This window comes from Bradyrhizobium sp. NBAIM01, assembly GCF_020194115.1.
GTDB classification, from domain to species: Bacteria; Pseudomonadota; Alphaproteobacteria; order Rhizobiales; family Xanthobacteraceae; genus Bradyrhizobium; species Bradyrhizobium yuanmingense.
This window is the reverse complement of record NZ_JADYVU010000002.1, coordinates 855,049-911,233: the sequence shown is the minus strand read 5'-3', so window position 1 is coordinate 911,233 and position 56,185 is coordinate 855,049. Positions and strand designations below refer to the sequence as shown.

Here is a 56,185-nt window from a genome sequence, read left to right as displayed (position 1 = left end):
TGCCTGACAATGTCGTTCCGACGCCGGCGACCTGCAGCGCCCAGATGTAATAGTCGACGCCGACGTCGGGACTGTAGCCGATGTTCGACAGCGGCGGGTAAGCCAGCCAGCCGGTGCGGGCGAATTCGCCGATGAACAGCGAGGCCATCACCAGCACCGCGCCGCCGACCGTCATCCAGAAGCTGAAATTGTTCAGGAACGGGAACGAGACGTCGCGCGCGCCGATCTGCAGCGGCACGACATAGTTCATCAGGCCGGTGACCAGCGGCATCGCCACGAAGAAGATCATGATCACGCCGTGGGCGGTGAAGATCTGGTCGTAGTGATGGGCGTTGAGATAGCCTTCGGAGCCGTTGAACGCGAGCATCTGCTGGCCGCGCATCATCAGCGCGTCGGCAAAGCCGCGCAGCAGCATCACGATGCCGAGGATCATGTACATGATGCCGATGCGCTTGTGGTCCACCGTGGTGAACCATTCGCGCCAGAGATAGCCCCAGAGGCGGAAATAGGTGAGGCCGCCGAGCAGCGCGGCGCCGCCGAGCGCGACCACTACGAAGGTGCCGACGACGATCGGCTCGTGCAGCGGCAGCGATTCGAGGCCGAGCCGGCCGAAGATGAGCTTGAGAAGATCAGGAGACATGCGCGTTCTCTTTAGGAATCTGACTTCAGGAATCGGACTTGGGACGCTGTCCGAGGAAGAAGGACGAGGACTTCAGCGGCGTGATCGACGGCCGCTTCAGGCCGGCACCCAGGAGCGGCGCGAAATCGGTCGGAGCCTTGATCGAGGCGGTGGTCTGCCCCTGCGGCGCATCCGGCGTGCAGGTGCCGGCGACAAAGGTCGGCTTGGGTCCGAGCACCGTGCCGCGGCGGGCATACTTGTCGTAGGCGAGCGGCAGGGTGTTGTTCAGGCCCTGATGGCCGTTGCCGCCCTTGGCGTCGATCGCCATCATCTCGCTCTGGCACATCTTGCCGGTCTCGACGCACATGTTGAGGATCAGGCGGTAGAGATCGGCATCGACGGCGCCCCAGCGCCGCACCGGCTCGTTCTGGCTGGGCTTCTCCAGCTGAAGATATTCGGCGCGGCCGAGCGAGCCGCCGGCCGACTTGGCGCTGGCGATCCAGGCGTCAAAACCCTTGTCGTCGAGCCCCTTAAAGTTGAAGTGCATGCCGGAGAAGCCGGCGCCGCTATAGTTCGCCGAAAAACCCTTGTAGGTGCCGGCGTGGTTGACGACGGCGTGGAGCTTGGTCTCCATGCCCGGCATCGCATAGATCTGGCCGGCGAGCGCGGGGATGTAGAACGAGTTCATCACCGAGGACGCAGTGATGCGGAAGGTGATCGGGCGATCGACCGGAGCTGCGAGCTCGTTGACAGTGGCGATGCCGTAGTCCGGGTAGATGAAGAGCCACTTCCAGTCGAGCGCGACGACGTCGACCTCGAGCGGGGCCTTGGACTTGTCCACGGCGCGCTCGGCATGAATGCGGCCGAGGGTGCGATAGGGATCGAGCAGATGCGTGCCCATCCAGGTCAGCGCGCCCAGGCAAATGATGATGAGAAGCGGCGCCGACCAGATCACCAGCTCGAGCTTGGTCGAGTGATCCCAGTCCGGCTCGTAGCGGGCCTCGGTGTTGGACTGGCGGTAGCGCCAGGCGAACAGCACCGTCAGCGCCATCACGGGCACGACGATCAGCAGCATCAGGACGGTGGAGATGATGACGAGGTCGCGCTGTTGCGCTGCGATATCGCCGGCTGGCGCCAGCACGACATAGTCGCAGCCGCTGAGCGCAGCAGCCAGAGGTAGTAGCGCCAGGATCTTGAGACGAGACACGGGCCGAGCCTTATGAGAATGAGTTTCCTTTGCGGGGCCAAGGGGTAGCTGCGGCGCAACAATCCGGACATTGGACAATTTGTCCAATGTTGCAGTGCGGGAGCTTGCGCCAGACAGGGTCAGATTGCCTGGCGCCCCGCCGGGCGGTCAGCTTTGGTTTTCAGGACGTTAAGGGCGCACGAATGGCGACGGCACAGACCCCCGCAATGGCAAACCTCCACACGGGCGAGCACGGCCACGACCAGGCCAGTCCCGGCGAGATCGCCATCGGCGTCATCATCGGCCGTACCTCGGAATTCTTCGACTTCTTCGTCTTCGCGATCGCCTCGGTGATCGTGTTTCCGCGCCTGGTGTTTCCGTTCGCGAGCGAGCTGACCGGGACCCTCTATTCCTTCATGGTCTTCGCGCTGGCCTTCATGGCCCGTCCGATCGGCACCGTCATTTTCATGACGATCGACCGGGAATACGGCAAGACGGCCAAGCTGATCTCGGCGCTATTCCTGCTCGGCACCGCCACCGTCGCGCTCGCGTTCCTGCCCGGATATCAGGAGATCGGCGTCGCCGCGATCTGGCTGCTGGCGCTGGCGCGCATCGCGCAGGGTCTGGCCTGGGGCGGCGCCTGGGACGGCATGGCTTCGCTGCTGGCGCTGAATGCGCCGGCCTCGCAGCGCGGCTGGTACGCGATGGTGCCGCAGCTCGGCGCCCCGCTCGGGCTGATCGTGGCGAGCGCGCTGTTCGCCTATTTCGCCGGCCTCCTCTCGGCCGATGACTTCTTCGACTGGGGCTGGCGCTATCCGTTCTTCGTCGCCTTCGCCATCAATGTCGTCGCGCTGTTCGCGCGTCTGCGTATGGTGACGACGGAAGAATACGCCACGCTGTTCGAGACGCGCGAACTCCAGCCGGCGCGGATCTCCGAGACGGTCGCGCGCGAAGGCCAGACCATCATGCTAGGGGCCTTCGCGCCGCTGGCGAGCTTCGCGCTGTTTCACATGGTCACGGTGTTCCCGCTGTCCTGGGTGTTCCTGTTCACCCACGAAAGCCCGGTGCGCTTTTTGATCATCGAGATCGTCGCCGCCGTGTTCGGCGTCGCCGCGATCGTGGCCTCCGGCATCATTGCCGACCGCGTCGGGCGCAAGTCGCTCTTGATGGGATCGGCGATCGCGATCGCGGTCTATAGCGGCTTCGCGCCGCAGCTGCTCGACGCCGGCGCGTTCGGCGAGACCATCTACATGGTGATCGGCTTCATCCTGCTCGGCCTGTCCTTCGGCCAATCCTCCGGTGCGATCGCCTCGAACTTCCGGCAGGCCTATCGCTATACGGCCTCGGCGCTGACGTCCGACATGGCCTGGCTGTTCGGTGCCGGCTTCGCTCCGCTGGTCGCGCTGCTGCTCGCCACCAATCTCGGCGTCATTGCCTCAGGCGCGTATCTGTTGTCCGGCGCGTTCTGGACCCTGCTAGCGCTCTGGCTCAGCGGCCAGCGCGAGGCGGGCGACATGGACGCCGGGCGCTGATCGTTCGGCGCATGCAGATGGGGCAAAGGCGCTGCTCGCGCCATGCCCATCTCAGCCCTCCCGCTGCCTCAGCAACGCTTCCACATCCAGCCGCTTGGTGAACATCGCGAGCTTCCCGTCAGGCCCGAACGGCCATTGCTCCCGCGGCTTGTCCCAATACAGCTCCACGCCGTTCTGGTCGGGATCACGCAGGTAAAGCGCCTCGCTGACGCCATGGTCGCTGGCGCCATCGAGCGCAATCCCGGCCGTGAGCACCCGATGCAGCGCATCCGCCAGCGCAGGGCGCGTCGGAAACAGGATCGCGGTGTGATAGAGCCCGGTCGCATCAGGCGGCGGCGGTGAGCCGCCCTTGCTCTCCCAAGTGTTGAGCCCGATGTGGTGGTGATAGCCGCCGGCCGCGATGAAGGCCGCCCCCGAGCCCATCCGCTGCATCAGCTCGAAGCCGAGCACGCCGCAATAGAAGCCGAGCGCACGATCGAGATCGGCGACCTTAAGGTGGACGTGGCCGATCCTGGTGCCGGCAGGAATGGTGGGGCTTTGCGACATGTGAATGCTCCCTCGAAAACATGCACGTAAGCCCCGCTTCGAGCCAGTGCTACGGCCAAACTCGAAACCCATCGTTTCTGAATGGGAAACTAAGCCAGCTCCGACACCTCGCCCTCGGGCAGGCCGAACTCGAACGTGTTCAGCGTCATCGACACCAGCGTGTAGTAGCCGCACAGCCCGATGACCTCGACGACGCCGCGCTCGCCGAGCAGCTTGACCGCTTCGTCGTAGAGACCTTTCTCGACGCCGTGGCCCTCGTGCAGCGACTTCGCGAGATCGTAGATCATCTTCCCCATGGGATCGTCGAAATCGGGGGTGCGGCGGTCGCGGATCGCATCGATGATCTCGCCCTTCATGCCGCCGGCGAGCGCGAGGCGCTTGTGCGCGTACCATTCGTAATGCGCGGTCCAGTGCCGCGCCGTCACCAGGATCGCGATCTCCGACAGCTTGGCCGGGAAGATCGTGTCGAAGCGCATGACCTCGCCGAGCCGCGTGGCGTGCCGGGCCATCTCGGGACTATTGAGCCAAGCCATCATCGGAGGCGGCGGCTTGCCGCGCTTGCCGGCGATCGACTCGTCATAGGTCTGCCGCTGGCTCTCGTTCATTTCGCCAGGCGAAAGAAGTTTTAGGCGCATTGTCGTTTCCTCTTTGTTTTCAAGGCTCGCTGTGGCCGCGACTATAAATGATAAGTGGTTGAATTCCGCGGGGGCTTGGCCCAGACTCGCTGTCAACAATTCGAATGTTGGGTGATGGAAACGACCAATGACCGATCTCAAAACCAGCGATTCTGAATTCGCCGATCTCGAAACATTCCGCAACGAGACCCGCGCCTGGCTGGAGGCCAATTGCCCGCCGGAGATGCGCAAGCCCGCAACGTCCGATGCCGACGTGTTCTGGGGCGGACGCAACGCGAAATTCTCGTCCGAGCCGCAGCGCATCTGGTTCGAGCGCATGCGCGACAAGGGCTGGACCGTGCCGGATTGGCCGCGGGAATATGGCGGTGGCGGCTTGAGCGCGGCCGAGCACAAGGTGCTGCGCGCCGAGATGGCGCGGATCGGCGCCCGGCCGCCGCTGTCGAGCTTCGGCATCTGGATGCTCGGGCCGGCGCTCTTGAAGTACGGCAACGAGGCCCAGAAGAAGGAGCATCTGCCGAAGATCGCCGCGGGCGAGATCCGTTGGTGCCAGGGCTATTCGGAGCCGAACGCCGGTTCCGACCTCGCTTCGCTCCAGACCCGCGCCGAGAGCGATGGCGACGACTTCATCATCAATGGCCAGAAGATATGGACTAGTTACGCCAATTACGCCGACTGGATCTTCTGCCTGGTCCGCACCGACCCGGCCGCGAAGAAGCATGACGGCATCAGCTTCATCCTGTTCGACATGACCTCCAAGGGCGTCTCGACCAAGCCGATCCTGCTGATCTCGGGCTACTCGCCGTTCTGCGAGACCTTCTTCGACAATGTCCGCGTGCCGAAGTCGCATGTCGTCGGCACCATCAACCGCGGCTGGGACGTCGCGAAATATCTGCTCCAGCACGAGCGCGCGATGATCTCGGGGATGGGCGAGCGCGGCGTCGGCCGGCCGCTCGGCCAGATCGCGGCCGATTCCGTCGGCACCGATGGGCAGGGCAGGCTCGACGACGCCATGCTGCGCGGGAAGATCGCGCGCTTCGACGTCGATGAAGCCGCGCTCGCTGCCTGCGCCGAGCGCGCGGTCGATCTCGCCAAGGCCGGGCAGGCGCATCCGGCGTTCTCCTCGGCGATGAAATATTACGGCACCGAGCTCAACAAGCGCCGCCACGAGATCCTGATGTCGGCGGGCGGCGTCGATGCGCTGGAATGGGAGAGCGAGCGCTCCAGGCAGGGCGCCCGCCCGCGCGCCTGGCTGCGCACCAAGGCCAACTCGATCGAAGGCGGCACGTCCGAGGTCATGCTCGGCATCGTCGCCAAGCGCATCCTGGATCTGCCGGGGGCGTGAGGTTTCCGTCATTCCGGGGCGCGACGAAGTCGCGAGCCCGGAATCCATTCATCCTCCCCCTCTGCCGCCCGATGGATTCCGGGCCTGCGCCTGCGGCGCATCCCGGAATGACGAGACAACAGAGATTTCGAATCGGAAACACGCACATGGCCCTCGTCCTCACCGAAGAACAATCCATGCTCCGCGACTCCGCGCGCGGGCTGATCAGCGACAAGGCGCCGGTGTCGCACCTGCGCCACTTGCGCGACAGCAAGGACCCCACCGGCTTCTCCAAGGATCTTTGGCATTCCTTCGCCGAGATGGGGTTTGCCGGCTTGCTCGTGCCGGAAGAGTTCGGTGGCAGCGGTCTCGGTTTCGCCGAAGCCGGAATTATCATGGAGGAGATTGGCCGCACCTTGATGCCATCGCCCTTCCTCGCGACGTCAGTGGTGGCGGCATCAGTGCTGACCCGCGGCGGCAATGCCGCGCAGAAATCGGAATATCTGTCGAAGATCGCGAACGGCTCGCTGCTCGCGACGCTCGCGATCGACGAGGGCGCCAAGCATCGCCCGCTGCAGACCAGCCTCAAGGCCGCGCGCGCCGGCAACGGCTTCAAGCTCTCCGGTGCCAAGGCGCTGGTGATCGACGGTCATGTCGCCGATCTCCTCATCGTCGCCGCGCGCACCGCGGGCTCTGCCGGCGAACGCGAGGGCCTGACGCTGTTCCTGGTCAACCCCAAGGCCAAGGGCGTTGCGATCGAGCGCACCATCATGGTCGATGCGCACAATGCGGCGCGGATCGAATTCGCCAATGTCGAGGTCAATGCGGACAGCGTGCTCGGCGAGGTCGACCAGGCGGCCGGCCTGCTCGATGGCGTGCTCGACATCGGCCGCGGCGCGGTCGCCGCCGAAATGGTCGGCCTTAGCGACGAGGTGTTTGGCCGCACCGTCGAGTATCTGAAGAGCCGCAAGCAATTCGGCAAGCTCATCGGCGAATTCCAGGCGCTGCAGCATCGCGCCGCCGAGCTCTACATCGACATCGAGATCACCCGTGCCGCCACCATGAAGGCGCTGCAGGCGCTCGATGCCGACCTTGCCAAGGCCGCACCCGCCGTCGCCGTCGCCAAGGCGCGCGCCGGCACCACCGCCACGCGGGCGGTGCAGGAAGGCGTGCAGATGCACGGCGGCATGGGCATGACCGACCAGTTCGACATCGGCTTCTTCATGAAGCGCGCCCGCGTCTGCGAGGAGTTGTTCGGCGATGCGAACTATCACACCGAGCAGTTGGCCAGGTCGCGTGGTTATTGAGATGCTCTCGTAGGGTGGGTTAGCACTGCAGAAGCGCGAAGCGCATCTGCAGTGCGTAACCCACCATCTTCGTCCGGCAAACGCGGAAGCATGGTGGGTTACGCCGAGCAATTGCGCTTAGCGCAATTGCAAGGCTAACCCACCCTACGACGTTCGCCGGAGGCACCCCTTACCGCATCGGCGGTGCGTACTGCACGCCGCCTGCGTTCCACAGCTGGTTCATGCCGCGCGGGATCTTCAGCTTCGACTTCTCGCCGATGTTGCGATCGTACATCTCGCCGTAATTGCCGACGTGGCGGATGATGCGCGCGGCCCAGTCCTTGGTGAGGCCGAGCTGCTCGCCGTAGCGGCCTTCGGTGCCGACGAGGCGCATCACCTCCGGCTTCTTCGACTTCAAGGCCTCGTCGATGTTCTCCGAGGTCACGCCGAGCTCCTCGGCGTTGATCATCGCGTAAAGCGTCCACTTCACGATCATCATCCAGTCGTCGTCGCGCTGGCGCACCACGGGGGCGAGCGGCTCCTTGGAGATCATGTCCGGCAGGATCATGTGGTCGCCGGGCTTCGTCAGGTTCAGCCTGAGAGCATAGAGCTGAGAAACGTCGGCGGAGAACGTGTCGCACTTGCCGGTGTCGTACGCCTTCACCACGTCGTTGAGGTTATCGAACTTCACCTCTTCATACTTCATGTTGTTGATGCGGAAGTAATCGGCGACGTTGAGTGTCGTCGTGGTTCCGTTCTGCACGCAGACCTTGCTGTCTGCCAGGTCGAGCGAGGTCTCCTTGTTGCGCGTGCGCGGCACCATGAAGCCGACGCCGTCGTAATAGGCCACGGCCGGGAAATACAAATCGTAGTCGAGCTCGCGCGCCATGCTCCAGGTCGTGTTGCGCGAGAGGATGTCCACCTTGCGGCTCTGCAGCTCCTTGAAACGCTCGTTGGCGTCGAGCGGAACGAACTTCGCCTTGCCGGGGTCGTTGAAGATCGCAGCGGCCACCGCGCGGCAGAAATCGACGTCGAAGCCGGTCCAGTTGCCCTTGTCGTCGGGGATCGAGAAGCCCGGCAGGCCCTTGTTGACGCCGCACAGCACCTCGCCGCGGCGAACCGTGCGCCTCAGGGTGCGGGTGTCGTAAAACTCGTAAATGATCGCGCCGATGGCGACCAGCACGGCGATGGCGACCCCGATCAGCAGGCCGCCACGAAAAGTGCGCATCATGTTGCTCTCTCGAAAAATCGGGAAAAGGAATCAGGCGAGGACGGAGTGCATGATCCGGATCCGGACGACCGCGTTGGCGCAAGGCACGCTGCGGCCGTCCGAAGCAATCATGCCGGGATCATGAACCTTAGAGCTCGGGCTTCTGCCGGATGACCACCTTGGTGCCGACAGGGACGCGATCGTAGAGGTCGGCGACGTCGGCGTTGACCAGGCGGAAGCAGCCGGACGACACCTTGGTGCCGATCGTGTCGGGTCGGTTGGTGCCGTGGATGCGGTAGACGGTGGTGCCGAGATACATGGCGCGGGCCCCCAGCGGGTTGCCCGGGCCGCCGGCCATGAAGCGCGGCAGATAGGGCTGGCGCTGGATCATCTCCGGCGGCGGTGTCCAGTCCGGCCACTCCTTCTTGTTGGTGATGGTCACCAGCCCCTGCCACTGGAATCCGTCGCGGCCGACGCCGATGCCGTAGCGGATGGCGCGCCCGCCGGGCTGCACCAAATAGAGGTGACGCTCGGCCGTCGAGACGATGATCGTGCCCGGCGGCTCGGTGGTGCGGAAGTAGACCACCTGCTTCTGCCATTCCGGCTCGAGCTGGTATCCGTCATCGGCGATCAGGCCCGGCTCGTCGCCGCGGTCCGGCTGCTGGGCGAAGGCGTGCGGTGTGGACAGGGCCAGTCCCATCGCAGCCACGAAAACCCCGGTCAGGCGACGAAAATCCGTCATTCAAGCTCTCCCCGCTGCCACACAGCGCAAATCATTCGGAACCATCAAACCTGAGGGGCAAGTTCATGGCAAGTTGATGGCGCGCCGTCCTGGCATGTCACGAGAATGCTTTGGTTTTTTGACGGGCTCGGCGCAATGCCACGAACAGGGGATGGCGCGAAAAGCAGTGATTGCGACATCCTCGCCGGGAAGGTGCCCGAAGCCGCGTTCACAGATGCCGTCATGCCCGGGCTTGTCCCGCCTGCGCGGCCGAAGCCGCTTCGGCGAGGCGAAGGCGGGACAAGCCCGGCCATGACGATGTGAAGCTTCCATGCCCAATCTTCCACACCCCAGTCAGATCTTGTTGCTCCCCGCCGGGATCCCGAGCCGCCGGACGATCTCCGTCGCCACGGCGCGGGCTTCGACGCGCGAGCCGATGCGGGGGCTGCGAAACCGCCGCCCCGAATGCAGCCGGATCACCACGATGCAATGCTCGTCCTCGGAGCGGCCGCGGCGCTCGACCGTGATCGACTTGACGTCGGGTCCGGTGATTTGGTCGGCGCGCAGGCTGCCGTCGCCCCACAGGCGCTCGACGCGAATATCGTTCGGTCGAATGACCCAGAACGCGCCGGTCGCAAGGTTGGCATAGCGATAGATGGTGAATGCCGCGATCGCACCCAGCGGCAGCAGCAGGATATCGACATGGCTCGGCGAGAGGCCGCGCCACAGCTTGTAGGCATAGGGGGCCGCGGACAAAGCCACCGCGATCAGTGCGACGATGCGGATCTCCCGTGCAGGAAACGCCTCGAGAGGCTCGCCGAGATGCATCTCGGGATTGCTGGCATCGAGCGGGTTGCTCGGCGCCTCGACATTGGGAACGTCGAAATGCGCTGCGATCCACGCCACGGTGTCGCGGACATGGGTGACATCGGAAATCGGCGGCGAGGTCAGCCGCTCGCCCGAGGCCAGGGTGAAGACGAGCTGGAAGCGGGCCTTCACCCGCTTGCTGCCGGGGACCTGCAGCGCCGTGATCTCGTCCTTCCCGACGAGGCGCGTCCTTAGTTTTCCGAACGGCCGTTGCCGGCCGATCAGGATCTCGTCCGGCGTGATGATCCACACCACCGCCGGCGCCATCATGATGCCGACGACGAATCCGGCTCCCACCAGCAGCGCCACCGTCGATATCGTGATTTCCAGGAGGTCCTGCGTGAACAGACCCGGCGTGAAGCAGAGCGCAACGGCACCCGCACAGCCGGCCACGACCAGCCGCTGCGCGATCGAGGAACCTTCACGAAGGCGGATGTCGGTGCTGGTGGTCGCGTCCATTGCGGGGGCTGATTGCGTCGGTTGCGAAACTCCACGGACGGCTCCGTGGAGTCAAGCAACAAGGGCGACAATTGAAGCCCGCCGCGCGATGACCGTGCGGCGTCAGCTGCTCGCGTTCAGCAGCTTGGCCACCGTGCGGTCGATCTCGTCATAGCTGCCTTCGCCCGCGTGCTGGAACACGATCTTGCCGCTCTGGTCGACGATGTATTGCGCCGGCCAATATTGATTGCGATAGGCGCTCCAGGTCTTGGACTCATTGTCCTGCGCCACCGGATAGGTGATGCCATGGCGCTTCAGCGCGGCCTGCACGTTGGCGGCGGAGCGCTCGAACGGGAATTCCGGCGTGTGCACGCCGACCACGACGAGGCCTCGATCCCGGTACTTGGCGTAGAGGCCGGTGACATGCGGCAGCGTGTTGACGCAGTTGACGCAGCCATAGGTCCAGAAATTGACCAGCACGACCTTGCCGCGGAGATCGGCGATATGAAGCGGCTTCGAGTTGAACCAGTTGGTGATGCCGGTGAAGTCGGGCGCGGCCAGCTGGTTCGCGGCGGCGGTGACGACAGGCGCGGCGCGTGCGGCCTCGTCGCAGATGCCGGGGATGACGGCGCCGGTCACTGTGATGCCGATCAGTGCAGCAGACAGTGCGAGCAGCTTGAGAGTCATGGAAAGCGTCCTCCGGTGAAGATGAGGTGGGATCACAGGCCGATCTGGCCGGTGGGGTAGAAGCCGGTGAGCCACGCCACGATCAGCGTGTCGTATTGAAAATAGGCGGCGACCGCGAAGCCGATCACGACGACGCCAAAGCCCTGCTGCAGCCGCGGTGAGATCCGGGCCAGGCTGCGTACGCGCGTGGTCGCGGCCTGTCCGCCATAGGCTATTCCCAGCATCGGGATCGCAGCGCCAATGGCATAGGCGACCAGCAGCGTGCCGGCCCAGGCAACGTTCTTCGACGTCGCCACCAGCGTCAGGATCGAGCCGAGCACGGGCCCTGCGCAGGGCGTCCAGACCAGTCCCAAGGTGGTGCCGAGGATCAGCCCACCGAGTGCGCCGTCGCGCTGCGTGGCGCCGATGTTGCCGAGATCGAGCCAGCCGTTGATCCGGAGCGACAGCCATTCGAACGGCGCCGGCCACAGCATCAACAGGCCGAAGCCGAGCAGCAGGACCGCTGCCGCCTCGCGCAGCACGTTCGGATCGAAATCGAAGGCCCGCGTGATCGCGCCGAGCGCCAGCGCGACCACCGAGAAGGAAAAGACGAAGCCGAGCGCGATCATCGCGGGTCGCAGATGCCCCGCGCGCCCGATCGAGGCACCGAGCAGGATCGGCAACATCGGCAGTGTGCAGGGCGCGGCGATGGTGAGGATGCCGGCGAGGAGAGCAAAGAGCAGGTCGAGCATGAGGCACTCGTGAGGGAGGTCACGAGGGCTGTTCGCGTGCGGTGGGACGGTCGTTACGCAGCGTCACGGCTTCGTGACGGGGGCTGTTGCTTTGCAGAGCACGGTGGCCGCGGGCTCCCGCCTCTCCCGCTTGCCGGAGAGGCCGGCGCACTCGCAGAGTGCGGCGGGTGAGGGTTCTTTCCTCTGGGGGGAGTGCCCCGTTGCGGAAACACCCTCTCCCCAGCCCTCCCCCGCAAGCGGGGGAGGGAGCGCACCGACCGCGGAGCCGGCAACCACTCAGGCCCAAATAAAAACGACCCGGACGGGGCATCGTCCGGGTCGCTGGAGGTCTTGGGAGGTTTAACGAAACCGTATGGGAGCTTTATAGAAGGGAAGTTTTTCCGCCTGATGTTGTCGTTTGTTTCAATTGTTTCGTCAGTGGTAACGCTTCCGTGTCCGGGGAGAGGGCCAAAACGGAGGTCCTATCCCCTTGAAAACATTGTTGTTAAGCGGCGAAACGGTCGACGCCGGCGCCCTTAAGCAAATCGGCGAGTTGCTTGCGCGCATAGAACATCCGCGTCTTCACCGTGCTCTGGGGGATGCCGATGATCTGGCCGACCTCCTCCACCGACTTCTCGTGGTAATAGACGAGGTTGATGATCTCCCGATGCGCCGGCGACAGCTTCTGCACGCAGGCGCGCAGGATGGCGCTGGTGTCGCTGCGGTCGAGCGAGGTCTCCGGCGTGTCGCAACCATCAGGGATCTGACGCACGTCCTCCTGATCGATGTCCTCAAAGCGGCGCTGGCGCATCGCGGTCAGCGCCTTGAAGCGGGCGATCGAGAGCAGCCAGGTGGACACCTGCGAGCGGCCCTGGAATTGGCCGGCGGTCCGCCACACGTCCAGAAACACCTGGCTGACCAGATCTTCCGCCGTGGTGGCGTCGCGCACGATGCGCAGGATGAATCGGTACACCCGTACATTGTGCCGGCAGTAAAGGATGTGCATGGCCGTCCGGTTGCCGTCGGCAATGCTTGCGAGGAGCATGTCGTCCGAGGTCGCCTGAGCGGCAATGATGCTCTGGCTGGCTTGGGCGTTGATGGCAATGACGTTCGGCATGGACTTGGCTCCCCGTAGCGCCGCAACCGAGCGGCGTTTCCTTGGGTCAAAGTGTTAATGAGCCAACGTTTCGGGACGTCTGCACGAAAAGCGGAAAATGGTTTCGTGCGCCGTCAAATTGTTTCGCCGGACAGGGTGCGACGAAACATTCGGGGCAAAAAACCTTGTGATTTCAACGTACGGAAAATACGGGGGTGGGGATTCGGGGCCGGACGGGCGCGCCGCGGAACGAATTTAGGAGGATTGCGTTTGGTCGCGCCGCACCTACCGCTGTCGTCCCGGGGGCGATAATCTCGTAGCCCGGATGAAGCGCAGCGAAATCCGGGGCAACTCCATCCGCGGCTACAGCACCCCCGGATTGCGCTGTGCTCCATCCGGGCTACGGCAGAGCGGGTTGTGCCGCTCGCCCTACGCCTTCTCGCCCTGCGGCGAGAACAGATAGCCGCCGCCGCGGATGGTGCGGATTACGGCAGGCTTGGCCGGGTCGGGCTCGATCTTGCGGCGGATGCGCATGATGCGCAGATCGACCGCGCGGTCGAAGGCTTCGGCGTCGCGGGCGTTGGCAAGCTCGAGCAGGCGCTCGCGCGACAGCACGCGCTTCGGATTGGCCGCGAACACCTTGAGCAGCCCGAACTCGGATGCGGTCAGCGGATGCTCGTTGCCCTCGTCATCGCGCAAGGCCTGCGCTTCGAGGTCGAGCCATTTGGTGCCGAAGCGCACCAGCTGCTCCTTGTCCGACTTCGCCGCTGGCGCCTCTGCCGCCTTGGCCGGCCCGCTCCGCCGCAGCACCGAGCGGATGCGCGCCATCAGCTCGCGCAGCTCGCAGGGCTTTGCCACGTAATCGTCCGCGCCGAGCTCGAGGCCGACGACGCGGTCGATCGGGCTCGCGGTCGCCGTCAGCATGATGACGGGCACGTTGATGCGGCTCTTGAGGTCGCGGATGATCGAGAGCCCGTCTTCCTCGGGCATGTTGAGGTCGAGCACGACGAGATCAGGCATGCTGCCCTGGATCGCGGCGCGCAAGGACTTGCCGCCGTCGCACAGCGTCACGGTGAAGCCGTGCATCTTGAGGTAATCGCCGACCATCTCCCGGGCCGGAGCCTCATCGTCGACGATCATGATGTGCTGGCTTTGGGTCATGGGCTTTGCATCATGGGCTTTGCATCACGGGCTTTGACATCACGGCGCTTCAGTCGCAGGGAGGGTGATGGTGAAGGTCGAGCCCTTGCCGGGGCCCTCGCTCTCGGCGGTCACCTCGCCGCCGTGCATGTCGATGATACGCTTGACGATGGAGAGCCCAAGTCCCGTCGAGCTCTCCCCGGCAGTCGGCTTGGCCGACAGCCGCTGGAACCGGCCGAACAGGCGGCCGAGATCCTCCGGCGACAGGCCGGCGCCCTCGTCGCTGACGCTGACGATGGTGTCGCTGCCCTCGTGGACCACGGTGACGTCGATCTTGCCGCCGATCGGTGAGTATTTGATGGCGTTGCTGATGAGATTGTCGATCGCCTCGCGGATGCGGTCGGTGTCGCACATGGTGACGATGTTGGGCGGCGCGGTGACGCTGATCGCCTGCTGCTTGTTGACCGCGAGCGGCTGGTTGGCCTCGGCGACTTCCTTGACCAGGGCGGCGACGTCGACCGGCTCGCGGCGGATGGTGATGTCGAAGGCATCGGCCATCGCGTCCGAGATCAAATGATCGACCATCGTGGTCAGGCGTTTGGTGGCGTCGCGGATGTGGTCGACCTGGGCGACGACCCCGCTTTCCGAGGCGCCGGTCGAGATCAGCTCCTTGAGCATCTCGGTGCGGCCGAGAATGACGCCGAGCGGGTTCTTCAGGTCGTGCGCGACGGTGCCGAGAATCTCGTTCTTGAAGCCGTTGGCGCGCTGCAACCGCAGCCATTGCGCCGAGAGGCGGCGGTTGGCCTGCATCAGGGCGCGGGTGCGCTGGGCGACGCGGTCCTCCAGCTGGGTATTGGCGTCCTGCAGTTGCTGGTAGAGGATCACGTTGTCGAAGGCGATCGAGAGCCTGGAGGAGAAGATCTCGACCAGCGAACGGTCGGTCTCCGACAGCTCGCGCTCGGCCTGGAGCAGCACCACGACCTCGCGGCCCGATCCGGTGCGCAAATAGATCACGCTGCGGTGGTCGGCGAACTCGTTCTTGCGGCGCTGGAACGCGGCCTCCACCATCTCGCGCAGCTCGGGGTCGAGCGCCTTCGACGAGGTGGTGCCGATGAAGCGGCTGTAGCAGCCGCTGCCGGCGAGCACCGAGAGCTCGGGATCGATGCCGCCATTGTCGCGCAGCACCAGGATGCCGGCGCAATCGACGTTGAGTAGCGAAGCGAGCTGGGTCAGGACGCCCTCGGCGAGCCGCTGCATCGACTTGAAGTCGTACAGCGTGGACGCCGCGTCGATGATGATCTCCAGCCCGCGCCGGGTCTGCACCATGCGCTCGAGCTGCTGGTAGGAGCGCAGCGCCGCGGTCAGCGAGGTGAACAGCTTGTCGGCGGTGAGCTCGGTCTTGGCCTTGTAGTCGTTGATGTCGTACTGCACGATGACGCGCCGCTCCGGCGCCTGGCCGGGCTGGCCGGTGCGCAGGATGATGCGCACGGTCTCGTTCCGGATCTCGTTGCGAATGAACTCGACCAGCTCGAGGCCGGCGACGTCGGTCTCCATGATGACGTCGAGCAGCACGGCGGCGACGTCGCGGTGCTCGGCCATCAGCTTGCGCCCTTCGGCCGCGGAATAGGCCGACAGGATCTCCAGGCTCTGGCCGTTCAGGCTGTAGTCCGACAGCGCGAAACGCGTGCCGTCATGCACGGCCGGATCATCATCGATGACGGCGATCTTCCATTTCCGGGCGTTGCTGTCCTCCGACGCAGTACCGGTGTCGTCGATCAGGTGGAGGACATCGTCCTGTTCGGCCATTGAGAAGTCCCGTCACTTTCTGTGCTTTGCGCGCCGCCCTTGGCGATGCGGGGCATGATAATGCGAAAAGTAGTGCCTTGTCCCAGCTTGGATTCCAGCATCATCCGGCCGCCGAGCTGCTGGGTGACGAGGTTATAGACGATATGAAGGCCAAGTCCCGTGCCGCCTTCATTGCGCCGGGTGGTAAAGAAAGGGTCAAAGGCCTGGCGCTGCACGTCCGGGGTCATGCCGGCCCCGTCGTCGGAGAAGCTGATCTCGATGTCCTCGGTGCCGCGCGGCCGCGCCGAAATCGCGATCCGGCCGGCGCGGCCGTCGGCGAAGGCGTGATTGGCGGCGTTGAGGAAGAGGTTGGTCAGGATCTGGCCGTAGGAGCCGGGATAGCCGTCGAGCAGCAGGCCCTCGGGCACGTCGACCTCCAGCGTGATCGGCGAGCGCTTCAGCACGGGCTTGAGGCTGGCGATGATCTGGTCGGTGGCTTCGCTCAAGGAGAATTGCCGCCGCTCGGCATGGGAGCGGTCGACCGCCACCTGCTTGAACGACTGGATCAACTCGCCGGCGCGGGTCAGGTTGGCGACGAGCTGCTGCGAGGCGTCGCGCGAGGATTGCACGAACTCCTCCAGCTGCGAGCGGCGCAGGCCGCCCTCGCCCTTGAGCTGGGCTTCGAAAATCTCGGTGCGCCGGGCAAAGCTCGAAGCCACCGTCAGGCTGATGCCGATCGGGTTGTTGACCTCGTGCGCGACGCCGGCAACCAGGCCGCCGAGCGCGGCCAGCCGCTCGGCGTCGATCAGGTTCTGCTGCGCGGTGTTGAGCTCGAGCAGGGCGCTCTCGGCCTTTTCCTTGGACGCGCGCAGCTCGTCCTCGGTCCGGCGCTTGGCGATCGCGTTCTCGCGGAACACCTCCACCGCGCGCGCCATGGCCCCGACCTCGTCGCGCGCTTTCGTGCCCTGCACCTCGCGGTCGAGATCGCCGAGCGTGATCGCGCGCATCGCGGACATGATCTGCTGCAGCGGCAGGCGGATCGACAGCGCGATCAGGACGCCCGCGGTGAGGATGATGCCGAGGAAGATCACCGCGATCGACAGCACCCGGCGTGAGATATCCGCCAGCGTGCGGTCGAACACCTCCTGCGCCTTCTGCTCGCGCTGGCGCATCTTGGTCGAGAGGTCGTCGATGGCGCCGATCGCCTCGGCTTGGCTGGCGTCGATGGTGTTGCGGAGCAGCTCGGTGCGGCTCGCAAGCTGCTCGGAGAGCTTTGCAAAACCCTCGCGAAGTGCGGCGGTGCGGGCCGCGAGCCGCCGCAAGGCCATCTTCTGCAGGTCGTTGTCGGCGAGATCGATCATGACCGGGATGGTCCTCTCGATCGTCTCGGTGTGGCGGCGCGCGTCGTCGGCGGCGCCCGACGACTGCGACAGGTAATAGGAATTGGCCGCGACCAGCATCGCGGTGAAGGCTTCGCGGGATTTGCCGAGCGAGGGCCAGATCAGCGCGTCGCGATGGCCGGTGGCACCCTCGATGATGGAGTAGAGCCCCGCCATGTCCCTGGCCGGGCCCTGCACCTGCTCCTCATAGGTCTTGGCGATGGTGGACTGCACGCTGCGCAGCTCGCCGAAGCCGTTGAGGAAGCGGTCGGTGGTGCGCTCCAGCTCCTCGACCGAGCCCGACAGCATCGGGTCCTTGGCGGCGCGATTGGTCAGCGTGCCCAGCACCGCCTCGCGCAGCAACAGGATCTCGGCGAACAGGTCCGGACTCGGCTGGTTGATGTAGCGGTGGATCAGGTTCTGCAGCCGCCCGGTCTCGCTTTCGAGCAGCGCCAAGATCCGGTCGGACTCGCGCACCTGGCGCACATCGTCCCAGGCCGAGCCGAGCACCTTGGCGCCGTTCCAGATCATCGCCACCAGCACCACGACCACGGCGGAGTTCAGCGCGGCGATCGACAGGATGCGCCAGCGGATCGGCACCGCCCGTAAGAGGCCGACGATGCGCGCGCGCAGCTGCCCGATCGGGCCGGGTGGCTTGTCCGCGTGATCGCTATGTCCAAGCGCAGCCAACAGGCCTCACTCCACCTTGCGAATCCGTTCGATCAGCGCGGCCGCCGCGGGGTCGCGCGCGGCCTTGGCGTAGATTGCGGCCATGGCGTCCTCGAACGGCTTGCGGTCGATGTCCCTGATGATGGTCACGCCGGCTTCCTGCGCCTTGCGCTGCGACTGTTCCTCGAGGTCGCGCCACTTCTCGCGCATGAACCGGCTGGAGCGCTGCGCGGCCTCCTTAAAGATCGTCTGCTCCTCCGCCGACAGGCTGTTCCAGGCCTTCAGAGAGATCACCAGCACCTCCGGGCTCATCGTGTGCTCGGTGAGGGTGTAATGGCCGGCATGCTTGTAATGGTTCGTGGTCACGAAGGATGGCCAGTTGTTTTCGGCGCCGTCGATCAGATGGTTGGCAAGCCCGGTGAGCACCTGCCCGTAGGGCAGCTCGACCGGTTCGGCGCCGAGCGCGCGCATCATCTGGCTCATCAACTCCGACTGCTGCACCCGGATCCGCAATCCCTTGAGGTCCGCGATGGTCTTCACCGGGCGGACCCCGTTATAGATCGACCGCGCACCCGAATCGTAGAAGGCGAGCCCGACGAAGCCGTAGGGCTCGAAGCTGCCGAGGATCTCGCTGCCGACAGGCCCGTCCAGCACCTTCTGCATGTGCTCGATGGACCGGAACAGGAACGGCATCGCCAGCACGTTCATCGCCGGGACGAAATTGCCGATCAGGGCGACATTGGTCCGGTTGAGGTCGATCGCACCGGCCCGGGTCTGCTCGATGGTCTCCTTTTCCTCCCCGAGCTGGCGGGAGTGGAACACCTTGATCTCGTGGCGGCCCTTGGTGCGCTCGGCGATCAGGGCGCCCATGTAGCGCAGCGCCTGGACGGTCGGGTAGTCCTCGGCTTGGGTGTCGGCGGCGCGAAATTCGCGCGCAACCGCACTCGTCGCACGCATGCTCGACGAGACTGCGGCAAGCAGAAGCGCGACGAAGACCACCCCGGTCCGCGAGAGTTCGGCACGGCTCAACACTGGCACACTCAACCCCTCAGTGGTGGAGTCTATGGCGGAAGGAAAAGGTTCAATGCAATCTAAAGCGTTTTCAAGCGAAGTAGATACCGGTTCGCGTAAAGAAAACCCGTCAAATTAATAATTTAGAACCCGTTCCGATTGGAACGGGGCTCCAGCAGATGTTAAGGGAAGTCCCATCCCGCCCCCGGCCAGCGGGCTGATTGTGCGGCGCGGCCGGCGTTCATTCCCGGTTGAAACGACCAATGCCGGGGCTTAAGCAGGACAGCCGCCTCGTCGTCGCCGCGGCCTGGGAAGAGCCATCCTGATGTCAGCCTTGCGCCTTTTGCAGCTCGTTGCCGCCTTTGCGGCCCTCGCATTGGCCGCCCCTGCGCGGGCTGCCACCGAGATCGCCTGGTGGCACGCCATGTCCGGCGAACTCGGCCGGCAGCTGGAAAAGCTCGCCGCCGACTTCAACGCCTCGCAATCCGATTACCGCATCGTGCCCGTCTACAAGGGCAATTACACCGAGACGGTGACGGCGGCGATCTTCGCCTTCCGTTCGCGCACCCAGCCCGCCATCGTCCAGGTCAACGAGGTCGCCACCGCCACCATGACCGCGGCCAAGGGCGCGATCTATCCGGTGTTCAGCCTGATGCGGGACCAGGGCGAGCCGTTCTCGCTCAGTGACTATCTGCCCGCGGTCTCCGGCTATTACACCGATGCGGCCGGCAATCTGTTGTCCTTTCCGTTCAATTCCTCGACGCCGATCCTCTATTACAACAAGACCATGTTCCGCGACGCCGGCCTCGATCCGGAGGCGCCGCCGAAGACCTGGCCGGAACTGGGAGCGGCCGCCAAGCGCCTGCGCGACCGCGGCGCTGCTTGCGGCTTCACCACGTCCTGGCCGTCCTGGATCCATGTCGAGAATTTCGCCGCCTTCCATAACCTCGCGGTCGCGAGCCGGGCGAACGGCTTCGCCGGGCTCGATGCGGAATTGACCATCAACAATCCGAGGCTGGTGCATCACGTCGCGGCGCTCAGCGAATGGCAGAAGACCAGGCTGTTCGATTATAGCGGCCGTGGCCAGTCGGCCGAGCCGCGCTTCCAGAAGGGCGAGTGCGGCATCTTCATCGGCTCCTCGGCGACGCGCGCCGACATCAAGGCCAATTCGAAGTTCGAGATCGGCTACGGCATGATGCCCTATTGGCCCGACGTGAAGGGCGCGCCGCAGAACTCGATCATCGGCGGCGCCACGCTGTGGGTGCTGCGCGACCGTCCGCGCGAGGAATACAAGGGCGTGGCGCGGTTCTTCGCCTATCTGTCCCAGCCCGGCGTGCAGGCGGCCTGGCACCAGAACACCGGCTATCTCCCCGTGACCCGCGCAGCCTTCGAGCTGACGCGCTCGCAAGGCTTCTATGAGCGCAATCCGGGCTCGGCGATCTCGTTCGAGCAGATCACGCTCAATCCGCCGACCGAGAACTCCAAGGGCATCCGGCTCGGCTCCTTCGTCCTGATCCGCGGCGTGATCGAGGACGAGCTCGAGCAGGCCTTCGCCGGCCACAAGAGCGCGCAATCAGCGCTCGATTCCGCCGTCGAGCGCGGCAACAAGCTCTTGCGCCAGTTCGAGCGCGCGAGTCCCGAGCGGTAGGGTGTGTTGCGATTAGGTCTCGCCGCCGCTGCGAACGAGGTGCGCTCCCTCCCCCGCTTGCGGGGGAGGGTTGGGAGAGGGTTCTCTCCACGTTGGGATTGTCTGAAGTCTGCGGAGAGTGTCCCCACGTGGAGAGAGCCCCCACCCGGCGCTTCGCGCCGACCTCCCCCGCAAGCGGGAGAGGTGCACCGTTTCCTTGGCTTGCACCGGGTCAACCAAAGTTGCCCCTGCATTCGATACGCGAGTGCAGATGACAATCACGCCGCAACAGCTGCCTCCCTTCACCGACGCCGCAAGCTTCCGCGCCTTCCGCTCCGCCTCCGCGCAATGGCTGCCAATCGCTCTCGACATCGCGCGCAGCCACGGCCTCGGTGCCGGCTCGCCGCATGTGTTTGCGACCGGCACCAATCTCGTGGTCGGCCTCGGCGAGACGCTGATCCTGAAGATCTTTCCGCCGCTGCTCGCAGCGCAGTTCGTCTCGGAGCGCGTCGCGCTGACGCAGCTCAAAGGCCGTCTGCACCTGCCGATCCCCGAGATCGTCGCGGAGGGGATGCGCGACGGCTGGCCCTATCTCGTCATCACGCGCCTCGCCGGCAGCCTGGGTTCGGAGGTCTGGCCATCACTGCCGGAGCCGCAGAAGGAGCGCCTGCTGCTCCAGATCGGGGAGACCATCGCCGCCGTGCAGCGCGTTCCGCTCGGGGAGCTCGCGTCCATCGAGCCGCGCTGGGATGCGTTCATGCGCGCCCAGATGCAGGGCTGCCGCGCGCGGCACACGCGTCTCGGCCTCGCACCAAAATTCCTCGAAGGCCTCGACGATCTCCTACGTGACGCCCCGAAGCTGATCCCGATGGACGCGCCGCCCGTGATCCTGATCGGCGAATACATTCCCGAGAACTTCCTGCTCGCCTGCGATGACGGCCAATGGTCGCTCGCAGGTCTGTTCGATTTCGGCGACGTGCTCAGAGGGTGGCGCGACTACGATCTGCTCGGCCCCAGCGCCTTCATGGCGGCGGGCCATCCGGGAAGGGTGAAGAGCCTGCTCGAAGGTTTTGGCTATACGACGCTGGATTTCACCCTCAAGCGCCGCCTGATGGCCCTGATGCTGCTGCACCGCGCCAGCGACCTCAACAGCCACATCTGCATCGAGGGCTGGCAGGAGCGGGCCGCCAATCTCGTCGAGCTCCAGGACCTGATCTGGCCGGGCTGAGCGCTCCGCTCCGTCATTCCGGGGCGCCGCGCAGCGGCGAGCCCGGAATCCATTGTGCCGCGCGTCCTGCCGCCCGACGGATTCCGAGTTCGATGCTGCGCATCGCCCCGGAATGACTCTGGGGGCCGGGGCGAGCGCCGGCGGCTGCCTTCATAATGATCCCTCAAGCCGACCAGCCTAATTTTTACGCAATTGTGTGTCTTTGTATGCAATTACGCGTTGCGGTGCAGAGTGGTGAGAACGGGAATAATCTGTAACATCAGTAGCTTAGATGGACTTTAGTCTTCCGTTAAGCCTTGGCACAAACCTTGCGAATCCAGTTCCAGCCAAAAACTTTGTGTTGGAGCGATTTCATGAAGCGCCGCGATTTCCTTAAATCCGTTTCCGGGTTGGCCGCTGGCGCGGCGCTTCCGGCCATGCCGTCCGTGATCTCCTCGGCCAAGGCCGATGCCCGCTCGGAGACGCTGCTGATCGTCTCGGAAGGCGGCCCCAACAATCTCGACATCCATGGCATCGGCACCAACGTGCCTGGCTATGAAGTCTCCTGGAATTGCTACGACCGCCTGATCAGCCACGAGATGAAGAGCGGTCCCGGCGGCGTGCCCTATTACGACCGCGACAAGTTCAAGGGCGAACTCGCCGACGACATGAAGATCGACGACATGTCGGTCACCTTCAAGCTGAAGAAGAACGCCAAATTCCACGACGGCGCGCCTGTTACCGCGAAAGACGTGAAATGGTCGCTCGACCGCGCCGTCAGCGTCGGCGGCTTCCCGACCTTCCAGATGAGCGCGGGGTCGCTCACCAAGGCCGAGCAGTTCGTCGTGGTCGACGATCACACTGTGCGCGTCGACTTCCTGAAGAAGGACAAGCTGACGATCCCCGATCTCGCCGTGATCGTGCCCTGCATCGTCAATTCCGAGCTGGTGAAGAAGAATGCCAGCGAGAAGGATCCCTGGGGCCTCGAGTTTACAAAACAGCAGACCGCCGGCTCCGGCGCCTACAAGGTGACGAAGTGGACCGCCGGCACCGAAGTGATCATGGAGCGCAATGAGGATTGGGTCGGCGGTCCGCTTCCCAAGATCAAGCGCGTGATTTGGCGCATGGTGCCGCAGGCCGGCAACCGCCGTGCGCTGCTCGAGCGCGGCGATGCCGACATCTCCTATGAGCTGCCGTTCAAGGATTTCCAGGAGATGAAGGCGAACGGCAAGCTCAACGTGGTGTCGCTGCCGTTCTCCAACGGCATCCAGTATATCGGCATGAACGTCACCAAGCCGCCGTTCGACAATCCGAAAGTGCGGCAGGCCATCGCCTATGCGTTGCCGTACCAGAAGATCATGGACGCCGTGCTGTTCGGTCTCGGCAATCCCATGTTCGGCGCAAAGGACAAGGCCACCGAAGTCGCCTGGCCGCAGCCGCACAAGTACAACACCGACATGGAGAAGGCGAAGGCGCTGCTGGCTGAAGCCGGTTACGCCAACGGCTTCGAGACCACGATCTCGTTCGATCTCAACTTCGCCGGCGTCAACGAGCCGCTCTGCATCCTCGTGCAGGAGAGCCTCGCCCAGCTCGGCATCAAGACCACCATCAACAAGGTGCCCGGCGCCAACTGGCGCACCGAGCTCAACAAGAAGGAGATGCCGCTCTTCACCAACGTCTTCTCGGGCTGGCTCGATTACCCCGAGTACTTCTTCTACTGGTGCTATCACGGCAACAATTCCGTCTTCAACACCATGAGCTACAAGTCGGCGGCGATGGACAAATTCATCGACGGTGCGCGCACCGCGGCCGCCACCGGCGACAAGGCCGCTTACGATGCCGACGTGAAGGGCTTCGTCGATCTCGCCTTCGCCGACGTCCCGCGGATCCCGCTGTATCAGCCGTTCGTCAACGTCGCGATGCAGAAGAACATCAGCGGCTACCAGTACTGGTTCCACCGGCGGCTGGATTATCGCGCGATGGCGAAGGGGTGAGGAAAGCGAATAGGGAGTGGCGAATAGCGAGTAGGGGGACGTGATGGTCGACAGGAGCGAATATCCATTCGCCACTCGCTATTCGCCATTCGCGCGAGCGGAGCGAGCACCATGCTGACCATGATCGGCAAGCGCCTGATGTTCGCGGTTCCCTCGCTGATCGGCGTCGTCATCGTCACCTTCCTGCTGACGCGCGCGCTGCCGGGCGATCCCGCCGCCTACTTCGCCGGCCCCGCCGCGACCAAGGAAGCCGTCGAGCAGATCCGCAAGAAACTCGGCCTCGACAAGCCGCTGATCGAGCAGTTCTTCCGCTATGCCAACGATCTCGCGCATGGCGATTTCGGCAACTCGCTGACGACGGGCCAGCCGGTCGCCACCGAGATCCGTAACCGCCTGCCGGCCTCGGCCGAGCTGACGCTGCTCGGCCTGTTCGTGTCCGTTGCGATCGCCATTCCGCTCGGCGTGCTCGCGGCAACGCGGCCGGGATCATGGATCGATCATCTCTGCCGGGTCACGACCACGGCCGGCGTGTCGCTGCCGGTGTTCTTCACCGGCCTCGTGCTGGTTTATGTCTTCTACTTTCGCCTGGGCTGGTCGCCGGCGCCGCTCGGCCGTCTCGACGTGTTCTACAGCGCGCCGCCGACGGTAACAGGCTTCTATCTGATCGACACTTTGATCGCGCGCGATCTCGAGGCGTTCCGCTCGGCGCTGAGCCAGCTCATCCTTCCCGCGACGACGCTCGCAATCTTCTCGCTGGCGCCGATCGCGCGCATGACCCGCGCCTCAATGCTCGCGGTGCTCGCGTCCGAATTCGTCCGCACCGCGCGCGCCAGCGGCCTGTCGCCGGCAACCGTGATCGTCACCTACGCGTTCCGCAACGCGATGCTGCCGGTCATCACCACGCTCAGCATGGTGTTCTCGTTCCTGCTGGGGGCCAACGTGCTGGTCGAGAAAGTGTTCGCATGGCCGGGCATCGGCTCCTACGCGGTGGAAGCGCTGATCTCCTCCGACTTCGCGCCGGTGCAGGGTTTCGTGCTGACCATGGCCGTGATGTACGTGCTGCTCAATCTAATCATCGACATTTTGTACGGCGTGATCGACCCGCGCGTGCGGTTGGAGGGCTAGACTATGAGCTCCGTAGCGCCTGCTGTTGAACCTGTCGGCCCCGCCCGCACGTCAGGCCTCGTCGCGATCCTTGAACAGACCCGCTATGTCCTCGGCGAGAACAAGGTCACGGGCTTTGCCTTTGCGTTGCTCCTGATCATCGTGTTCGCCGCGCTGTTCGGCCCTTACGTGGTGCCGTACGATCCGCTCGCCTCGGATACGGCCGCTGCGTTGAAACCGCCGTCGGCGGCGCACTGGTTCGGCACCGACCAGCTGGGCCGCGACATCTTCAGCCGTGTCATCGTCGCCACGCGCCTCGACTTCTTCATCGCGATCGCCTCGGTCGCGCTGGTGTTCCTGATGGGCGGCCTTGCCGGCATCGCGGCCGGCTATTTCGGCGGCTGGACCGACCGCATCGTCGGCCGCATCGCCGATACCATCATGGCCTTCCCGCTGTTCGTGCTCGCGATGGGCATCGTCGCCGCGCTCGGCAACACCGTGCAGAACATCATCCTGGCCACCGCGATCGTGAACTTCCCGCTCTATGCCCGCGTCGCGCGCGCGGAAGCCAATGTCCGCCGCAATGCCGGCTTCGTGCAGGCCGCGCGTCTGTCAGGCAACGGCGAGTTCCGCATCCTCCTGGTGCACATCCTGCCGAACATCATGCCGATCATGATCGTGCAGATGTCGCTGACCATGGGCTACGCCATCCTCAACGCCGCGGGCCTGTCCTTCATCGGCCTCGGCGTCCGTCCGCCGACCGCCGAATGGGGCATCATGGTCGCTGAAGGCGCGGGCTTCATGGTGTCGGGCGAATGGTGGATCGCGCTCTTCCCCGGCCTTGCGCTGATGATCGCGGTGTTCTGCTTCAATCTCCTCGGCGACGGCCTGCGCGACATCGTCGACCCCCAGCGGAGGACGTGATGGCAGGCGTACGTCAGAAATTCTCCAATGATTTCAGTCGCCGTTCTACTGTGCATAGGGTTGTTTTCGAGTGGTTGAGTGACGGGAGCCGTTAATGACCGCCCAGCCCCTGCTCGAGGTAAAGGACCTCACGGTCGAATTCACCACCCGCCGCGGCATCGTCAAGGCGGTGCAGCACGTCAACATCTCCGTCGCCAAGGGCGAGACGCTCGCCATTGTCGGCGAGTCCGGCTCCGGCAAGTCGGTGACCTCCTACGCGGTGATGCGCATCCTCGACCGCGCCGGCACGATCGCCGAGGGCTCGGTGATGTTTTCCGGCATCGACGTCAAGGCGGCGACCGAAGACCAGATGCGCGATTTGCGCGGCCGCGAAGTCTCGATGATTTTCCAGAACCCGCGCGCCGCGCTCAACCCGATCCGCAAAGTCGGCGACCAGATCGAGGACGTGCTGCGCACCCATGTGCAGCAGGCCCAGGTCGCCGATCACGGCGAGAAGGCGATCGAGGCGCTGGAGCAGGTCAAGATCGCCCGCCCGCGCGAGCGCTATCACGCCTATCCGTTCGAGCTGTCGGGCGGCATGTGCCAGCGCGTCGTCATCGCGCTCGCGCTGGCCTGCAATCCGCAGCTGCTCATCGCCGACGAGCCGACGACCGGATTGGATGTCACCACGCAGAAGGCGGTGATGGACCTGATCGTCGAGCTGACGAAACGCCGCGCGATGTCGACCATCCTGATCACGCACGATCTTGGCCTCGCTGCCGCCTATTGCGACCGCGTCGTCGTCATGGAGAAGGGCCGCGTCGTCGAGACCGCCACGGCTGCCGACATTTTTGCCAACCCTCAGCACCCCTACACCAAGAAGCTGATGCGCGCGACGCCGCGGCTCGGGGTGAGCTTGCGCGATCTGCTGCCGGAAGAGGAGACTCTTGCCTCTCCCCGCGTGCGGGGAGAGGCCGACGCACGAAGTGCGGCGGGTGAGGGGGACTCTCCACGAGTCGAGTTCGCAGAGGCAGCCCCTCACCCCAACCCTCTCCCCGTGAAGGACGGGGAGAGGGAGCAGAGCGGTGCAAGCGGTGAGAGGGAGAAGACGCTCCTCCTCCGCGTTGAAAAGCTCGTCAAGGAATATCCCCGCCAGGGCGCGACCGCCGTGCTCGGCAAGCTGTTCGGCCGCAAGCCGCCGGTCGAGCCGGACGTGTTCCGCGCCGTCGACGGCATCTCCTTTGCGATCGGTCATGGCGAAAGCGTCGGTCTGGTCGGCGAATCCGGCTGCGGCAAATCGACCACGTCGATGATGGTGATGCGCCTGCTCGACCAGACCTCCGGCCTGATCCAGTTCGACGGCGAGGACATCGGCGGCATTCAGCCTGCCGCCTTCGCCCGGCTGCCGCAGCGCAGCCGCATCCAGATGGTGTTCCAGGACCCGACCGACAGCCTCAACCCGCGCTTCACCGCCGCGCGCGCGATCGCCGACCCGATCATGCAGCTTGGCGATATCAAGGGCCGCGACGCGCTCCGCGCCCGCTGCGAGGAACTCGCCACCATGGTCGGCCTGCCGCACAATCTGCTCGACCGCTTCCCGCACCAATTGTCCGGCGGCCAGAAGGCCCGCGTCGGTATCGCCCGGGCGATCGCGCTGCATCCCAAGCTCGTCATCCTGGACGAGCCGACCGCGGCGCTGGACGTCTCCGTGCAGGCTGTCGTCCTCAACCTGCTGCAGGACCTCAAGGCGCGGCTAGGTATGAGCTATCTGTTCGTCTCGCATGATTTGAACGTGGTGCGCTTGTTGTGCGATCGTGTCATTGTGATGCGGACCGGACGGATCGTCGAGGAGGGCTCTTCCGAGCAGGTTCTCGGCGATCCCAAGGACGACTACACCAAGGAGCTGCTGACGGCGATCCCGCATCCGCCGTTGCCGACACACTAAGACTGCACTGATTGCTTGAGAGCGTGATGGCCGAACCCCTGGACGATTATATCGACGCCGTGTCGAAGGCGCTGGCGCTGCCGATCGAGGAGGCCTGGCGGCCTGCCGTTCGCGCCAACCTCGAGGTCTCGCTGCGGCTTGGCCGTCTGGTCGACGAATTCGCGCTGCCGGACGAAACCGAGCCGGCGCCGATCTTCACGGCCTGACGCCATGTCCGCCAAGCCAGAGATGACGGCCTCCGAGATCGCAAGTGCGGTTGCGGGGCGCAAGATGTCCGCGCTCGATGCCACCGAAGCCGCGCTCGCGCGCATCGCGCAGCATGACGGCATCCTCAATTCCTTCACCGACGTCACCGCCGAACGCGCCCGTGCGAAAGCGCGCGCGATCGATGCCGACATCGCTGCGGGCAGGACAATCGGTCCGCTCGCCGGCGTACCCTTCGCGGTCAAGAACCTGTTCGATGTCGCGGGCCTGCCGACGCGCGCCGGCTCGAAGATCAACCGGGACCTCGCGCCCGCCAGGCGCGATGCGACCTTGATCGAACGGATGGAGGCGGCCGGCGCCGTTCTCGTCGGTGCGCTCAACATGGGCGAATACGCCTACGATTTCACGGGCGAGAACATCCACGACGGTCCCTCGCGCAATCCGCACGACACCACGCGGATGAGCGGCGGCTCCTCCGGCGGCTCGGGCAGCGCCGTCGGCGGCGCGCTGGTGCCGATCGCGCTCGGCTCCGACACCAACGGCTCGATCCGCGTGCCGTCGTCCTTCTGCGGCATCTTCGGCCTGAAGCCGACCTATGGCCGGCTGTCACGTGCGCGCTCCTTCCCGTTCGTGGCGAGCCTCGATCATCTCGGCCCGTTCGCGCGCTCCGTCGCCGATCTCGCGCTCGCCTATGACGCGATGCAGGGTCCGGATGCCGACGACGGCGCCTGCACCACGCGCGGGTTGGAGCCCGTCACGCCGCGGCTCGATGAGTCCATCTCCGGCCTGCGCGTTGCGATCGCCGGCGGCCACTTCCAGAAGAACGTGTTTCCGGAAGCGGTCGAAGCCGTCAGCCGCGTCGCCCAGGCGCTGGGCGCGACGCAAGTGGTGGATGTTCCCGAAGCATCGCGCGCCCGTGCGGCGGCTTACGTCATCACCACCACCGAAGGCGCTTCGCTCCATCTCGATCGCCTGCGCAAGCGCCCTGGCGATTTCGACCCGGCGGTGCGCGACCGGCTGATCGCGGGCGCCATGGTGCCGGCCCCGCTGGTCGACCGCGCCCAGAAATTCCGCCGCTGGTATCGCGCGCAGCTTGCCGAGATCTTTCGGTCGGTCGACGTGCTGCTGGCGCCGGCGACGCCCTGCACCGCGCCGAAGCTCGGCCAGGTCAATTTCAATCTCGACGGCGTCGAGCTGCCGGTGCGCGCCAATATCGGAATCCACACCCAGCCGATCTCCTTCATCGGCCTGCCGGTGGTCGCGGTCCCCGTGCCGCTCGAGCCGCTGCCGATCGGCGTGCAGATCATTTGTGCGCCCTGGCGCGAGGACATCGCGCTGCGCGTCGCGCACGCATTGGAGAAGGTGGGCGTCGTCGCTGCGCCCGCGCCGAGAGGGTTCTAAGATGCAGATCGATCTCCCCGAGGTGATCGCGGAAGTCAAAGCCGCGTTCGAGCGCTATGAGCAAGCCCTCGTCAGCAACGACGTCGCTGTGCTCGGCGAGCTCTTCCGCAACGATCCGCGCACCTTGCGCTACGGCATCGGCGAGAACCTCTATGGCTACGAGGCAATCTCCGGTTTCCGCGCCGGCCGTTCGCCGGTCGGGCTGAACCGCCGCACCGCCAAAACCGTGATCACCAGCTATGGCCGCGACACGGCCGTGGCGTCCACCTTGTTCTATCGCGATACGGCTCCCGGCAAGGTCGGCCGGCAGATGCAGACGTGGATACGTTTCCCGGAGGGCTGGCGCGTCGTTGCCGCTCATGTCAGCATCATCGAGGGGCCGAAAGAGACCGTATGACGCTTGATGATCTTCCGCAGGGCGCATTGCCGGCCGAGCCGGTGGTGCCGCGCGTCGACCGTGCATCGCCGTCGCTGCTGAAGGTCACGCGCGCCGAGGAGCTGCGGCTGCAGCTTGCCGACGAGATCGTGCGGGGAACGCTGGCGCCGGGCTCGCCGCTGGACGAGACCGACATCGCGCGGCGCTTCAACGTCTCGCGCACGCCGGTACGCGAGGCACTGCGCCAATTGGTGGCGAGCGGCCTCGTCGAGGCGCGGCCGCATCGCGGCGCCGTGGTGGCGCGGCCATCCGTCGAGCGGCTGAAAGGCATGTTCGAGGCGATGGCGGAGCTCGAGGCCTTGTGCGCGGGTCTTGCCGCCGAACGCATGTCGGCGGCCGAGCGTCACGGCCTGGAGGCCGTCCACGAGGAGCTGCGGGTGCTGAGCTACACCGGCAATCCCGAGCGTTTCCACGAGGTCAACGAGCGCTTCCACAATGCGATCTATGCCGGCTCGCAGAACGGTTACATCGCCGAGATCACGCTCGCGACCCGCGTCCGCGTGCAGCCGTTCCGCCGCGCCCAGTTCCGCAACCTCGGCCGCCTCGCCAAGTCGCAGGCCGAGCACGACCGCGTCGTCGTCGCCATCATGCGCGGCGACAAGCAGGGTGCCGCCGCCGCCATGCGCGCGCACATCGAGCTGGTGCGCGGGGAGTATGAGATCTACGCGGTGTCGGTGTGAGTTGCGTGTTCACCACGAGGTGAAGGAGAGGCGTCGGTTCTCAGGAACCCGGCTTTGCACCGATCGTTTCCTCCCATCGATCCGATAAGGAGAAAACACCATGGCCTCCTCCGAGAAAGATCCGCGCCATCACACCCAGAAGATGAAGCAGCGTCTACAGGAGACGGTGACGCATCTGCGCGAAGACATCCGCAAGGTCGACGAGCCCCAGCTCACCGCGATGTTCGAAACGTCCGCAGAGGTGCTGTCCGGCCTCGTCAAGGCGTTCGACGATTACGAGAAGAAGAACGAAGCCGCCTGGCGCAAGTCGGCGTGAGGCCGCGGTCGCTGTCTACGCCGTCGTAGCTTCAGCCATAAACTTGCGCCAGCCGCCATAGGCGGTGATGTCGCGAGCTTCGCCCAGCACTTCCGGCTCGACCAAAAATCCCTTCACGCTGCGGCCGTCGGCGAGCCTGATCGTGCCGATCGCCATCGGCGCGGGGATCGCGTTGACGAACTTGCCGAAGGCGGAGGACGACAGCGACCAGATCTCCAGCTCGATCGCAGCGCCTTGGCCGGCCTCGACGCGCAGCATGCCCGGCTTCGGCGGCGTGGTCTGGAGTGCATAGAGCTTGTAATCGGCGGCCGTCCTGGTGGCCTCGATCATGTGTGCGTTCAGCGCCGTCAGCTCGCCGTTCAGCGCCATGCCGGACAGATGTGCGCCGACCACCGCAATCGGGATTGCATCGCCGTTGCTTGCGGGCAGTGGCGCGAGCGGGGCCTGTGCCACACCCTTCGCGCCGACCGTCAGTTTGGTATCGGCATGGAACACGCGGCCGATGCTGGCCAGCAGCGCGTCGCGCCCTGCAGGCGCCAGCAGCGTGATGCCGAACGGAATTCCGTCGCTGCGCATCGCAGCCGGCACAGCGAGACCGCAGAGGTCGAGCAGGTTGACGAAATTGGTGTAGGTGCCGAGCCGGCTGTTGAGCTCGATCGGATTGGCCAGCACCTGCGCGGTCGTATAGGCCGTCGGCGCCGTCGGCAGCACCAGCGCGTCGATGTTGGCGAACGTGCGCTCGGCGATCTTGCGCAGGCCCTGCAGGCGATAGAGCGCCGAGAAGGTTTCCGCCGCGGTCAGCCGCGCGCCGGCCGCGGTGATCTCCCGCGTGACGGGGTGGATCGTGTCAGGCGCGGACGCCAGCAGGTTCTTGATCACGAGGTAACGCTCGGCGACCCAGGGGCCCTCATAGAGCAGCCGCGCCGTCTCGTAGAACGGCTCGAGGTCGAACTCGACCAGCTTTGCCCCGAGCGCGGTCCATCGCTTCAGCGCATCGTTGTAGGCGGCTTCCGCTTTCTTGTCGCCGAAGAAGATCAGCTGGCCGTTGCGCGGCACACCCAAGCGCAGGTTTGCCGGCATCGGCGTGATCGCGCCGAACGGCCGGTCGCGCGAGAATGGATCGGCCTGGTCGGGGCCGGCCATCACCGACAGCGCGAGCGCGGCATCGTCCACCGTCAGTGCGAACACCGAGATGCAGTCGAGCGTGCGGCAGGCCGGCACCAGGCCTGCGGTCGAGATCATGCCGAGGCTCGGCTTCAGCCCGACGATGTTATTGAGCATCGCCGGTACGCGGCCCGAGCCGGCGGTATCCGTGCCGAGCGACAACGGCACGAGCCCGGCGCCGACCGCGGTGGCCGAGCCCGAGCTCGAGCCGCCGGGAATCAGATCCTCGCGGATCGAATTCCGGGGAATGCCGTAAGGCGAGCGGACGCCGACGAGGCCGGTCGCGAACTGGTCGAGATTAGTCTTGCCGATGATGATCGCCCCCGCTGCGCGCAGGCGCTCGACGGCGGTCGAGTCGTGCGTGGGCCTGTAGGAGAAAGCCGGGCAGGCGGCGGTGGTCGGGAAGCCCAGCGCGTCGATATTGTCCTTCACTGCGACCGGCACGCCGTAAAGCGGCAGGCTGGCAGCATCCGCGCGGGCCGCGAGCTTCTCCGCTTCCGCGATCGCGTCCTTCTCGTCGCGCAGGCTGATGAACACGGCGGGATCGTCGTAGTCGCGGATGCGCTGATAGGTCCGCGCGACGGTCTCTGCCGGCGAAGACCGGCCCGCGCGGTGCGCGGCCACAATCGCGGCGATCGTTTCAGGCTGCTCGGCCCCCATGGCGGCAAAACTCCGGCAATTCGACTTCGCCCGGAGCGAAGCAAGCGATGTGCCATTGTGTACAGAATCCGGGCAGGATGATCGTGCCGGATCTTATCGTGCGATCAGTGGCTTGGGGGACATTTCGGCCGGCGCCCGGCCGGTCGCCTCAGGGACCTATCTGCCCAAATCATAGGCAGTCGGGCTCAGGTGAAGCCGGAGAGGATCCGGAGCAGCTGTGCCCGGTTCTCCTTGCCGATCTTCGCCTCGACGTGCCGCTCGTGCTCGGCCGCGAGCCGCTTGAATTTCGTCAGCGCCGTCTCGCCCTGCGCAGTGAGGTGCAGCGCATGCGAGCGCCGGTCCTGCTTCGACTTGATCCGCTTCACCAGCTTGCGCTGTTCGAGGCCGTCGAGCAGGTGCACCAGCCGGGCGCGCTCGATGCCGAGGCGTTTTGCCACCGCCATCTGCGACAGGCCCGGATTGGCGCCGATCACGGTCAGCACCGAATATTGCGTCGGCCTGATGTCGACCTCGCCGAGCGTCTTGATGAAGTCCTGAAAGATCCAGATCTGGAAGCGCCGCACTGCATAGCCGGCGTGGCCGACCAGCGCGTCGAGGCCGACGCCGTCGGCGCCATCGCCTGGTGCCGCGCCGTTGCCGGCGCGCTTGCGTGGGGCGTGGCGGCCGTGGGCCCGGGATGCTGTGGCTGTCACGTCGTGTCTCCTGTCGCGCAACCCTAGCGCCCTTGGGCTAAGAGCGAAAGATTGTTGTTGACGACAACAATTGCCACGCCAACATTATGACCAAAGCGGCCCGGAACGAGGCTGCGCCGATCCTGTAAACCGGGATGGAGGAGGAAACACATGACAGCCGCCTCACATGGTGACGTTGCAGGCCTGTTCGCAGTCCCAAGGACCGTCGCGGAGCATCGGCCCGACGGCAGCATCGTTCTGCGCTCGCCCGAGCCTCTCGGCGAGACTGCGCGCTGCACCGGCGATTGGCTGGAGCAATGGGCGCAGCAAAGGCCGGATGCGATCTTCCTCGCCGAGCGCGGCAATGTCGAAATGCCCTGGACCACCGTCACCTATGCGCAGGCGCTTCGCAAGGTGCGCGCCGCCGCGTCCTGGGTCCTGGCACAAGGGCTCAGCGCGGACCGCCCCGTCGCGATCCTCTCGGACAACAGCATCGATCATGCGCTGCTCGCGCTCGCCGCCCAGCATGTCGGCGTCCCCTCGGCGGCGATCTCGCCGGCCTATTCGCTGATGTCCAAGGATTTCGACAAGCTCAAGAGCATGATCGCGCTGCTCGATCCTGGCGCGATCTACGTCTCTGCGCTTCAGCCGTTCGCACCGGCGCTGGCTGCCATCGAGCCGCTGCACAACGCGCAGATCATCAGCGGCAATGCCGATGACACTGAGGTGCTCGCGTTCCGCGCCGTTGCGGCCACCCCCGAGACGGCCGACGTCGCAAGAGCCTTTGCGGCACTCACGCCTGATACGATCGCGAAATTCCTGTTCACCTCGGGCTCGACGGGCACGCCGAAAGCCGTCATCAACACCCAGCGCATGCTGACGTCGAGCCAGCAGGCCAAGGCGCAGACCTGGACCTTCCTCGAACGGAGCCGCGATCTCGTCATTCTCGATTGGCTGCCCTGGAGCCACACCTTCGGCGCCAACCACAATTTCAACCTCGTGCTGCGCAACGGCGGCGCGCTCTACATCGACGGCGGCAAGCCCGCGCCCGGCCTGTTCGCGACCTCGCTCGCCAACCTCAGAAGCGTGATGCCGACGGTCTATTTCAACGTGCCGCGCGGCTTCGACATGCTGATCGCCGCGCTGCGCAGCGACGAGGAATTGCGCCGCCGCTTCTTCGACGAGGTGAAATTCGCGTTCTATGCCGGCGCGGCATTGCCGCAGAATCTGTGGGATGCTCTCGAAGAGCTCTCGCTCGAGACGGTCGGCCGCAAGCTGCCGATGGTCTCGGCCTGGGGCTCGACGGAAACCTCACCGCTCGCCACCGACTGTCATTTTCTCGCCGAGCGCTCCGGCAACATCGGCGTGCCCATTCCCGGCACCGAGCTGAAGCTCGTCACCTCCGGCGACAAGCTGGAGGTGCGGGTGCGCGGCCCCAACGTCACGCCCGGCTATTGGAAGGCACCCGAGCTGACCAGGCAAGCGTTCGACGAGGAGGGCTTTTACTTGATCGGAGATGCGGTGAAGCTTGCCGATAGCGCGCGCCCCGAGCGCGGCCTGTTCTTCGACGGCCGCGTTGCCGAAGACTTCAAGCTCAATTCCGGCACATGGGTCAGCGTCGGCGGCTTGCGCGTTGCCGGCATCGCCGCGCTGGCGCCGCTGGCTCAGGACATCGTCGTCGCCGGCCACGGCGGTGACGAGGTGCGTTTCCTCGTGTTTCCGAACATCGTGGCCTGCCGCGCCCATGCCGGTCTGCCCGAAACGGCGGCGGCCAGCGACGTGCTGGCACACGACAAGGTCCGCAGCGCCATCGCGCAGGGTCTGGCGAAGCTGAAACAGCAGAGCGCCAACTCGTCCGGACACGCCACCCGCGCGCTGCTGCTCGCCGAGCCACCGTCGGTCGACGGCGGCGAGATCACCGACAAGGGCTACATCAACCAGCGCGCCGTGCTGACGCGCCGCGCCGATGCGGTAGCGCGGCTGAACGATGATGCGTCGGGTGAGTGGATCGGATTGTAAAGGCCGAGTTAGCGACGCCACACTCCGCTGTCATTCCGGGGCGCGCCTCTTGGCGCGAGCCCGGAATCCATTTCACCGTAGGGGTGGTGCACGATGGATTCCGGGTTCGCGCTACGCGCGCCCCGGAATGACGAGTGGGATACGCCAACAACCCTGTCGCAATATCCTGCCGATTCTTTTGTTGCCTAAGCAACTAATCTGTGCGAACCGTTCCAGACAGAGATGACGGCGGGCGAACCGCCGCGTTCTTTTCTGGAGGAAGCAATGCGCGGCAGAAGGGGTGCCGTCGGCAAATGCCGGCGCATGATCGGGAGTGACGGGAGCTTGCGCGCCGCGCGCGACCCGTCAGGTGTCGACGCTGCCGGTGACTGCGCCGAGATTTTCGTGCAGCCGGCGCAAGAGATCGATCAGCACCTCGCGTTCGTCCTTGCTGAGGCAGGACAACAGCCGTCGCTCGCGTTCGAACGCAGCGACGATCACCTTGTCATGGGTGGCGCGGCCCCTTGCCGTCAACGAGATCGAGTGGGTGCGGCCGTCGTTCGGGTCGGTGCGGATCGACACCAGCCCGCGCTTTTCGAGGCCGGCAAGCGTCCGGCTCACCGGCCCCTTGTCGAAGCCGATGACGTGGCAGATGCGCGAGGCCGGGATGCCGGGTTCGATCGCCAACAGCGACATGATCCGCCATTCGGTGACGTTGACACCGAACTCGCGCTGATAGAACGCGGTCGCGCTGTTCGAGAGCTTGTTGGCGATGAAGGTGATGAACGCCGGGACGTAACGGTCGAGATCGAGCGTCGGCCCTGCATCATGGGGCGCGGGCTTGTGGCGGGCTTTGGTCGAGGACGGCGGCATATCGGGTTTCTGACTCGCGGCGGGCCCAAAGACCTAAGGGCATGCGTCGTCCTTTCACAAGATCAAAATGAGGGAGGTCTTCCATGACCGCATCCGGCTGCGCGGGATCGGGTGTCCCGCATCTCGACGTCGACCCCTTCGACATGAGCTTTTTTGCCGACCCCTATCCGGCGCATGAGCTGCTGCGGGAAGCCGGCCCCGTGGTCTATCTCGACAAGTGGAACGTCTATGGCGTGGCGCGCTATGCCGAGGTCCACGCTGTGCTGAACGATCCCGCAACCTTCTGCTCCAGCCGCGGCGTCGGCCTTTCCGACTTCGAGAAGGAGGCGCCGTGGCGACCGCCGAGCCTGATCCTCGAGGCCGATCCGCCGGCGCACACCCGCACCCGCGCCGTCCTGTCAAAAGTGTTGTCGCCGACCGTGATGAAGCAGGTCCGTGACCGCTTTGCCGAGGCGGCCGAGGCGCGTGTCGATGCCCTGCTGCAGATGCGCAGCTTCGATGCGATCGCGGATCTCGCCGAGGCCTACCCGCTCTCGATCTTTCCGGATGCGCTGGGCCTGAAACCGGAGGGGCGTGAGCATCTGATTCCTTATGCCAGCGTCGTGTTCAACGCCTTCGGTCCACCCAACCGGTTGCGCCAGGAGGCGATCGAACGCTCGGCGCCGCATCAGGCATACGTCGCCGAGCAGTGCCAGCGCGAGAATCTGGCGCCCGGCGGCTTCGGCGCCTGCATCCATGCACAGGTCGACGAGGGCGCCATCACGGCCGCCGAAGCGCCGCTGCTGGTGCGCTCGCTGCTGTCGGCCGGACTCGACACGACAGTCAACGGCATCGGCGCTGCGGTGTATTGCCTCGCGCGCTTTCATGATCAATGGCAGCGGCTGCGCGACGACCTCACGCTCGCACGCGGTGCTTTCGAGGAGGCCGTGCGTTTCGAGAGCCCCGTGCAGACCTTCTTCCGCACCACCACCCGTGAGGTCGAGATCTCCGGTGTGCGAATCGGCGAGGGCGAGAAGGTGCTGATGTTCCTTGCCGCCGCCAACCGCGATCCGCGGCGCTGGGATGCCCCTGACAGGTACGACATCACCCGCCGCACCTCCGGCCATGTCGGCTTCGGCTCCGGCATCCACATGTGCGTCGGCCAGCTCGTCGCCCGCTTGGAAGGCGAAGTGATGCTGACCGCGCTGGCCCGGCGCATCGCAAAGCTCGAGATCACGGGCGAGCCGAAGCGCCGTTTCAACAACACGCTGCGCGGGCTCGACAGCCTGCCTGTGACGATCACCCCGGCCTGACGAGGAGCTTGATGCCTGCCATTACCTTCATCCATCCCGACGGCAAGTCCGATCGCGTCGAGACCGCAGGCGGCGAGAGCGTCATGCAGGCCGCGACCCGTCACGGCCTCGACGGCATTCTGGCCGAATGCGGCGGCAACGCGATGTGCGCGACCTGCCATGTCTATGTCGACGAGAGCTGGCTCGCGCGCCTGCCTGCGATGGCCGACGACGAGGATGCGCTGCTCGACGGCACCGCCGCTGAGCGGCGACCGACGAGCCGGCTGTCCTGCCAGATCACGATCACGCCCGATCTCGATGGGCTCGTCCTGAAGTTGCCAGAGCGGCAGGTCTGATCTGCCAAGCCGTCGGATCTTCAAAAATCAAACAGGGAGGGAATGATGAAACATCTGAAGTGGACGCTCGCGCTGGCTGCGAGCTTGGTGACCGGCGCGGCCAACGCCGAAATATCGGACAACGTCGTGCGCATCGGCGTGCTCAACGACATCTCCGGCATCTTCCAGGACACCAATGGCATGGGCTCGGTCGAGGCCGCGCGGATGGCGGCGGAGGATTTCAACGGCGGCGGCAAGGGCATCAAGGTCGAGATCGTCTATGCCGATCACCAGAACAAAGCCGATGTCGGCAACGCCATCGCGCGCAAATGGCTCGACGTCGAAGGCGTCGACGCGATCGTCGACGTGCCGAACTCGGCCGTCGGTCTTTCCATCAACGCGCTTCTGCGCGACAGCCGCATGACCTTCCTGGCGTCCTCGACCGCAAGCTCGGACCTCACCGGCAAGGCCTGCTCGCCCAACACGATCCAATGGGTCAACGACGCCTGGGCGACCGGCAACACCACCGCAGCCGCCATGGTGTCGCGCGGCGGCAAGGATTGGTATTTCCTCACGGTCGATTACGCGCTCGGCAAGGGCATCGAGGCGGAGGCGCAGAAATACATCGAGGGGCACGGCGGCAAGGTGATCGGCTCGTCCAAGCATCCGCTAGGCACCTCCGATTTCGCGTCCTTCCTGCTGCAGGCGCAAAGCTCGAAGGCGCAGGTCATCGGGCTCGCCAATGCAGGCGGCGACACCATCAATGCGGTGAAACAGGCCGCCGAATTCGGCATCCAGCAGAGTGGGCAGAAGCTCGTCGCCTTCCTGCTCTTCATCAACGACGTTCACGGCATGGGCATCAAGGTCGCGCAGGGCCTCCAGCTCATGGAAGCCTTCTACTGGGACATGAACGATGATACCCGCGCGTTCGCCAAGCGTTTTGCTGCACGGCCCGGCATGAACGGCAAGATGCCGAGCGGCAATCAGGCCGGAGTCTATGCTTCCACGCTCGCTTATCTCAACGCCGTCGCCGCCACCGGCAGCGACAATGCCAAGCAGGTCGTGCCCGAGATGAAGAAGTTCAAGGGCAAGGACAAGCTGTTCGGCGACACCGCGATCCGTCAGGACGGTCGCGTCGTGCATCCGATGTACCTGTTCGAGGTGAAGAAGCCGGAGGAGTCGAAATATCCGTACGACTATTACAAGCTGGTCGCGACGATTCCGGCAGACCAGGCGTTCCGCCCGCTCGCGGAAGGCGGGTGCGAGCTGGTGAAGTAGCGGCCGCGAGCGCGGCGCAATTGCACCCTCTCCCCTTGTGGGAGAGGGTGGCTTCGCGAAGCGAAGCCGGGTGAGGGGTCTCTCTCCTCACGAACAATCGCGAGAGTTGAGAGAACCCCTCATCCGGCGCCGTAGCCGAAGCTCTGCTTCGGCGTTCTTAAGAACGGCGGCCGAAGGCCGCCTATGCCACCTTCTCCCACAAGGGGAGAAGGAAGTAAGACTACACCACCTTGCTCGACCCCTGCGTGATCAACCGCGCTGCGCGCTGGTCTCGCGCGTAGATCCACAGCCAGCTCAGCGCGACGCTGAGGCGGTGGCGCAGGCCGATCAGGAAGTAGATGTGGGCGATGCCCCAGATCCACCACGCGATGGTGCCGCGCAGCTTGATCTTGCCGAAATCGATGATTGCGAGCCGCTTGCCGATCTGCGCGAGGTTGCCGGAATGCTTATAGCGGAACGGACCCGCTGCAGCGCCGCGCAGGCGCGCTTTGATGGTCTCCGCGACGTGACGGCCCTGCTGCTTGGCGGCCGGCGCGATGCCGGGCACCGGCTTGCCGTCCCAGGCGTTGATGCTGACGGTATCCCCGATCGCGAAGATCTCGGGATGGCCTGATATGGTGAGGTCGGCCTCGACCAGCACGCGCCCGGCGCGATCGTGCGCTGCGCCGAGCCATTCGGCAGCAGGCGAGGCGCGCACGCCGGCGGCCCAGATCCGTGTCTTGGCCTCGAGCAGCTTGCCGCCGAACACGACGCCCTCGCGATTGATCTCGGTGACGGCCTGCCCGAGCACGACCTCGACGCCGATCTTTTCCAGCGAGGCCTGCGCATAGGCTGATAGCTCGTCGGGAAAGCCGGCGAGCACGCGCTGGCCGGCCTCGATCAGCACGACGCGGGCCTTGTGCGTGTCGATGTTGCGGAAATCGGCGGGCAGGGTGTGATGCGCCATCTCGGCGATGGTGCCGGCGAGCTCGACGCCGGTCGGGCCGGCGCCGACGATCACGAAGGTCAGCCGTGCCGCGCGCCGCTTTGGATCGATCTCGCGCTCGGCGCGCTCGAACGCCACCAGGATGTGCCGGCGCAAGGTGGTCGCATCCTCCAGCGTCTTCAGGCCGGGCGCGAACTGCTCCCATTCATCGTGGCCGAAATAGGCGTGCCGCGCGCCCGTGGCCAGCACCAGCGTGTCGTAGGGCACCTCGCTGCCGTCGTCGATCAGCACGCAGCGTCGTTCGGCATCGACGCCGCTCACGGTGGCGAACAGCGTCGTCACCTCGCGCCGGTCGCGCATGAGATGACGGATCGGCCAGGCGATCTCGCTGGTTGCGAGCGAGGCGGTCGCGACCTGGTAAAGCAGGGGCTGGAACAGATGATGATTGCGGCGGTCGATCAGCGTGATCTCGACGGGAGCGCCCGCAAGCCGGTAAGTCGCCTCCAGCCCGCCGAAGCCGGCGCCGACGATGACGACGCGATGGGGATTTGCGGCCATGATTTAACCCTCGAATCTCGCTGCTGCTCGCCTTCATTTAAGTGCGGATTGGGCGCCGCGGTCCAATAGAGGTCATCAATCGTCGCATAGGCCCGCTGTATCGATCCGGCTCGAAAAAGCGCCGCGGCCTCCCGGACCGGCCCTGGGCCGGCCTCGGCCGAAGTGAGTAGAATTATAATTCTTGCCATCTCAGATCGGGGCGAAATATGGTGCAGGGCGGGCGCTGAGCCATTGGCGGCGCGACATATTTTGCGTTCAATAGAGACAGGCCTGGAGCGGCGATCATCCTGCTTACAGGACCGATAATTAAGGAGGGAGTGTTATGAGGACGGCATTCTGGCTGGCGGGCGCAGCGGCGCTGGTGCTGGCAAATCAGGCATTCGCCGGAGACACCATCAAGATCGGCTTCGTCTCGACCTTCAGCGGCCCGACCGCCGTGATCGGCAACGACATGCGCAATTCCTTCGAGCTCGCGCTCGATCATCTCGGCCGCAAGATGGGCGGCAAGCCGGTGGAGGTGATCTACGAGGACGACGGGCAGAAGCCCGACGTCGGCAAGCAGAAGACCGAGAAGCTGGTGCAGTCGGACAAGGTCGACTTCATCGTCGGCTATATCTGGTCGAACGTGCTGCTCGCCTCGCTCAAGACCGCGGTCGATTCGAAGACCTTCCTGATCTCGGCCAATGCCGGGCCGTCGCAGCTCGCGGGCGAGCTGTGCTCGCCTTACGTGTTCTCGACCTCCTGGCAGAACGACCAGACCCCGCAGGCGGTCGGCACCTATATGAACCAGAAGGGTGTCAAGTCGGTGTTCCTGATCGGCCCGAACTATGCCGCCGGCAAGGACATGCTGGCCGGCGTCAAGAGCACCTTCAAGGGTCAGGTCGTGGGTGAGGAATATACGGTGTGGCCGAGCCAGCTCGACTTCTCCGCCGAGCTCTCCAAGGCGCGTGCCTCCGGCGCCGAGTCGATCTTCGTGTTCTACCCGGGTGCTGCTGGCGTGCAATTCCTGAACCAATATGCACAGGCCGGGCTGAAGAGCACGATGCCGCTCTACACCGCCTTCACCATCGACGAGCTCTCGCTGCCGCTCCAGAAGGAGAATGCGCTCGGGGTGCCCGGTGCGCAGCAATGGGTCAACGACCTCCCCAACGAGCAGAACAAGCGCTTCGTCGCCGACTACCGTAAGAAGTACACCGGCCTGCGCCCGACCTTCTACGGCGCGCAGTCCTATGACGCCGCGAACCTGATCAACAGCGCCGTCGTCGCCGTGAAGGGCGACACCTCCAAGAAGGACGAGATGAAGGCCGAGATGGAGAAGGCCAACTTCAAGTCGGTGCGCGGCGCGTTCAAGTTCGGCAACAACCACATCCCGATCCAGAACTTCTATCTGCAGGACGTGGTCAAGGATTCCGAAGGCCAACTCGCCTTGAAGACCGTCGCCACCATCGTCGAGAACGATCAGGATCGCTTCCACGAGAAGTGCAAGATGAAGTGAGGCTTTGCCCCTCCCTCTCCTCGCAAGCGGGGAGAGGGTCTCCTAGCTATCTCCTCCGTCATTGCGAGCGCAGCGAAGCAATCCAGAATCTTTCCGCGGAGAGATTCTGGATTGCTTCGTCGCAAGAGCTCCTCGCAATGACGGTGTGGAGAGAGTGTCCTACACCCTCGGCATGCTTGCCGGGCGCACCTCGCGCGCTTGCGCTGCGAGCCTGATGCCGGCGTTGGCGGCGCCAAAACCCTGATAATTCCTGCGTTCGACGATCTCGAAGAAGAAGCGCTCGTCGAAGATGTGGGTGTAGACCTGGAAGAACTCGCCGTCGCCCTCGCGGTCGTAGAGGATGTGGTTGGCGCGCAGCTGCGCCATCAGTTCGGGCGAAAGATCGTATTTGGCTTCGATGTCGTCGTAGTAATTGTCGGGGATGTCCAGGAAGCCCGCGCCGCGCTGGCGCATCGCGGCGACGGTCGCAAAAATATCCTGACACGCGAAGGCGACATGCTGCACGCCCGAGCCGAAGAACTCCGAGATGAAGCGTGCCGGCAGGGTGCGGTTGGCGGAGGAGCCGTTGAGCACGAAGCGCAGGCTCTGGTCGGCGTTGATGACGGCCTGGCTCTGCACGAGGCCTCTGGGGTCGGCGATCTCCATCTGCGGCAGGCGTTTCAGATCGAGAATGCCGGTGTAGAACAACAGCCAGGTCAGCATCTCGTCATAGGGCATCGACTGCGCGATGTGGTCTACCGCGACCAGCGCATCGGCGCTTGAATCGCTTGCAACAGGCTCGAAATCGGTGTCCCAGTTCTTGCCGGCTTGGTCGAGAAAATAGAGCAGGCTGCCGCCGACGCCATGGATCGCGGGAATCTCGAGTTCACCCGGTCCGACCGGCTGGTAGAAGGTGCGCGCCTTCAGCGTCTCGGCACGCTGCATGGCGCGGTCGGCGTCGTCGACGTCGAGCGCGATGGCGCAGACGCCGGGCCCGTGGGTGACATAGTGCGAATGCGCAAAGCCGTCGGTCTCGCAATTGATGACGAGCTCGACCTTGCCCTGCGACCAGCGCTCCACCGCCTTGCTGCGGTGCTGGCCGCTCTTGCGGAAGCCGAGCTGTGAGAACAGGCGGCCAAGCTCGCCGGCCTTGCTCTCGTTCACGGCAAATTCGATGAAGCCGGTGCCGCGGCTCTTCGCCTTCGGGGCCAGCGCCTTGCCGGCGAAATTCGGCCAGTCCGGTGCGAGCTGGTCCTCCAGCAGGATCAGCGAGCGCAGGCCGTCGACCGCGGTCTGTGCGGCCGAGCCGGCGCGGAACTGGTCGTTGAAGATTTCCAGCGACAGCGGTCCGGCATAGCCGGTCGCTGCGATCGCCGCCATGAACGCGCCGACCGGCATGTCGCCCTGGCCGGGGAAGGAGCGGAAGTGCCGGCTCAATGACAGGATGTCGAGCTCGAGCCTTGGCGCGTCGGAGAGCTGCACCAGAAAGATCTTGTCGCCGGGGATCGAGGCCATGGCGCGGGTCGGAAAGCCAGGTGCCAGCGCATGAAAGCTGTCGAGGATGACGCCAATCGCGGGATGATCGGCGCGGCGCACGATCTCCCAGGCGTCGCGATAATCGTTGACGTGGCGGCCCCAGGCCAGCGCCTCATAGCCGACGCGCAAACGACGTTTCGCGGCGCGCTCGCCAAGCTCGCGAAAATCGTCAGCCGCGCGGTCGATGCCGCCGAGCGCGGCGGGCGAGACGTTGGAGCAGATCAGCAAGAGATCGGTGCCGAGCTCCTGCATCAGGTCGAACTTGCGCTCGGCGCGGGCGAAGTTGCGCGCGCGCTGCGGCTCCGGCATGCCCTCGAAATCGCGGAACGGCTGGAACGCACAGATCTCGAGATTGAGCTCCGCGCACATCTTTGCGATATCGCGCGGGCCGGCGCCGAACGACAGCAGGTCGTTCTCGAAGATTTCGACCGCATCGAAGCCCGCGGCGGCGATGGCGCGGAGCTTTTCGTCGAGGCTGCCTGAGAGGGAGACGGTGGCGATCGAGCGCTTGTTCATGCGGCCTGCTCCATGATCTGCCCCGGCGAGATCGTTTGCCCGGTACGCGCGGCCGCGCTGACGGCTTCGACGACGGCGAGCGTTCCCATCGCGTCATCGACCGAGATCAGCGGCTGTTCACGGCCGGCAATCATTGCGCAGAAATGCCGGAGCTGCTCGACCAGCGGATCGAACGCGGGCGGCGCGATGGTCGCGCGCGCCAGCGGCGCGTACCAGCCGGGCTGCTCTGTGTATGACCACAGCTCCATGTTCGGCACGGAGAGCGAACCCGCAGTCCCTGCGAAGATGTAGCAGGGCTGATCCTGCCTGGGATAGGCTGGGTTCTCGCCCGAGGAGAGCTCCCAGCTCCACGGCGCCGGCGTCGCATCCGACACGGTCACCGTGCCGAGCGCGCCGTTGGCAAAGCGCAGCAGCAGCGCGGCGGTGTCTTCGACCGGAAAGTCGCGCACCTTGTTCGAGGTCAGCGCCTGCACCTCGACGATCTCGCCGCAGATGAAGCGGAGATTGTCGATGTCGTGGATGAGATTGATCAGCAGTGGCCCGCCGCCTGCCTCGCGCCGCCAGGCGACCTCGAAATAGTCGTCGGGCTTCTTGAGGAGCCATAGCCCGACCACGGCCGTGAGCTGGCCGAGCTTTCCGTTCGTCACGGCCTCGCGGGCCGACTTGATGACGGGATTGTGCCGCCGGTGGTGGCCGACCAGCATCGGCACGCCGGTGCGTCTCACCGCCGCGCACAGGCGTTGCGCGGTGGCAACCGTCTCGGTCACCGGCTTCTCGATCAATGCCGGCACGCCGGCTTCGGCGCAGTCGAGCGCCATCGGCAAGTGCAGCGTGTTGGGCGAGGCAATGATGAGGCCGTCGGGCCTCTCTTCTGCCAGCAGGGCGCGATGGTCCGCATAGCAGGGCACGCCATGCGCCAGCGCATAGTCCTTGGCGGCGGGCGAGGGGTCCGCAATGCCGGCGAGCACGCAATCCTGGGAGGACTCGATCAACTCGATATGGCGACGGCCGATCAGGCCGGCGCCTGCCACGGCGATCCGCATCTTCGCCTTCATGCCGCACTCTCCTCCATGGCGCCGCCGAGGAAGAGCTGCCCGATGCGCGGATCGTTCAGAATGCGCCTGGCGTCATCGACCATGCGGGTCTGGCCAAGCTCCAGCACGATGCCGATGTCGGAGATCTCCAGCGCCGAGCGCGCGTTCTGCTCGATCATCAGGATGGTGACGCCGCGATCGCGCAAGCTCTTGAGGATGTCGAAGGTCTGCTGCACCATCAGCGGCGACAGACCGATCGAGGGCTCGTCGACCAGCACCAGCTTCGGCTCGAGCAGCAGCGAGCGGGCGATCTCGAGCTGCTTCTGCTCGCCGCCTGACAGCGTCGAGGCCTGCTGCGCGGACTTGCGCCGCAATGCCGGAAACAGGTCGAGCGCCGCCTCGATCCGCTTGGGCAGGTCGAGGCCCTTGTCGGCGGCGACGCCGCCGAGCTCGATATTGTGGCGCACCGACAGCTCGGGAAAGATGTTGCGGCCCTGCGGCACGTAGCAGATGCCGGCGTTGAGCAGCGCGCGCTGGCTCAAATTGGTGACGTCGCGGCCGGCGAAGCTGATCTTGCCTTCGCGCAGCTTGAGCAGGCCGAAGATGGCCTTGAATACCGTCGATTTGCCGGCGCCGTTCGGGCCGATGATCGTCGTGATCGTGGCTGACGGCACGGCAAACGTCGTGCCGTTCAAGATCGTCATCTTGCCGTAGCCGCCGACGAGATTGTGGACCGAGAGAATGGGATCGCTCATTACGCGCTCCTAATGTCCGAGATAGGCTTCGATCACGGCGGGGTTCTTGCGAACCTCGTCGGGCCGGCCCATCGCCAGCACCTTGCCTTCCGCCATCACCATCACGCGCGAGCACAGCGACATCACGAACTCCATGTTGTGCTCGATCACGACGAAGGTGGCGTTCTTCTCGCGGTTGATCGCGACCAGGCGCTCCTTGAGGTCCGCCAGCATCGACGGGTTGACGCCGCCGGCTGGCTCGTCGAGCAGCACCAGGCGCGAGCCGCCCATGAAGGCCATGGCGGCATCGAGCAGTTTTTGCTGACCATAAGAGAGAGCCCCAGCCGGCTCGTCGGCGAGATGGTCGAGCTTGAAGAAGCCGATCATCTGGTTCGCGGCCTCCGTCAGCCCGGCATCGGAGCGGCCGACCAGGCGCGAGGCCATGTTGCCCTGGTGCTCCTGTCCGGCGAGGATCAGGTTCTCGCGCACCGAGAGCTTTGGGAACACCTGCAACAGCTGGAAGGTGCGGCTGACCCCGAGCTTGTTGAGCTCGGAGGGACGCAGGCCCGTGACGACCTGTCCGTCGAGCTTGACTTCGCCGCCGGTCGGCGTGAGCTGGCCGAGGATGCAGTTGAACAGCGTGGACTTGCCGCAGCCGTTCGGCCCGATCAGGCCGAGGATCTCGCCCTCGCGCACGTCGAACGAGACCCCGTTGACGGCGTGGATGCCGCCAAAGCTCTTCTTGATGTCGGTGACTTCGAGGACCGCGCTCATTGCGCCGTCTCCAGGCGCGACTTTGCGACGGCGCGCAGCGCGGACGCCGCCTTGGTGCGGCGCTCGGCGAGATATCGGTCGAGGATTCCGAGAATGCCGGTCGGCGACCAGATCAGCAGCAGCATCACGGCGACGGCGTAGAGCATCAGGTAGTAGCCTTCCGTGAAGCGCAACCATTCCGGCAGCAGCACCGCGATCATCGCTCCCAGGAACGGACCGAGATAGAAGCCGGCGCCGCCGACGATCACCATCAGCAGGAGGTCGAGCGAGAGCGACAGGTTGAACGGCACGGGATCGATATATTGCGTCAGCGGCGCATAGAGCGCTCCGGCGACGCCGCCGAGTGCCGAGCCGATCGCGAAGGCCATCAGCGTGTAGCGGCGGGTATCGACGCCGAGGGATTGCGCGCGCAACGGATTCTCGCGCAGCGCCATGAAGGCACGGCCCCAGGGCGATCGGATCAGCCACCACACCGCAAGCGAGACGATCGCGAGCGAGCCGAGGCAGACATAGTAGAACGGCAGCGGTTTGTTGGTCGCGATGCCGAAGATGTGCGGACGCGGAATGTTGGAGATGCCGTAGATGCCGCCGGTCAGCCAGCTCTCGTTGCGGAACACCAGGAAGGCGAGGGTGGAAAAGGCGAGGGTGACGAAGGCGAGGTAATGGTGCTGCACGCGCAGTGCGGGATAGCCGAGCACCCAGCCGATCGCAAAGCTCAAGACGATCGCCACCAGGATCGCCGCCGGCAGCGGCCAGCCATGTGTGGTCATGATCGCGGCCGCATAGGCGCCGATGCCGACGAAGGCGCCTTGCGCCAGCGAGACCTGGCCGGCATAGCCGAGCGTGAGATTGAGCCCCATGGCGGCGATGCTCATCACCGCCCATTGGCTCAGGATGAACAGGCCGTAGCGGTTGAAGTTCATGGGGACGATGATCAGCGCGGCGATGATGGCAAGGCCGAGCGCGATCTTCAGGGGTTTGGCGATGCCGCTCATACGGTGCGCTCCTCGGCACGGCCGAGCAAGCCCTGCGGCCGGAACAGGATGACGGCGATCAGGAACATCATCGGCACGGCGGCGCGATACTGCGTCGAGACATAGGCCGCCGCGAGATTGTCGAGTACGCCGATCAGCAGGCCGCCGGCGATGGCGCCGCGCACCTGGTTGAAGCCGCCGACGATCGCGGCGATGAAGGCGGCCTGGCCCAGCACCTCGCCGGACGAGAATTTTGCGAGGTAGATCGGTGTGATCAGCAGCGAGGCCAGCGCCACCAGGAAGGCGTTGATCAGGAAGGTCAGCAGGATCATGCGCTCGACCGGGACGCCGATGATGCGGGCCACCGTCGGGTTCTGCGCCGCCGCCTGCATCTGGTGGCCGAGCGAGGTACGGCTCAGCAGCGTGGTCAGGCCGAGAACGGCGAGGATGGCAACAGTGAGCACGCCGATGCTCTGCAGCGACACAGCATGGCCGAGGATGGAGATGTCGCCGGTCGGCACGATCGAGGGGAAGGGCGAAGCCTCCGCGCTGTAGAACTGCTTGACCGATTCCTTGATGGCGATCGCGAGCGCCATGGTCGCGATCGCCAGCGGTAGCACACCGTGACGCATCATCGGGTCCACCAGCAGCATCTTGAAGGCGAGCCCGAGCAGGATCAGCGAGAGCAGGATGCCGAGGATGATCGCGAGCCAGAACGGCGCGCCCACATGCATCGCGGCCAGCATCAGGAACGCCGGCAGCATCACGAACTCGCCTTGCGCGAAATTGATAGTCTGCGAGGTCTGCCACAGCAGCGTGAAGCCGACCGCGACCAGCGCGTAGATGGCGCCGGTGGCGAGCCCCGCGACCAGTAGATCGAATAGGTTGGACATGTTCCCCTCTTTCCTCTCCCTCTCCCCGCTCTCTTTCTTCTCCCTCTCCCCGTACTTACGGGGAGAGGGTTGGGGTGAGGGGCTGTCTCCGCGTACTCGATTGTCACCGTCGTCGCGGAAGCAGCCCCTCACCCCGCCCTCTCCCCGCGAAGGGGCGGGGAGAGGGAGACGAAAGATCTCTCCCCGCGTAGAGCGGGGCGAGGGAGAAGGGCCACGCTTCACTTCACCTTGGGCAGCACCTGCTTCACCACCTGCTTGCCTTCGACCACCTCGACCAGGAAGCTCTGGCGGTCGATGTCGCCGGTGTCGCTGAAGGTGACGTCCATCAAAATGCCCGGCTCGTCCGCGGCCTTGATGGTGAGGCCGTGCAGCGTGTCGGCGAACTTCTTCGGGTCGACCTTGCCCATCTTTTCCGTGGTCGCCTTCACCATGTAGACGGCGAGGTAGCCCTTCAGGCCGTTATGATCGGGGACGTAATTGTACTTCTTGGAGAACTTCTCGCGGAACGCCTTGACCAGATCGACCGGCGCGTCGGTGGTGAGGCCGACATGGCCGCGCGCGCCGTTGGCGGCATCGCCCGCGAGCTCGATCACCTTCTGGCCGATCAGCGTGGTCTCGCCCATCAGCGGCGCGGTGACGCCCTGGCGCTTCAGCTCCTTCAGGATGCGCGCGCTCTCTTCCTCGTTCAGGTAGACGAACACGGCGTCGGGATTGGCGGCCTTGATCTTGCCGACGTCGGCGGCGAAGTCGGCCTGGCCCGCTTCGGTGGAGAGATCGGCGACGACCTTGGAGCCGAGCCGGTCGAGCTCCTTGACCACGACGTCGCGGCCACCGCGGCCGAAATCGTTGTTGACCCAGACCACCGCAACGGTCTTCGCCTTCATCTCGTCGTGGATGTACTTTGCGACCTTCGGCATTGAGGATTGCTGGCCGAAGGAGGTGCGGAACAGGAACTTGTTTCCTGTCTGCGTCAGCTCGGCGGCTTCGCCGCCCATGATCTGCGCGATGCCGGCTTCGGCCGCGAGCGGCGCGGTCACCTTCACCGAGCCGGAATAACCGGGCCCGAGCAGCACATAGGGCTCGGCGTCGAGCGCCTTCTGCACCTGGGCGCGCGCCACCCCGGGGTTGGACTGCGAGTCGGCGTGGCTGACCTCGAGCTTGCGGCCGAGCACGCCGCCCTTGGCGTTGATCTCCTCGATCGCGAGGTCGATGCCGTTCTTCCAGTTCGTGCCGACGGTGGCGCCGCCGCCCGAGAGCTCCGCGACGTTGGCGAGCTTGATTGCCTGGGCAAAGGCGCCCGTTGCGGTCATGACGGTGAGCAATGCGCCCACCACTAGCGTTGATTTCATCGTCCTCTCCTCCCGTTTCAAATCTTGCAAGCGGCCTTGTATCCGGCCGCTTCGCCTCAAGCTGCCTGATAGGCGGCGCTGCGCGCTGCCATCACGGCGTCGAAAGCCTCTCCCATGATCTCGGTGGATGGGGCAAGGCCTGTGAACAATTCGAAGGCGTCGGCGGCCTGGTAGATCGCGAGGTCGCGGCCGGTCATGATCTTCGCGCCTTTCTCTCGCGCTGCGGCCAGCAGCGGCGTGATCAGCGGCGAATAGACGGCGTCGGCGACCCATAGGTCCGCCCTGAGCAGTCTCGCCGGCACCGGCGTGTCACGGTTCGGCAGCATGCCGACCGGCGTGCCGTTGACGAGACCGGTCGCACCCTCGAGCGCATCCTCGACGCTGGCGGCAACGCGGGCGCCGCGCGGGGCGAGCATGGCGGCCAGTTTCTCGGCGCGCGCCGGCTCGCTGTCGAAAATGCGGATGTCGGCCACGTTCAGGCTCGCCAGCGCAAACGCGATGGCCTTGCCGACGCCGCCGGCGCCGATCAGGGCGATGGCGTTGCCGGAGGGCGCCAGCAATGGCGTCACCGCCCGCGCAAAACCCGTGGTGTCGGTGTTGTGGCCGGTCAGCCGGCCATCCCTGACCACGACGGTGTTGACCGCGCCCATGCCGGCTGCGCCCGGCGCCAGCGCGTCGAGCAGCGGCACCACCGCTTCCTTGTAGGGGTAGGTGACATTGACGCCGGCAAAGCCGAGCCGCCGGACGCCCTCGAGCATCATGCGCAGCCCGGCCGCATCGGCCCCGGCGACCTCGATAAGCTGGTAATGGCCGCGCAGGCCGAGCGCTTCGGCGGCGCGCTCATGCATGGCGGGCGAGGCGGAATGCGCGATCGGGGCGCCGATCAGGCCGGTGAGGAGCTTCTTGCTGGCGGCGTATCCGCGTTTCGACATGGTTCGCTATCGTCTCAAGGGAGCGTCCGGCCCCGGCCATTAGCGGGGAAATCCGTGCAATTCCAGCTGCGACGATAGCCTTTCCCCCGCCTAACACAATTACCCTTTTATCTGGCAAACCTAACATCATGTTATTTCCTCCGCCCGCGGGCAGGGGCGGTCTTGCCACTGCCGCGGGAGGGCTCGACCGCGCGCATCTCGGCGCGCAGGGCCTCGATGAAATACTCGGCATGCAGCGACAGCGGCGTGCCGCGCTTGACTGCGATGTAGGTGTCGAACCGCGTCGGCTCGGCGATCTTCAGAAGCTCGATCCCGGGATAGCCGCCATGGGCGACGGTGAACTGGTCGATGATGGCGATGCCGAGTCCCGCCTTCACCAGCGCGCAGACGGTGGTGCCGAAGCGCGCGCGGATCGTGATGTTGTAGTCGAGCCGGTGGCGCGCGAAGATCCCGGCCATGATCCGGCCGTAGGGGTCGTTGGGATCGATACCGATCAGCGGATAGCGCGTGATCTCGGCGGCGGAGACCTGCTTGCGGCCGGAGAGCTCGTGGCCGGGCGGCACGATGCAATAGAGCTCGCCCGAAGCGAGCGGCATGAAGTCGAGCCCGGAATGCTCGAGCCGATAGCTCATCGCCACGCACTCGCCGCGGCCGAGCATCAGGTAGTCGATGGCCTCCTCGAGCTTGAGGATGTTGATGTCGATGCCGAGATCGGGATAGCGGCGGCGGACGCGCTCGATCGCACGCGGCACCATCACCTGCGAGATGCTCGGCACCGAGCCGATGCGCAGCTCCGACAGGCCGCCGCGGCCGATCTTGGAGATGATCTCGGAGAGGTCGTCGACCTTCTTGTAGACGCCGTTGATCTGCTCGAAGATGTTCTCGGCTTCCGGCGTCGGGAAGTAGCGCCCGTTCTGGCGCTGGAAGAAGCGGATGCCGAGCGAGCGCTCTGTGTATTTGACGAGGCGGCTGATCCCCGGCGCCGAGACGTTGAGCAGCTTCGCCGCACCGCCGATGGTGCCCGTCACCATCACGGCACGGATCACTTCGACCTGGCGCAGCGTCATCATGGCCTTGAACTGTCCCTGGCATCGACAAGAGATCGCGGCGATCATCTCACGAGAGATGCGCTGTCATCCAGCGGCAAGTGTGCGCCGATGTGGCCGGAGGCTGGCGCTTTCCCTCTCCCCTTGTGGGAGAGGGTGGATCGCCGCAGAGCGGCGAGACGGGTGAGGGGTCTCTCTCCGCGACTTCAAATGGGAGTTGGATTCGCGGAGAGAGACCCCTCATCCGGCGCTTCGCGCCACCTTCTCCCACAAGGGGAGAAGGGAAGCCAAAATTCGCAGTCAGAGTGTTTCGACTAAAACCCGCGCGGTCAGATGGAGAGGCGTCCTCGTGACGCGATCTGTTGCTCCGGCGTCGTCTTTGCAACGGCGTTCTAGCTCGCCGGCCCTTCCGGCGACACGCTCTCGGCCAGCTCCGCGCGCTCGCTCTGCAGCACCTCGCGCGCAAACTCGATGATCTTCTGCTTGTTCGCCGTTTCGCGGACGGCAAAAAACACGCGGTTCAATTCCAGGCCGAGCACGCTGTTGAGGGCGATGTCCTCGTCTTCCATCGTTGGCTTCCCGCTTCGGATGTTCTCAGGTGTATCGTGGCGTCAATTCTGCCACAAGTAGTTAAATCCTCGGAGCGCATGAGCACCGGGAAACTACGGCCACAGCGAATTGAGGCGGTCTGTGAATACGTGCTATACGGAAGCGCGAGGGTCAGGAAACGTACGATGTCCGCCGTAGACTATGGCCGGGAGGCGCTCGACTTCATCGAAGGCCTGCAGACCTACCGCAAGGTACCAGAGGCCATGAACGCGCTCGAAGCGGCGTTCGGTCGCTTCGGCTTCGAAACCATCATCGTGACGGGGTTGCCCAATCCCGATCAGCAGTTTGCGCAGATGGTGCTCGCCAAACGCTGGCCTGCGGGATGGTTCAGCCTCTACACCGAGAAAAACTACGATCGTTTCGATCCCGTGGTGCGGTTGTGCCGGCAGTCGGTCAATCCGTTCGAGTGGTCGGAAGCGCCCTATGATGCGGAACTCGAGCCGAATGCGGCCGAGGTGATGAACCGTGCCAGCGAGTTCCGCATGTCGCGCGGCTTCATCGTGCCGATCCACGGCCTCACCGGCTACGAGGCGGCGGTCTCGCTCGGCGGTGTCCATCTCGACCTCAATGCCCGCAGCAAGCCGGCGCTGCATCTGATGGCGATGTATGGCTTCGACCACATTCGCCGTCTGCTCGAGCCGATGCCGCATCCGTCGACGCGCCTCACGCCGCGCGAACGCGAGGTGATCGCCTGGGCTTCGCAGGGGAAGTCGGCCTGGGAAATCGGCGAGATCCTCCACATCACCCAGCGCACCGCCGAAGAGCATCTTGCAACTGCTGCGCGCAAGCTCGGCGCGGTCAACCGTACGCATGCGGTCGCGCTGGCGATTCGGAACAAGATCATCAATCCTTAAGCCGCCTTACTGGGAAATTTCCCAATATCGAAGCTGCGTCTTTTCGCAGAATCTCCCCCCATTGAGGATGAATGGGGGTTTTCATGATTCACGCAGTTTCCGCGGTAAATCGTCACCTTTATGAAGACGTAATCGAGCAGCATTTCCGGCTGCGTCACGACATCTTCGTCGAGGAGCGGCGCTGGGAGACGCTGCGCAGGCCGGATGGCCGTGAGATCGATTCCTACGACGACGAGGACACCGTCTACCTGCTGGCGCTGGAAGGCCGCCGCGTCGTGGGCGGTCATCGGCTCTATCCGACCACCAAGCCCTCGATGATGAGTGAGGTGTTTCCGCATCTGGCGGCGGTTCGCGGCTGGCCCGCCGATCCGCTAGTGTGGGAATGGTCGCGCTACTTCGTCGTGCGCGATCGCCGCGACGGCGCGCTCAACCTGCAACTGATGGCTGCGGTGCAGGAGTTCTGCCTCGACCAGGGAATCGCGCAGGTCAGCGCGATCATGGAGACCTGGTGGCTGCCGCGCTTCCACGAAGCCGGCTTCGTCGTGACGCCGCTCGGCCTGCCGGCTCTGGTCGAGAACGCATGGACCATGGCGGCGACCATCGACATTCGTCGGGAGACGCTCGATGCCCTGCATCATCGGATCGGCACGGCTTCGGTCGTGCAGCAGGACGGCCCTCGTCTCGATGCCATCGCCCGTGCCAACCTCTGCGGTCATGTTGCCGCGCAACGAAAGAGCGCCTGAGATGTCGAACGTGATGCGGGACAGCCAGATCATGGCGCAAATGAAAGACGAGGATCTCGGCTACATGTCCGACATGGCGCTCGAACTGGCGCAAATGGCGGAGGACACCGGATTGACGACGCTCGCCTATCTGTTTCGGATGGCGGCTCTGGAGGCGTCGACGGCCAACAGCGTTCTCGCCGAGCCGGACGAGCTCCCCCGGCAGATGACGTCGCACTAGACGCAGCCCTGCTCGATTTTACGACGATCGTACCCTCTCACCGCCAGCCGGTGAGAGGGTGATGCCGTTTGGCTGCGGCAGGTTGCCTCATGCCGCGCGGCAGCTTTTTTGCATTGCGGGGCGCGTCCCGGCCGCACGTGCCGAGATGCAACAAAGTGCATGTTTGATGTCGAATCGCTCTTGCCTCGGAACGATACTGCCATTACCCATTTTTCGGCCTTGAAGAGGCAGGGGGAGCTCTTTCACTGATGGCGACAGTGTTCGAACATCGGCGCGCGTCTGTATGCGCCTGAAAGAGTCCTGATGCTGCTCGTCGTCGAACAATTCTTGAATGGGTTGCAGTTCGGTCTGCTGCTGTTCCTGCTCGCCGCGGGCCTGACGCTGGTGTTCGGGATCATGGATCTCGTCAACCTCGCGCACGGCTCGCTCTATATGATGGGCGCCTATTTCGCCGCCACGTTCGCGGCGTGGACCGGCAGCTTCCTGCTCGGCGCGCTGATGGCGTTGGGCGCGACGCTCGTGCTCGGCATCGTGCTGGAGGTGAGCGCGCTGCGGCATCTCTATGGCCGCGACCATCTCGACCACGTGCTCGCGACCTTCGGCCTGATCCTGTTCTTCAACGAAGCCGTGCGGCTGATCTGGGGCCCGGCGGGCCTGGCGCTGCCGCTGCCGGCCTGGCTCACCGTGCCGGTGCCGATCCTGCCCGGCATTCACTATCCCGCCTATCGCCTCGCCATCATTGGGGTAGCGCTGCTGGTCGCGCTGCTGCTCTATCTCGGCGTGATGCGCACCCGCGTCGGCATGCTGATCCGGGCCGGCGCATCCAACCGCGAGATGATCGGCGCGCTCGGCATCAACATCAAGCTGCTCTACACGCTGGTGTTCGGCCTGGGCGCCGCACTCGCGGGCCTTGCCGGGCTGATGCAGGCGCCGATCCTGACCGTGCAGATCGGCATGGGCGAGAACATCCTGATCCTCGCTTTCGTCATCATCGTGATCGGCGGCATCGGTTCGATCCGCGGCGCTTTCCTCGCTGCGATCTTCGTCGGCATGATCGACACGCTCGGCCGCGCCTTCCTTCCGAACCTGCTCCGCCAGGTGCTGAGCGGCGCCGCCGCATCCACCGCCGCGCCCGCGCTGTCCTCCATGCTGATCTATCTGCTGATGGCGATCGTGCTGGTGGTGCGGCCGGAGGGGCTGTTTCCGGCCAACCGTCGATGAAGAGTTTGAGCGTGAGCAAGGCCGTCACGGCCCTGATGCTGGCGGGCCTCGTGCTGCTGCCGCTCTACTCGCATCTGACCGGCAACATCTTCATCCTGACGCTGTTCACCCGCATCATCATCCTGGCGCTGGCGGCCGCGAGCCTCAACCTCATCATGGGATTTGCGGGCCTGATGAGCTTTGGCCATGCCGCGTATCTCGGCATCGGCGGCTATGCCGTCGGCATGCTCGCGCAGGAAGGCGTTGGGTCCGGCTTCATCCAGTTTCCGGTCGCGATTGCGGCGTCGGCGATCTATGCGCTGGTGATCGGCGCGCTGTCGCTGCGCACCCGTGGCGTCTACTTCATCATGATCACGCTGGCCTTCGCCCAGATGGCCTATTACGTCGCCTCGGGGCTGGCCCGCTACGGCGGTGATGACGGCCTCACGATCTACAAGCGCAGCGACTTCTCGGGCCTGATCGATCTCGGCAACCGCACGCAGTTCTACTATCTCTGCCTCGCCTGCCTGTTCGGCGTCATGCTCCTGATCTGGCGCATCGTCAATTCGCGCTTCGGTCTTGTCGTGCAGGGCCTGCGTTCCAACGAGCAGCGCATGCAGGCGATCGGCTTTCCGGCCAAGCGCTACCAACTGGTCTGCTTCGTCATATCAGGCACGATGTGCGGCCTTGCCGGCGCGCTGCTCGCCAACAACACCGATTTCGTCAGCCCGGCTGTGATGTACTGGACCCGTTCCGGCGATCTCATGGTGATGGTGATCCTGGGCGGCATGGGCACGCTGTTCGGCCCGGTCATGGGCGCGGTGGTGTTCCTTCTGCTGGAAGAACTGCTGTCGCAGATCACCGAATATTGGGCGCTGATCCTGGGCCCGCTGCTGCTGCTCATCGTCC

General features: G+C 65.1%; 52 protein-coding genes (2 of these 52 running past the window's edge). 24 read left to right on the top strand and 28 right to left on the bottom strand.

Annotated elements, in window-relative coordinates; genetic code table 11:
• Both cyoB and cyoA read right to left on the bottom strand, forming a co-directional pair.
• Positions 1-640: the beginning of a cytochrome o ubiquinol oxidase subunit I gene (gene cyoB, locus I6F31_RS10675; protein ID WP_109142142.1), read on the bottom strand. It extends 1,358 nt beyond the left edge of the window; the window shows 640 of its 1,998 coding nt (coding positions 1-640); it begins with the start codon at positions 638-640; its stop codon lies beyond the left edge, outside the window.
• Between the two features lie 25 nt (positions 641-665).
• Positions 666-1,826, bottom strand: a complete 1,161-nt coding sequence (cyoA, locus tag I6F31_RS10670) for a ubiquinol oxidase subunit II (protein WP_225185359.1) — start codon at positions 1,824-1,826, stop codon at positions 666-668.
• A 182-nt stretch (positions 1,827-2,008) separates the two neighbouring features.
• Between cyoA and I6F31_RS10665 the strand changes: the two genes are divergently transcribed.
• Positions 2,009-3,337 carry an MFS transporter gene (locus tag I6F31_RS10665; protein ID WP_225153287.1) on the top strand — a complete coding sequence of 443 codons (1,329 nt, stop codon included), beginning with the start codon at positions 2,009-2,011 and terminating at the stop codon, positions 3,335-3,337.
• A 51-nt stretch (positions 3,338-3,388) separates the two neighbouring features.
• Here the strand turns inward: I6F31_RS10665 and I6F31_RS10660 are convergent, their stop codons facing one another.
• Entirely contained in the window at positions 3,389-3,883 is a 495-nt protein-coding gene (locus I6F31_RS10660) for a VOC family protein (RefSeq protein WP_109142145.1), read from the bottom strand.
• Between the two features lie 89 nt (positions 3,884-3,972).
• Positions 3,973-4,518, bottom strand: a complete 546-nt coding sequence (locus I6F31_RS10655; protein ID WP_036001930.1) for a carboxymuconolactone decarboxylase family protein — start codon at positions 4,516-4,518, stop codon at positions 3,973-3,975.
• Positions 4,519-4,645: 127 nt separating this feature from the next.
• Here I6F31_RS10655 and I6F31_RS10650 point away from each other — a divergent pair, with 127 nt between their 5' ends.
• Together I6F31_RS10650 and I6F31_RS10645 are read left to right on the top strand one after the other, a co-directional pair.
• Positions 4,646-5,860, top strand: a complete 1,215-nt coding sequence (locus I6F31_RS10650; RefSeq protein ID WP_225147479.1) for an acyl-CoA dehydrogenase family protein — start codon at positions 4,646-4,648, stop codon at positions 5,858-5,860.
• A gap of 146 nt (positions 5,861-6,006) precedes the next feature.
• The gene (locus I6F31_RS10645; protein WP_225147478.1) at positions 6,007-7,146 is read left to right on the top strand and encodes an acyl-CoA dehydrogenase family protein; all 1,140 of its coding nucleotides are present in this window, start codon (positions 6,007-6,009) and stop codon (positions 7,144-7,146) included.
• Between the two features lie 169 nt (positions 7,147-7,315).
• Here I6F31_RS10645 and I6F31_RS10640 read toward each other — a convergent pair whose 3' ends face one another.
• The 10 genes from I6F31_RS10640 to I6F31_RS10595 all read right to left on the bottom strand — a co-directional run bounded on the left by I6F31_RS10640 (position 7,316) and on the right by I6F31_RS10595 (position 18,865).
• A complete protein-coding gene (locus tag I6F31_RS10640; RefSeq protein ID WP_036001959.1) occupies positions 7,316-8,353 on the bottom strand; it encodes an amino acid ABC transporter substrate-binding protein in 1,038 nt (345 codons plus the stop codon).
• Positions 8,354-8,483: 130 nt separating this feature from the next.
• Positions 8,484-9,077, bottom strand: coding sequence for a L,D-transpeptidase (locus I6F31_RS10635; protein WP_225134377.1), 594 nt, complete (start codon positions 9,075-9,077; stop codon positions 8,484-8,486).
• Between the two features lie 333 nt (positions 9,078-9,410).
• Positions 9,411-10,382 (bottom strand): hypothetical protein, encoded by a 972-nt coding sequence (locus I6F31_RS10630; RefSeq protein WP_225185358.1) that lies wholly within the window; start codon positions 10,380-10,382, stop codon positions 9,411-9,413.
• A gap of 102 nt (positions 10,383-10,484) precedes the next feature.
• On the bottom strand, positions 10,485-11,048 hold the full coding sequence (locus tag I6F31_RS10625; RefSeq protein WP_225147477.1) for a thioredoxin family protein: 564 nt from the start codon (positions 11,046-11,048) through the stop codon (positions 10,485-10,487).
• 32 nt (positions 11,049-11,080) lie between these two features.
• The gene (locus I6F31_RS10620; RefSeq protein WP_225147476.1) at positions 11,081-11,779 is read right to left on the bottom strand and encodes a cytochrome c biogenesis CcdA family protein; all 699 of its coding nucleotides are present in this window, start codon (positions 11,777-11,779) and stop codon (positions 11,081-11,083) included.
• A 484-nt stretch (positions 11,780-12,263) separates the two neighbouring features.
• Positions 12,264-12,875 carry a sigma-70 family RNA polymerase sigma factor gene (locus I6F31_RS10615; RefSeq protein ID WP_036020284.1) on the bottom strand — a complete coding sequence of 204 codons (612 nt, stop codon included), beginning with the start codon at positions 12,873-12,875 and terminating at the stop codon, positions 12,264-12,266.
• Between the two features lie 408 nt (positions 12,876-13,283).
• Positions 13,284-14,015 carry a response regulator gene (locus I6F31_RS10610; RefSeq protein WP_036001902.1) on the bottom strand — a complete coding sequence of 244 codons (732 nt, stop codon included), beginning with the start codon at positions 14,013-14,015 and terminating at the stop codon, positions 13,284-13,286.
• 39 nt (positions 14,016-14,054) lie between these two features.
• Complete coding sequence (locus tag I6F31_RS10605; RefSeq protein ID WP_074447643.1) at positions 14,055-15,800, bottom strand: DUF3369 domain-containing protein; 1,746 nt, start codon at positions 15,798-15,800, stop codon at positions 14,055-14,057.
• Positions 15,770-17,800: an ATP-binding protein gene (locus I6F31_RS10600; RefSeq protein WP_225185373.1), complete on the bottom strand. Its 2,031-nt coding sequence runs from the start codon at positions 17,798-17,800 to the stop codon at positions 15,770-15,772. The genes I6F31_RS10605 and I6F31_RS10600 overlap by 31 nt, the downstream gene beginning before the upstream one ends.
• Before the next feature lie 54 nt (positions 17,801-17,854).
• Entirely contained in the window at positions 17,855-18,865 is a 1,011-nt protein-coding gene (locus tag I6F31_RS10595) for a TRAP transporter substrate-binding protein (RefSeq protein ID WP_057028609.1), read from the bottom strand.
• A gap of 298 nt (positions 18,866-19,163) precedes the next feature.
• Between I6F31_RS10595 and ugpB the strand changes: the two genes are divergently transcribed.
• The 11 genes from ugpB (at position 19,164) to I6F31_RS10540 (ending at position 30,655) form a co-directional block, all read left to right on the top strand.
• Positions 19,164-20,486 (top strand): sn-glycerol-3-phosphate ABC transporter substrate-binding protein UgpB, encoded by a 1,323-nt coding sequence (ugpB, locus tag I6F31_RS10590; RefSeq protein ID WP_197424430.1) that lies wholly within the window; start codon positions 19,164-19,166, stop codon positions 20,484-20,486.
• Between the two features lie 250 nt (positions 20,487-20,736).
• Entirely contained in the window at positions 20,737-21,693 is a 957-nt protein-coding gene (locus tag I6F31_RS10585) for an aminoglycoside 3'-phosphotransferase/choline kinase family protein (RefSeq protein WP_225185372.1), read from the top strand.
• A 353-nt stretch (positions 21,694-22,046) separates the two neighbouring features.
• Positions 22,047-23,666 carry an ABC transporter substrate-binding protein gene (locus I6F31_RS10580; RefSeq protein WP_036001875.1) on the top strand — a complete coding sequence of 540 codons (1,620 nt, stop codon included), beginning with the start codon at positions 22,047-22,049 and terminating at the stop codon, positions 23,664-23,666.
• A gap of 111 nt (positions 23,667-23,777) precedes the next feature.
• Entirely contained in the window at positions 23,778-24,791 is a 1,014-nt protein-coding gene (locus I6F31_RS10575; protein WP_036020302.1) for an ABC transporter permease, read from the top strand.
• A 3-nt stretch (positions 24,792-24,794) separates the two neighbouring features.
• Positions 24,795-25,694, top strand: coding sequence for an ABC transporter permease (locus I6F31_RS10570; protein ID WP_036020304.1), 900 nt, complete (start codon positions 24,795-24,797; stop codon positions 25,692-25,694).
• A 94-nt stretch (positions 25,695-25,788) separates the two neighbouring features.
• Positions 25,789-27,618 carry an ABC transporter ATP-binding protein gene (locus tag I6F31_RS10565; protein ID WP_225185357.1) on the top strand — a complete coding sequence of 610 codons (1,830 nt, stop codon included), beginning with the start codon at positions 25,789-25,791 and terminating at the stop codon, positions 27,616-27,618.
• Positions 27,619-27,644: 26 nt separating this feature from the next.
• Positions 27,645-27,824 (top strand): DUF4089 domain-containing protein, encoded by a 180-nt coding sequence (locus I6F31_RS10560; protein ID WP_036001861.1) that lies wholly within the window; start codon positions 27,645-27,647, stop codon positions 27,822-27,824.
• Positions 27,825-27,828: 4 nt separating this feature from the next.
• Entirely contained in the window at positions 27,829-29,223 is a 1,395-nt protein-coding gene (locus I6F31_RS10555) for an AtzE family amidohydrolase (RefSeq protein WP_225185356.1), read from the top strand.
• A gap of 1 nt (position 29,224) precedes the next feature.
• On the top strand, positions 29,225-29,620 hold the full coding sequence (gene hpxZ, locus I6F31_RS10550; RefSeq protein ID WP_036001854.1) for an oxalurate catabolism protein HpxZ: 396 nt from the start codon (positions 29,225-29,227) through the stop codon (positions 29,618-29,620).
• Complete coding sequence (locus I6F31_RS10545; RefSeq protein WP_025033634.1) at positions 29,617-30,339, top strand: GntR family transcriptional regulator; 723 nt, start codon at positions 29,617-29,619, stop codon at positions 30,337-30,339. The genes hpxZ and I6F31_RS10545 overlap by 4 nt, the downstream gene beginning before the upstream one ends.
• Before the next feature lie 100 nt (positions 30,340-30,439).
• Positions 30,440-30,655 carry a hypothetical protein gene (locus I6F31_RS10540; RefSeq protein WP_029673845.1) on the top strand — a complete coding sequence of 72 codons (216 nt, stop codon included), beginning with the start codon at positions 30,440-30,442 and terminating at the stop codon, positions 30,653-30,655.
• Between the two features lie 15 nt (positions 30,656-30,670).
• On the opposite strand, the gene atzF is transcribed toward I6F31_RS10540, so the two are convergent.
• Together atzF and I6F31_RS10530 are read right to left on the bottom strand one after the other, a co-directional pair.
• The gene (atzF, locus tag I6F31_RS10535) at positions 30,671-32,479 is read right to left on the bottom strand and encodes an allophanate hydrolase (protein ID WP_036001846.1); all 1,809 of its coding nucleotides are present in this window, start codon (positions 32,477-32,479) and stop codon (positions 30,671-30,673) included.
• 185 nt (positions 32,480-32,664) lie between these two features.
• A complete protein-coding gene (locus I6F31_RS10530) occupies positions 32,665-33,171 on the bottom strand; it encodes a MarR family winged helix-turn-helix transcriptional regulator (protein ID WP_036001842.1) in 507 nt (168 codons plus the stop codon).
• 150 nt (positions 33,172-33,321) lie between these two features.
• On the opposite strand from I6F31_RS10530, the gene I6F31_RS10525 reads away from it, so the two are divergent.
• Positions 33,322-35,169, top strand: a complete 1,848-nt coding sequence (locus I6F31_RS10525; RefSeq protein ID WP_036001840.1) for a feruloyl-CoA synthase — start codon at positions 33,322-33,324, stop codon at positions 35,167-35,169.
• 345 nt (positions 35,170-35,514) lie between these two features.
• On the opposite strand, the gene I6F31_RS10520 is transcribed toward I6F31_RS10525, so the two are convergent.
• Entirely contained in the window at positions 35,515-36,021 is a 507-nt protein-coding gene (locus tag I6F31_RS10520; RefSeq protein ID WP_036001836.1) for a MarR family transcriptional regulator, read from the bottom strand.
• 83 nt (positions 36,022-36,104) lie between these two features.
• On the opposite strand from I6F31_RS10520, the gene I6F31_RS10515 reads away from it, so the two are divergent.
• Genes I6F31_RS10515 through I6F31_RS10505 form a run of 3 tightly spaced genes read left to right on the top strand, consistent with a single transcriptional unit; the run spans position 36,105 to position 38,905 of the window.
• The gene (locus I6F31_RS10515) at positions 36,105-37,313 is read left to right on the top strand and encodes a cytochrome P450 (RefSeq protein WP_225153274.1); all 1,209 of its coding nucleotides are present in this window, start codon (positions 36,105-36,107) and stop codon (positions 37,311-37,313) included.
• Positions 37,314-37,324: 11 nt separating this feature from the next.
• Positions 37,325-37,648: a 2Fe-2S iron-sulfur cluster-binding protein gene (locus tag I6F31_RS10510; RefSeq protein ID WP_036001831.1), complete on the top strand. Its 324-nt coding sequence runs from the start codon at positions 37,325-37,327 to the stop codon at positions 37,646-37,648.
• A 45-nt stretch (positions 37,649-37,693) separates the two neighbouring features.
• Entirely contained in the window at positions 37,694-38,905 is a 1,212-nt protein-coding gene (locus tag I6F31_RS10505; RefSeq protein WP_036001888.1) for an ABC transporter substrate-binding protein, read from the top strand.
• A 220-nt stretch (positions 38,906-39,125) separates the two neighbouring features.
• Here I6F31_RS10505 and I6F31_RS10500 read toward each other — a convergent pair whose 3' ends face one another.
• Positions 39,126-40,388, bottom strand: coding sequence for an NAD(P)/FAD-dependent oxidoreductase (locus I6F31_RS10500; RefSeq protein WP_036001827.1), 1,263 nt, complete (start codon positions 40,386-40,388; stop codon positions 39,126-39,128).
• A gap of 322 nt (positions 40,389-40,710) precedes the next feature.
• Between I6F31_RS10500 and I6F31_RS10495 the strand changes: the two genes are divergently transcribed.
• Positions 40,711-41,883: an ABC transporter substrate-binding protein gene (locus tag I6F31_RS10495; RefSeq protein ID WP_036042804.1), complete on the top strand. Its 1,173-nt coding sequence runs from the start codon at positions 40,711-40,713 to the stop codon at positions 41,881-41,883.
• 159 nt (positions 41,884-42,042) lie between these two features.
• Here I6F31_RS10495 and I6F31_RS10490 read toward each other — a convergent pair whose 3' ends face one another.
• The 10 genes from I6F31_RS10490 to I6F31_RS10445 all read right to left on the bottom strand — a co-directional run bounded on the left by I6F31_RS10490 (position 42,043) and on the right by I6F31_RS10445 (position 52,219).
• A complete protein-coding gene (locus I6F31_RS10490) occupies positions 42,043-43,914 on the bottom strand; it encodes a sugar phosphate isomerase/epimerase and 4-hydroxyphenylpyruvate domain-containing protein (RefSeq protein WP_225185355.1) in 1,872 nt (623 codons plus the stop codon).
• Positions 43,911-44,969 carry a Gfo/Idh/MocA family oxidoreductase gene (locus I6F31_RS10485; protein ID WP_225185354.1) on the bottom strand — a complete coding sequence of 353 codons (1,059 nt, stop codon included), beginning with the start codon at positions 44,967-44,969 and terminating at the stop codon, positions 43,911-43,913. Before I6F31_RS10485 ends, I6F31_RS10490 begins: the two co-directional genes overlap by 4 nt.
• Positions 44,966-45,703: an ABC transporter ATP-binding protein gene (locus I6F31_RS10480; protein WP_036020339.1), complete on the bottom strand. Its 738-nt coding sequence runs from the start codon at positions 45,701-45,703 to the stop codon at positions 44,966-44,968. The genes I6F31_RS10485 and I6F31_RS10480 overlap by 4 nt, the downstream gene beginning before the upstream one ends.
• Before the next feature lie 9 nt (positions 45,704-45,712).
• Positions 45,713-46,456 carry an ABC transporter ATP-binding protein gene (locus tag I6F31_RS10475; protein WP_225185353.1) on the bottom strand — a complete coding sequence of 248 codons (744 nt, stop codon included), beginning with the start codon at positions 46,454-46,456 and terminating at the stop codon, positions 45,713-45,715.
• Complete coding sequence (locus I6F31_RS10470; protein WP_225185352.1) at positions 46,453-47,451, bottom strand: branched-chain amino acid ABC transporter permease; 999 nt, start codon at positions 47,449-47,451, stop codon at positions 46,453-46,455. Before I6F31_RS10470 ends, I6F31_RS10475 begins: the two co-directional genes overlap by 4 nt.
• Positions 47,448-48,323 carry a branched-chain amino acid ABC transporter permease gene (locus tag I6F31_RS10465; protein ID WP_036020345.1) on the bottom strand — a complete coding sequence of 292 codons (876 nt, stop codon included), beginning with the start codon at positions 48,321-48,323 and terminating at the stop codon, positions 47,448-47,450. Before I6F31_RS10465 ends, I6F31_RS10470 begins: the two co-directional genes overlap by 4 nt.
• 218 nt (positions 48,324-48,541) lie before the next feature.
• Positions 48,542-49,672, bottom strand: a complete 1,131-nt coding sequence (locus I6F31_RS10460; RefSeq protein ID WP_036001805.1) for an ABC transporter substrate-binding protein — start codon at positions 49,670-49,672, stop codon at positions 48,542-48,544.
• 56 nt (positions 49,673-49,728) lie between these two features.
• Positions 49,729-50,604, bottom strand: a complete 876-nt coding sequence (locus I6F31_RS10455) for a shikimate dehydrogenase (RefSeq protein ID WP_225185351.1) — start codon at positions 50,602-50,604, stop codon at positions 49,729-49,731.
• Between the two features lie 131 nt (positions 50,605-50,735).
• Positions 50,736-51,674 carry a LysR family transcriptional regulator gene (locus tag I6F31_RS10450; protein WP_036001799.1) on the bottom strand — a complete coding sequence of 313 codons (939 nt, stop codon included), beginning with the start codon at positions 51,672-51,674 and terminating at the stop codon, positions 50,736-50,738.
• Between the two features lie 368 nt (positions 51,675-52,042).
• Positions 52,043-52,219 (bottom strand): hypothetical protein, encoded by a 177-nt coding sequence (locus I6F31_RS10445; RefSeq protein ID WP_036001797.1) that lies wholly within the window; start codon positions 52,217-52,219, stop codon positions 52,043-52,045.
• 165 nt (positions 52,220-52,384) lie between these two features.
• Between I6F31_RS10445 and I6F31_RS10440 the strand changes: the two genes are divergently transcribed.
• The 5 genes from I6F31_RS10440 to I6F31_RS10420 all read left to right on the top strand — a co-directional run.
• A complete protein-coding gene (locus tag I6F31_RS10440; RefSeq protein WP_036001794.1) occupies positions 52,385-53,113 on the top strand; it encodes a LuxR family transcriptional regulator in 729 nt (242 codons plus the stop codon).
• 83 nt (positions 53,114-53,196) lie between these two features.
• A complete protein-coding gene (locus I6F31_RS10435; RefSeq protein ID WP_036020350.1) occupies positions 53,197-53,856 on the top strand; it encodes an acyl-homoserine-lactone synthase in 660 nt (219 codons plus the stop codon).
• Position 53,857: 1 nt separating this feature from the next.
• Positions 53,858-54,076 (top strand): hypothetical protein, encoded by a 219-nt coding sequence (locus I6F31_RS10430; RefSeq protein ID WP_036001783.1) that lies wholly within the window; start codon positions 53,858-53,860, stop codon positions 54,074-54,076.
• Positions 54,077-54,379: 303 nt separating this feature from the next.
• Complete coding sequence (locus I6F31_RS10425; RefSeq protein ID WP_225185350.1) at positions 54,380-55,297, top strand: branched-chain amino acid ABC transporter permease; 918 nt, start codon at positions 54,380-54,382, stop codon at positions 55,295-55,297.
• Positions 55,294-56,185, top strand: the 5' portion of a protein-coding gene (locus I6F31_RS10420) for a branched-chain amino acid ABC transporter permease (RefSeq protein ID WP_225185349.1). It continues 53 nt past the right edge of the window; the window shows 892 of its 945 coding nt (coding positions 1-892); the start codon lies at positions 55,294-55,296; its stop codon lies beyond the right edge, outside the window. The genes I6F31_RS10425 and I6F31_RS10420 overlap by 4 nt, the downstream gene beginning before the upstream one ends.

Excerpts from the sequence above, each read along its gene's own strand:
- hpxZ (WP_036001854.1), top strand. The coding sequence starts at position 29,225 with ATGCAGATCGATCTCCCCGAGGTGATCGCGGAAGTCAAAGCCGCGTTC.
- I6F31_RS10615 (WP_036020284.1), bottom strand. The coding sequence starts at position 12,875 with ATGCCGAACGTCATTGCCATCAACGCCCAAGCCAGCCAGAGCATCATT.
- I6F31_RS10515 (WP_225153274.1), top strand. The coding sequence starts at position 36,105 with ATGACCGCATCCGGCTGCGCGGGATCGGGTGTCCCGCATCTCGACGTC.
- I6F31_RS10545 (WP_025033634.1), top strand. The coding sequence starts at position 29,617 with ATGACGCTTGATGATCTTCCGCAGGGCGCATTGCCGGCCGAGCCGGTG.
- I6F31_RS10525 (WP_036001840.1), top strand. The coding sequence starts at position 33,322 with ATGACAGCCGCCTCACATGGTGACGTTGCAGGCCTGTTCGCAGTCCCA.
- I6F31_RS10505 (WP_036001888.1), top strand. The coding sequence starts at position 37,694 with ATGAAACATCTGAAGTGGACGCTCGCGCTGGCTGCGAGCTTGGTGACC.
- I6F31_RS10655 (WP_036001930.1), bottom strand. The coding sequence starts at position 4,518 with ATGCGCCTAAAACTTCTTTCGCCTGGCGAAATGAACGAGAGCCAGCGG.
- I6F31_RS10630 (WP_225185358.1), bottom strand. The coding sequence starts at position 10,382 with ATGGACGCGACCACCAGCACCGACATCCGCCTTCGTGAAGGTTCCTCG.
- I6F31_RS10485 (WP_225185354.1), bottom strand. The coding sequence starts at position 44,969 with ATGAAGGCGAAGATGCGGATCGCCGTGGCAGGCGCCGGCCTGATCGGC.
- I6F31_RS10510 (WP_036001831.1), top strand. The coding sequence starts at position 37,325 with ATGCCTGCCATTACCTTCATCCATCCCGACGGCAAGTCCGATCGCGTC.
- I6F31_RS10625 (WP_225147477.1), bottom strand. The coding sequence starts at position 11,048 with ATGACTCTCAAGCTGCTCGCACTGTCTGCTGCACTGATCGGCATCACA.
- atzF (WP_036001846.1), bottom strand. The coding sequence starts at position 32,479 with ATGGGGGCCGAGCAGCCTGAAACGATCGCCGCGATTGTGGCCGCGCAC.
- I6F31_RS10520 (WP_036001836.1), bottom strand. The coding sequence starts at position 36,021 with ATGCCGCCGTCCTCGACCAAAGCCCGCCACAAGCCCGCGCCCCATGAT.
- I6F31_RS10645 (WP_225147478.1), top strand. The coding sequence starts at position 6,007 with ATGGCCCTCGTCCTCACCGAAGAACAATCCATGCTCCGCGACTCCGCG.
- I6F31_RS10570 (WP_036020304.1), top strand. The coding sequence starts at position 24,795 with ATGAGCTCCGTAGCGCCTGCTGTTGAACCTGTCGGCCCCGCCCGCACG.
- I6F31_RS10620 (WP_225147476.1), bottom strand. The coding sequence starts at position 11,779 with ATGCTCGACCTGCTCTTTGCTCTCCTCGCCGGCATCCTCACCATCGCC.
- I6F31_RS10635 (WP_225134377.1), bottom strand. The coding sequence starts at position 9,077 with ATGACGGATTTTCGTCGCCTGACCGGGGTTTTCGTGGCTGCGATGGGA.
- I6F31_RS10540 (WP_029673845.1), top strand. The coding sequence starts at position 30,440 with ATGGCCTCCTCCGAGAAAGATCCGCGCCATCACACCCAGAAGATGAAG.
- I6F31_RS10555 (WP_225185356.1), top strand. The coding sequence starts at position 27,829 with ATGTCCGCCAAGCCAGAGATGACGGCCTCCGAGATCGCAAGTGCGGTT.
- I6F31_RS10460 (WP_036001805.1), bottom strand. The coding sequence starts at position 49,672 with ATGAAATCAACGCTAGTGGTGGGCGCATTGCTCACCGTCATGACCGCA.
- I6F31_RS10585 (WP_225185372.1), top strand. The coding sequence starts at position 20,737 with ATGACAATCACGCCGCAACAGCTGCCTCCCTTCACCGACGCCGCAAGC.
- I6F31_RS10565 (WP_225185357.1), top strand. The coding sequence starts at position 25,789 with ATGACCGCCCAGCCCCTGCTCGAGGTAAAGGACCTCACGGTCGAATTC.
- I6F31_RS10610 (WP_036001902.1), bottom strand. The coding sequence starts at position 14,015 with ATGACCCAAAGCCAGCACATCATGATCGTCGACGATGAGGCTCCGGCC.
- I6F31_RS10575 (WP_036020302.1), top strand. The coding sequence starts at position 23,778 with ATGCTGACCATGATCGGCAAGCGCCTGATGTTCGCGGTTCCCTCGCTG.
- I6F31_RS10480 (WP_036020339.1), bottom strand. The coding sequence starts at position 45,703 with ATGAGCGATCCCATTCTCTCGGTCCACAATCTCGTCGGCGGCTACGGC.
- I6F31_RS10455 (WP_225185351.1), bottom strand. The coding sequence starts at position 50,604 with ATGTCGAAACGCGGATACGCCGCCAGCAAGAAGCTCCTCACCGGCCTG.
- I6F31_RS10650 (WP_225147479.1), top strand. The coding sequence starts at position 4,646 with ATGACCGATCTCAAAACCAGCGATTCTGAATTCGCCGATCTCGAAACA.
- I6F31_RS10560 (WP_036001861.1), top strand. The coding sequence starts at position 27,645 with ATGGCCGAACCCCTGGACGATTATATCGACGCCGTGTCGAAGGCGCTG.
- I6F31_RS10500 (WP_036001827.1), bottom strand. The coding sequence starts at position 40,388 with ATGGCCGCAAATCCCCATCGCGTCGTCATCGTCGGCGCCGGCTTCGGC.
- I6F31_RS10440 (WP_036001794.1), top strand. The coding sequence starts at position 52,385 with ATGTCCGCCGTAGACTATGGCCGGGAGGCGCTCGACTTCATCGAAGGC.
- I6F31_RS10475 (WP_225185353.1), bottom strand. The coding sequence starts at position 46,456 with ATGAGCGCGGTCCTCGAAGTCACCGACATCAAGAAGAGCTTTGGCGGC.
- I6F31_RS10450 (WP_036001799.1), bottom strand. The coding sequence starts at position 51,674 with ATGATGACGCTGCGCCAGGTCGAAGTGATCCGTGCCGTGATGGTGACG.
- I6F31_RS10470 (WP_225185352.1), bottom strand. The coding sequence starts at position 47,451 with ATGAGCGGCATCGCCAAACCCCTGAAGATCGCGCTCGGCCTTGCCATC.
- I6F31_RS10665 (WP_225153287.1), top strand. The coding sequence starts at position 2,009 with ATGGCGACGGCACAGACCCCCGCAATGGCAAACCTCCACACGGGCGAG.
- I6F31_RS10425 (WP_225185350.1), top strand. The coding sequence starts at position 54,380 with ATGCTGCTCGTCGTCGAACAATTCTTGAATGGGTTGCAGTTCGGTCTG.
- ugpB (WP_197424430.1), top strand. The coding sequence starts at position 19,164 with ATGTCAGCCTTGCGCCTTTTGCAGCTCGTTGCCGCCTTTGCGGCCCTC.
- I6F31_RS10465 (WP_036020345.1), bottom strand. The coding sequence starts at position 48,323 with ATGTCCAACCTATTCGATCTACTGGTCGCGGGGCTCGCCACCGGCGCC.
- I6F31_RS10430 (WP_036001783.1), top strand. The coding sequence starts at position 53,858 with ATGTCGAACGTGATGCGGGACAGCCAGATCATGGCGCAAATGAAAGAC.
- I6F31_RS10445 (WP_036001797.1), bottom strand. The coding sequence starts at position 52,219 with ATGGAAGACGAGGACATCGCCCTCAACAGCGTGCTCGGCCTGGAATTG.
- I6F31_RS10490 (WP_225185355.1), bottom strand. The coding sequence starts at position 43,914 with ATGAACAAGCGCTCGATCGCCACCGTCTCCCTCTCAGGCAGCCTCGAC.
- I6F31_RS10580 (WP_036001875.1), top strand. The coding sequence starts at position 22,047 with ATGAAGCGCCGCGATTTCCTTAAATCCGTTTCCGGGTTGGCCGCTGGC.
- I6F31_RS10495 (WP_036042804.1), top strand. The coding sequence starts at position 40,711 with ATGAGGACGGCATTCTGGCTGGCGGGCGCAGCGGCGCTGGTGCTGGCA.
- I6F31_RS10660 (WP_109142145.1), bottom strand. The coding sequence starts at position 3,883 with ATGTCGCAAAGCCCCACCATTCCTGCCGGCACCAGGATCGGCCACGTC.
- I6F31_RS10435 (WP_036020350.1), top strand. The coding sequence starts at position 53,197 with ATGATTCACGCAGTTTCCGCGGTAAATCGTCACCTTTATGAAGACGTA.
- I6F31_RS10605 (WP_074447643.1), bottom strand. The coding sequence starts at position 15,800 with ATGGCCGAACAGGACGATGTCCTCCACCTGATCGACGACACCGGTACT.
- I6F31_RS10640 (WP_036001959.1), bottom strand. The coding sequence starts at position 8,353 with ATGCGCACTTTTCGTGGCGGCCTGCTGATCGGGGTCGCCATCGCCGTG.